49 protein-coding genes and 1 pseudogene (2 of these 50 cut by a window edge) are annotated in these 57,671 nt (G+C 46.7%); 22 read left to right on the top strand and 28 right to left on the bottom strand.

Annotated elements, in window-relative coordinates; translation table 11 throughout:
- The 3 genes from F0265_RS14700 to F0265_RS14690 all read right to left on the bottom strand — a co-directional run.
- On the bottom strand, nt 1-200 hold the 5' portion of the coding sequence (locus F0265_RS14700) for a TetR/AcrR family transcriptional regulator (protein WP_171749445.1). The gene continues 364 nt to the left of window position 1, outside the view; 200 of the gene's 564 nt are visible here — the first part of the coding sequence; its start codon is at nt 198-200; its stop codon lies off the left edge, out of view.
- A 236-nt stretch (nt 201-436) separates the two neighbouring features.
- Entirely contained in the window at nt 437-2,017 is a 1,581-nt protein-coding gene (locus F0265_RS14695; RefSeq protein WP_171749444.1) for an ATP-binding cassette domain-containing protein, read from the bottom strand.
- Between the two features lie 301 nt (nt 2,018-2,318).
- A complete protein-coding gene (locus F0265_RS14690) occupies nt 2,319-2,687 on the bottom strand; it encodes a response regulator (RefSeq protein WP_171749443.1) in 369 nt (122 codons plus the stop codon).
- Between the two features lie 484 nt (nt 2,688-3,171).
- On the opposite strand from F0265_RS14690, the gene F0265_RS14685 reads away from it, so the two are divergent.
- The 6 genes and pseudogenes from F0265_RS14685 to F0265_RS14660 form a co-directional block, all read left to right on the top strand.
- The gene (locus F0265_RS14685) at nt 3,172-4,269 is read left to right on the top strand and encodes an acetylneuraminate cytidylyltransferase (protein ID WP_171749442.1); all 1,098 of its coding nucleotides are present in this window, start codon (nt 3,172-3,174) and stop codon (nt 4,267-4,269) included.
- Entirely contained in the window at nt 4,266-5,525 is a 1,260-nt protein-coding gene (locus F0265_RS14680) for a DegT/DnrJ/EryC1/StrS family aminotransferase (protein WP_171749441.1), read from the top strand. The genes F0265_RS14685 and F0265_RS14680 overlap by 4 nt, the downstream gene beginning before the upstream one ends.
- The gene (locus F0265_RS14675; protein WP_171749440.1) at nt 5,515-6,402 is read left to right on the top strand and encodes a phytanoyl-CoA dioxygenase family protein; all 888 of its coding nucleotides are present in this window, start codon (nt 5,515-5,517) and stop codon (nt 6,400-6,402) included. Before F0265_RS14680 ends, F0265_RS14675 begins: the two co-directional genes overlap by 11 nt.
- On the top strand, nt 6,396-7,574 hold the full coding sequence (locus F0265_RS14670; RefSeq protein ID WP_171749439.1) for an MFS transporter: 1,179 nt from the start codon (nt 6,396-6,398) through the stop codon (nt 7,572-7,574). Before F0265_RS14675 ends, F0265_RS14670 begins: the two co-directional genes overlap by 7 nt.
- Before the next feature lie 9 nt (nt 7,575-7,583).
- Nucleotides 7,584-8,423: a glycosyltransferase gene (locus F0265_RS14665; RefSeq protein ID WP_171749438.1), complete on the top strand. Its 840-nt coding sequence runs from the start codon at nt 7,584-7,586 to the stop codon at nt 8,421-8,423.
- Nucleotides 8,424-8,659: 236 nt separating this feature from the next.
- A pseudogene (locus F0265_RS14660) lies at nt 8,660-9,784 on the top strand (nucleoside-diphosphate sugar epimerase/dehydratase); the annotation flags it as partial.
- A gap of 47 nt (nt 9,785-9,831) precedes the next feature.
- Here F0265_RS14660 and iolG read toward each other — a convergent pair.
- From iolG to iolE (F0265_RS14610), 10 genes are all read right to left on the bottom strand, one after another.
- Nucleotides 9,832-10,815 carry an inositol 2-dehydrogenase gene (iolG, locus tag F0265_RS14655; protein ID WP_171749436.1) on the bottom strand — a complete coding sequence of 328 codons (984 nt, stop codon included), beginning with the start codon at nt 10,813-10,815 and terminating at the stop codon, nt 9,832-9,834.
- A gap of 144 nt (nt 10,816-10,959) precedes the next feature.
- Nucleotides 10,960-11,790, bottom strand: a complete 831-nt coding sequence (gene iolB, locus F0265_RS14650; protein ID WP_171749435.1) for a 5-deoxy-glucuronate isomerase — start codon at nt 11,788-11,790, stop codon at nt 10,960-10,962.
- A gap of 145 nt (nt 11,791-11,935) precedes the next feature.
- Complete coding sequence (locus F0265_RS14645) at nt 11,936-12,769, bottom strand: sugar phosphate isomerase/epimerase family protein (RefSeq protein ID WP_171749434.1); 834 nt, start codon at nt 12,767-12,769, stop codon at nt 11,936-11,938.
- 72 nt (nt 12,770-12,841) lie between these two features.
- The gene (locus tag F0265_RS14640; protein WP_095664811.1) at nt 12,842-13,687 is read right to left on the bottom strand and encodes a MurR/RpiR family transcriptional regulator; all 846 of its coding nucleotides are present in this window, start codon (nt 13,685-13,687) and stop codon (nt 12,842-12,844) included.
- Between the two features lie 93 nt (nt 13,688-13,780).
- Nucleotides 13,781-14,608, bottom strand: coding sequence for a class II fructose-bisphosphate aldolase (locus F0265_RS14635; RefSeq protein WP_171348887.1), 828 nt, complete (start codon nt 14,606-14,608; stop codon nt 13,781-13,783).
- Nucleotides 14,609-14,617: 9 nt separating this feature from the next.
- Nucleotides 14,618-15,490, bottom strand: coding sequence for a 5-deoxy-glucuronate isomerase (locus F0265_RS14630; protein WP_171749433.1), 873 nt, complete (start codon nt 15,488-15,490; stop codon nt 14,618-14,620).
- Between the two features lie 119 nt (nt 15,491-15,609).
- Nucleotides 15,610-16,602, bottom strand: a complete 993-nt coding sequence (gene iolC, locus F0265_RS14625) for a 5-dehydro-2-deoxygluconokinase (RefSeq protein ID WP_171749432.1) — start codon at nt 16,600-16,602, stop codon at nt 15,610-15,612.
- A gap of 26 nt (nt 16,603-16,628) precedes the next feature.
- Complete coding sequence (locus F0265_RS14620) at nt 16,629-17,804, bottom strand: Gfo/Idh/MocA family oxidoreductase (protein ID WP_171749431.1); 1,176 nt, start codon at nt 17,802-17,804, stop codon at nt 16,629-16,631.
- Nucleotides 17,805-17,865: 61 nt separating this feature from the next.
- Nucleotides 17,866-19,737 carry a 3D-(3,5/4)-trihydroxycyclohexane-1,2-dione acylhydrolase (decyclizing) gene (gene iolD, locus F0265_RS14615; protein WP_171749430.1) on the bottom strand — a complete coding sequence of 624 codons (1,872 nt, stop codon included), beginning with the start codon at nt 19,735-19,737 and terminating at the stop codon, nt 17,866-17,868.
- A 147-nt stretch (nt 19,738-19,884) separates the two neighbouring features.
- The gene (gene iolE, locus F0265_RS14610) at nt 19,885-20,778 is read right to left on the bottom strand and encodes a myo-inosose-2 dehydratase (protein ID WP_171749429.1); all 894 of its coding nucleotides are present in this window, start codon (nt 20,776-20,778) and stop codon (nt 19,885-19,887) included.
- Nucleotides 20,779-21,354: 576 nt separating this feature from the next.
- Between iolE (F0265_RS14610) and F0265_RS14605 the strand changes: the two genes are divergently transcribed.
- The 3 genes from F0265_RS14605 to F0265_RS14595 all read left to right on the top strand — a co-directional run bounded on the left by F0265_RS14605 (nt 21,355) and on the right by F0265_RS14595 (nt 24,956).
- Nucleotides 21,355-22,803 (top strand): sugar porter family MFS transporter, encoded by a 1,449-nt coding sequence (locus F0265_RS14605; protein WP_171749428.1) that lies wholly within the window; start codon nt 21,355-21,357, stop codon nt 22,801-22,803.
- Nucleotides 22,804-22,860: 57 nt separating this feature from the next.
- Nucleotides 22,861-23,760, top strand: a complete 900-nt coding sequence (locus tag F0265_RS14600; protein ID WP_171749427.1) for a LysR family transcriptional regulator — start codon at nt 22,861-22,863, stop codon at nt 23,758-23,760.
- 110 nt (nt 23,761-23,870) lie between these two features.
- On the top strand, nt 23,871-24,956 hold the full coding sequence (locus F0265_RS14595) for an AarF/UbiB family protein (RefSeq protein ID WP_171749426.1): 1,086 nt from the start codon (nt 23,871-23,873) through the stop codon (nt 24,954-24,956).
- 44 nt (nt 24,957-25,000) lie between these two features.
- On the opposite strand, the gene F0265_RS14590 is transcribed toward F0265_RS14595, so the two are convergent.
- A complete protein-coding gene (locus F0265_RS14590) occupies nt 25,001-25,750 on the bottom strand; it encodes a sulfite exporter TauE/SafE family protein (RefSeq protein WP_171749425.1) in 750 nt (249 codons plus the stop codon).
- A 233-nt stretch (nt 25,751-25,983) separates the two neighbouring features.
- Here F0265_RS14590 and F0265_RS14585 point away from each other — a divergent pair, with 233 nt between their 5' ends.
- The 3 genes from F0265_RS14585 to F0265_RS14575 are packed head-to-tail and all read left to right on the top strand — an operon-like array spanning nt 25,984 to nt 28,521.
- Nucleotides 25,984-27,198 (top strand): acetyl-CoA C-acetyltransferase, encoded by a 1,215-nt coding sequence (locus F0265_RS14585; protein WP_171749424.1) that lies wholly within the window; start codon nt 25,984-25,986, stop codon nt 27,196-27,198.
- A 1-nt stretch (nt 27,199) separates the two neighbouring features.
- Entirely contained in the window at nt 27,200-27,853 is a 654-nt protein-coding gene (locus tag F0265_RS14580; RefSeq protein ID WP_171749423.1) for a CoA transferase subunit A, read from the top strand.
- Nucleotides 27,850-28,521, top strand: coding sequence for a 3-oxoacid CoA-transferase subunit B (locus F0265_RS14575; protein ID WP_095572619.1), 672 nt, complete (start codon nt 27,850-27,852; stop codon nt 28,519-28,521). The genes F0265_RS14580 and F0265_RS14575 overlap by 4 nt, the downstream gene beginning before the upstream one ends.
- A gap of 67 nt (nt 28,522-28,588) precedes the next feature.
- Here the strand turns inward: F0265_RS14575 and F0265_RS14570 are convergent, their stop codons facing one another.
- The 8 genes from F0265_RS14570 to F0265_RS14535 all read right to left on the bottom strand — a co-directional run bounded on the left by F0265_RS14570 (nt 28,589) and on the right by F0265_RS14535 (nt 38,776).
- Nucleotides 28,589-29,131, bottom strand: a complete 543-nt coding sequence (locus F0265_RS14570; protein ID WP_171749422.1) for an outer membrane beta-barrel protein — start codon at nt 29,129-29,131, stop codon at nt 28,589-28,591.
- Nucleotides 29,132-29,322: 191 nt separating this feature from the next.
- Nucleotides 29,323-29,880: an ABC-type transport auxiliary lipoprotein family protein gene (locus F0265_RS14565; RefSeq protein WP_038510810.1), complete on the bottom strand. Its 558-nt coding sequence runs from the start codon at nt 29,878-29,880 to the stop codon at nt 29,323-29,325.
- Nucleotides 29,880-31,526, bottom strand: coding sequence for an intermembrane transport protein PqiB (pqiB, locus tag F0265_RS14560; RefSeq protein WP_171749421.1), 1,647 nt, complete (start codon nt 31,524-31,526; stop codon nt 29,880-29,882). The genes F0265_RS14565 and pqiB overlap by 1 nt, the downstream gene beginning before the upstream one ends.
- A 1-nt stretch (nt 31,527) precedes the next feature.
- Nucleotides 31,528-32,778 carry a paraquat-inducible protein A gene (locus tag F0265_RS14555; protein WP_171749420.1) on the bottom strand — a complete coding sequence of 417 codons (1,251 nt, stop codon included), beginning with the start codon at nt 32,776-32,778 and terminating at the stop codon, nt 31,528-31,530.
- Between the two features lie 147 nt (nt 32,779-32,925).
- Nucleotides 32,926-36,027 (bottom strand): efflux RND transporter permease subunit, encoded by a 3,102-nt coding sequence (locus tag F0265_RS14550; RefSeq protein ID WP_171749419.1) that lies wholly within the window; start codon nt 36,025-36,027, stop codon nt 32,926-32,928.
- Complete coding sequence (locus F0265_RS14545; protein ID WP_301338232.1) at nt 36,024-37,121, bottom strand: efflux RND transporter periplasmic adaptor subunit; 1,098 nt, start codon at nt 37,119-37,121, stop codon at nt 36,024-36,026. The genes F0265_RS14550 and F0265_RS14545 overlap by 4 nt, the downstream gene beginning before the upstream one ends.
- The gene (locus F0265_RS14540; protein WP_345775871.1) at nt 37,118-38,149 is read right to left on the bottom strand and encodes an efflux RND transporter periplasmic adaptor subunit; all 1,032 of its coding nucleotides are present in this window, start codon (nt 38,147-38,149) and stop codon (nt 37,118-37,120) included. The genes F0265_RS14545 and F0265_RS14540 overlap by 4 nt, the downstream gene beginning before the upstream one ends.
- A gap of 87 nt (nt 38,150-38,236) precedes the next feature.
- Complete coding sequence (locus tag F0265_RS14535; protein ID WP_171749418.1) at nt 38,237-38,776, bottom strand: hypothetical protein; 540 nt, start codon at nt 38,774-38,776, stop codon at nt 38,237-38,239.
- Nucleotides 38,777-39,272: 496 nt separating this feature from the next.
- Here F0265_RS14535 and F0265_RS14530 point away from each other — a divergent pair, with 496 nt between their 5' ends.
- On the top strand, nt 39,273-39,884 hold the full coding sequence (locus F0265_RS14530) for a TetR/AcrR family transcriptional regulator (RefSeq protein WP_171749417.1): 612 nt from the start codon (nt 39,273-39,275) through the stop codon (nt 39,882-39,884).
- 545 nt (nt 39,885-40,429) lie between these two features.
- The gene (locus tag F0265_RS14525; RefSeq protein ID WP_171749416.1) at nt 40,430-41,167 is read left to right on the top strand and encodes a GGDEF domain-containing protein; all 738 of its coding nucleotides are present in this window, start codon (nt 40,430-40,432) and stop codon (nt 41,165-41,167) included.
- A 32-nt stretch (nt 41,168-41,199) separates the two neighbouring features.
- On the opposite strand, the gene F0265_RS14520 is transcribed toward F0265_RS14525, so the two are convergent.
- On the bottom strand, nt 41,200-42,747 hold the full coding sequence (locus F0265_RS14520; RefSeq protein ID WP_171749415.1) for a methyl-accepting chemotaxis protein: 1,548 nt from the start codon (nt 42,745-42,747) through the stop codon (nt 41,200-41,202).
- Between the two features lie 288 nt (nt 42,748-43,035).
- Between F0265_RS14520 and F0265_RS14515 the strand changes: the two genes are divergently transcribed.
- Nucleotides 43,036-43,422 (top strand): VOC family protein, encoded by a 387-nt coding sequence (locus tag F0265_RS14515; RefSeq protein ID WP_171749414.1) that lies wholly within the window; start codon nt 43,036-43,038, stop codon nt 43,420-43,422.
- Nucleotides 43,423-43,484: 62 nt separating this feature from the next.
- On the opposite strand, the gene F0265_RS14510 is transcribed toward F0265_RS14515, so the two are convergent.
- Nucleotides 43,485-44,009 carry a TetR/AcrR family transcriptional regulator gene (locus tag F0265_RS14510; protein WP_171749413.1) on the bottom strand — a complete coding sequence of 175 codons (525 nt, stop codon included), beginning with the start codon at nt 44,007-44,009 and terminating at the stop codon, nt 43,485-43,487.
- Between the two features lie 117 nt (nt 44,010-44,126).
- Between F0265_RS14510 and F0265_RS14505 the strand changes: the two genes are divergently transcribed.
- Both F0265_RS14505 and F0265_RS14500 read left to right on the top strand, forming a co-directional pair.
- Complete coding sequence (locus F0265_RS14505; protein ID WP_171749412.1) at nt 44,127-44,321, top strand: hypothetical protein; 195 nt, start codon at nt 44,127-44,129, stop codon at nt 44,319-44,321.
- Nucleotides 44,318-44,824 carry a DUF2867 domain-containing protein gene (locus F0265_RS14500; protein WP_253809462.1) on the top strand — a complete coding sequence of 169 codons (507 nt, stop codon included), beginning with the start codon at nt 44,318-44,320 and terminating at the stop codon, nt 44,822-44,824. The genes F0265_RS14505 and F0265_RS14500 overlap by 4 nt, the downstream gene beginning before the upstream one ends.
- Nucleotides 44,825-44,912: 88 nt before the next feature.
- Here the strand turns inward: F0265_RS14500 and F0265_RS14495 are convergent, their stop codons facing one another.
- Genes F0265_RS14495 through iolC (F0265_RS14480) form a run of 4 tightly spaced genes read right to left on the bottom strand, consistent with a single transcriptional unit; the run spans nt 44,913 to nt 51,120 of the window.
- The gene (locus tag F0265_RS14495) at nt 44,913-46,424 is read right to left on the bottom strand and encodes a CoA-acylating methylmalonate-semialdehyde dehydrogenase (protein WP_171749411.1); all 1,512 of its coding nucleotides are present in this window, start codon (nt 46,422-46,424) and stop codon (nt 44,913-44,915) included.
- Nucleotides 46,425-46,445: 21 nt separating this feature from the next.
- Nucleotides 46,446-47,342 (bottom strand): myo-inosose-2 dehydratase, encoded by an 897-nt coding sequence (gene iolE / locus F0265_RS14490; protein WP_171749410.1) that lies wholly within the window; start codon nt 47,340-47,342, stop codon nt 46,446-46,448.
- 10 nt (nt 47,343-47,352) lie between these two features.
- Nucleotides 47,353-49,200, bottom strand: coding sequence for a 3D-(3,5/4)-trihydroxycyclohexane-1,2-dione acylhydrolase (decyclizing) (gene iolD, locus F0265_RS14485; RefSeq protein ID WP_171749409.1), 1,848 nt, complete (start codon nt 49,198-49,200; stop codon nt 47,353-47,355).
- Nucleotides 49,201-49,203: 3 nt separating this feature from the next.
- The gene (iolC, locus tag F0265_RS14480) at nt 49,204-51,120 is read right to left on the bottom strand and encodes a 5-dehydro-2-deoxygluconokinase (RefSeq protein ID WP_171749408.1); all 1,917 of its coding nucleotides are present in this window, start codon (nt 51,118-51,120) and stop codon (nt 49,204-49,206) included.
- A gap of 618 nt (nt 51,121-51,738) precedes the next feature.
- On the opposite strand from iolC (F0265_RS14480), the gene F0265_RS14475 reads away from it, so the two are divergent.
- From F0265_RS14475 to dld, 5 genes are all read left to right on the top strand, one after another.
- Entirely contained in the window at nt 51,739-52,746 is a 1,008-nt protein-coding gene (locus F0265_RS14475; RefSeq protein ID WP_171749485.1) for a sugar ABC transporter substrate-binding protein, read from the top strand.
- A gap of 54 nt (nt 52,747-52,800) precedes the next feature.
- A complete protein-coding gene (locus F0265_RS14470; protein ID WP_171749407.1) occupies nt 52,801-54,294 on the top strand; it encodes a sugar ABC transporter ATP-binding protein in 1,494 nt (497 codons plus the stop codon).
- An 80-nt stretch (nt 54,295-54,374) separates the two neighbouring features.
- Nucleotides 54,375-55,394 (top strand): ABC transporter permease, encoded by a 1,020-nt coding sequence (locus F0265_RS14465; RefSeq protein WP_038163066.1) that lies wholly within the window; start codon nt 54,375-54,377, stop codon nt 55,392-55,394.
- Between the two features lie 267 nt (nt 55,395-55,661).
- Nucleotides 55,662-56,495 carry a MurR/RpiR family transcriptional regulator gene (locus F0265_RS14460; RefSeq protein ID WP_171749406.1) on the top strand — a complete coding sequence of 278 codons (834 nt, stop codon included), beginning with the start codon at nt 55,662-55,664 and terminating at the stop codon, nt 56,493-56,495.
- A 352-nt stretch (nt 56,496-56,847) separates the two neighbouring features.
- Nucleotides 56,848-57,671: the 5' portion of a D-lactate dehydrogenase gene (gene dld / locus F0265_RS14455; protein WP_171749405.1), read on the top strand. Its footprint extends 886 nt past the window's final position; 824 of the gene's 1,710 nt are visible here — the first part of the coding sequence; its start codon is at nt 56,848-56,850; its stop codon lies beyond the right edge, outside the window.

The raw sequence follows: 57,671 nt of genomic DNA, 5'->3' as shown, positions 1-57,671 counted from the left end.
ATTCTTTCTGTATTAGACAAACGCTGATTAATGACGGCTGCTAAAATATCATCCTTGCTTTTGAAATGATGGTAAAAATTACCTCTTGAAATACCTACTTCACTTGCGATATCGGCAAAAGAGGTGTGTTCATAACCTTGCTTATAAAAAAGCTGATCAGCAACATCAATAATATTTTCTTTAGTCGTTTTATTGGGCATAAACACTCCTAGGGCATTTGACCTAAACATTAGGTCAAATGTCCTACTAGATCAAGTATGGTCATAAATTATTCATAATTAGCGCCTGCTTTAGCTTCTTTCCTACGAATAAGAACAGCGAACTTGAAAGAGTGCTTTTTATTAATGGTGTCAGATGAGATTAAGGCTAGCATCGAAAATATCAGATTGGTTGTGGAGTTTTACAGGTTAGGGGCAACAGTGTGCCCTTACCTGCCTTACACTGCTTTTATTGCTAACGTTTTGTTGATTCCGGTGTCATCGACAAAATCTTGATCATGACTGACCAAAATAAAAGGGCCTGGGTACGTAGATAATGCTTTTGCCAACCGTTGCTTCGAGTCGATGTCGAGATGATTGTCTGGCTCGTCAAGCAGAAGTAACGGCGAACAAGATTGGTGGCTCACCATCAATACCGCTAACTTCATTTTCTCTCCACCACTCAGCATCGAGACCATCTTGTAGACACTGTCTCTGCGAAAACCTACCCCAGCTAACAAAGTTCGAGCGTCACTCTCCTCCAGCTTGGGACAGGAATTGCGTAACGTATCCAACATACTCATATTCGGGCAAAGCAAACTAAAATGTTGATCTAGATAGATGGTCTTTACATTACATTTAACCCCTTGCTCAAGGCTTCCCGATGGTGAATTCAGTGCTTTCAATAAAGTCGATTTACCACAACCATTGTTGCCAGATAGGTGTATTCGGTCTTTTGTTCCCACTCTTATGCTCACGGTTTGCCAACGACTTTTATCTACGCTGAAATCCGCAATGGAAGCCAGATTGTGTCTCTTGTCCCCTTGAGCATGGGCAAGATAAAAACTCTGCTCCTTCCCGCCTTCCTGCTGGCTTTTTAACGTCTCCAGCTTGTGTTGGTTCCGCTTCAACTGATTGTTTTGATTCGTGATAGCAGCAGAACGGGTGACTTGCGCACTGTCTTTCATCGCGTCCATAAGAATTTTTGGCTGACTGCCTGATCTTCTCTTGCGGTTGCCCATCGCCTCTCGCTGCTGAGCTTTTTCGGCATTGAGCTGGATCTGACGCTCAATCTTCTTCTTTTCTGATTTGAGGTGGTCGATCTTGCTGCTTAAAGCCTGTTTCTCTACGTCATATTGGCACTGGAATTCATCATAACCACCACGATAGCTTCTCAAACCTAATGATGAGAGATGACATATAACATCCGCACAACGTAGTAACGCTCTATCATGACTGACCAATAGGATCTTACCGGGGAATGCTTTGAGTTTATTCATCAACCACTGCTTTCCTTGGGTATCGAGATGATTGCTTGGCTCATCAAGCAACAAAATATCTGGGCTTTGTTCGAACAGATAATAGAGCTGAAGCTTGGCCAATTGCCCTCCACTTAGGTGGCAACAAACGTCGTCCAATGACAGCACAATGCTCAACTGAACCATAAGCTCTATTGCTCGTTGCTCTACCTCCCAGTCATCGCTAAGGCGGTCAAAGTCCTCCTGTCGCGTACTTCCTTGCTCTATCGCCCTCAGGGCCTGACGTTTGTCATCAATGCCAAGGTATTGGGCAATGGTCATATCGCTGACTAACAACTCTGAAGGTAGCTGTGAGTACGTAGCAATCTTCCCTTGGCGATCGACATTGCCAGTGTCAGGCGAGCGCTCCCCCATCAAGATGGAAAGCAACACCGACTTACCACTGCCATTTATTCCAGTTAGGCCAGTAATACCATGATTCAACGATAGATTGATCGAACGGAATAACCATTCACCCGTTTCGAGTTGATGCGAAATTTGAGATGCAATTAATGCAGGCATATCGCCTCCTTTTTAATTCAAAAAGGGGTCGCCATTGTGCGGTGATATGGCCGAGCGTATAAAATGCCGAGATGAGCCAGATAAACTGGCAAGAACCACCATTGGTGGATTTTAGAAATGTACTAAGATTGCGGCAACGCCCACTAACCCCGAGTGTCCAAAGTGTTGTTTATATTGGATGTCAGGAAGTTAGCTGTTCATTTAGGCATTGGCTCCTAGTAAAGTGATGCGCGGATTATAACCAGCTTCATTCAAACGTTTCAATATGGTAAAACGGATAGTGCCAATTAAAAGATAAGATCTAAAAGGTCGCGAACACCCTTTCTAGATCACTGCTGAGATTGTTTTTGTTTATAGACGTTACTGCCCCTAAAAACTTGGCAGCCTGCAGGCTGCTTTCCGCCGATGCATGTGTATAGCCACTCGACATCGCTATAACAGTGGTGTTCGGATGAAAATTCTTAAGATGCTGTATCACCTCGTAACCATCCATTTCGGGCATAAACACATCGGTCAAAACAACATCAAATTGATTTTCAGCCAAGAGCTGAGGGACCTCTGAACTATGTGTACAAATTTCTACTTCAAATTTGTCTGCAAAGCGTTGCTCCATGAAGCTGCCGATCAAAGCAGCGATCGTCGGCGAGTCATCGATAATCAGTAGTTTCATTTTCTTTCCTAGCCAAGCTAACTCTGGGTTATCAAATTTCTTTTATCTGTATGAGTTAAGACCTATTTCCCTCACTTATCAATACCTCTTACTTGTTGTTTTGAAAGACGTTGAACGGTAAAGCCTAACAACATAAAAATATTGGCATCAAACGCCTCATCAAACCCTAGTGATTCCATCCCATCATCATTCCATTTTTCAATCTCAACTTCTTAGCGAAATAAGAATCAAGATGCATAAACCCTCATTATTTCTCACCTCCAAATAACTTAACATTTCGTAATAACCATGAGTATAAGCTCTAGTTTTCCCCTTGAGAAAATCACCTAAATTGGACTTTTTTCGAATAAAAATCGTCCATTTGTGACTTTCTTTCCACAAATGTTAATTTCATGTTACCAAATAAATGCTAGTGTCTTGGTGTTATTTTTTGTCGCGAATTTAATCCACATCCATCTCCACGACTAAGAAATGGGACCAAATTATGGACAGCTACGTCACTGAAAACTTCAAAAAGCGCATTGATACTCGGCTACCGCGGCTAAACAAAGTGGTTTTTGTCATCAAAGGAGAAAAAGGAAAAGGTCTTGGGCACTGCTATAGAGCATGGACGATTGCGCAATCCTTACCCAGTTTCATTGAATCCACGTTCGTACTGACTCCAAATAGCTCCCTTGGTTTATCCTTTTGTGAGCAAAAGAACATCTTACAATACCAACTAGCGGCAAGCGACGACGACTTATTGGACATCATCGCGCAAGCAAAGCCTGATCTGATTATTAATGATGTCCTCAATACATCCGAAGCGTATGTGAGTGCGCTGAAAAAGATCAACACTCCCATCATCAATTTTGAAGATCTCGGCACTGGTGGAATACATGCAGACTGCGTCATTAATGCCGTCTACCCGAAAACCGGGCTGGGCCAAGAGCTGTCTGGCCATGATTATGTTGATATAAGAAAAGAGTTTTTTCTCCACCGAAAAAACAGCACCACCTTAAGCCCTTCAGTCCGTAGCATTCTGCTGACTTTTGGTGGCGAAGATCCAAGCAATCTAACCCAAAAAACCTTGGAAGTTATCGCCCGCAACGACTACCTCTGCCAATTGAACTATGTCATCGCTTTAGGCGGCTCTTATCAACAGCCAAAAGAAGTCATGCGGTTCATACAAGAAAAAGCACTTAATGCGGAAGTGTTTATCGGCCAGGACATCGCACCGCTGATGGCTCAGGTGGACATGGCGATTACTGCCAATTGCCGAACTGTCTTTGAAGCCGCTTTTATGCACTTACCTACCGTGGTGATCTCGGCTAATGCGAGAGAGTGCCTTCATACCTTCTATCGAGATGCTCTTTTTCCATACTGCGGAAATGGCCAGCTGGTGGATCATTCTGTTATTGAACGTCAGATCTTACGACTCGCCACCAACAATCAACTGAGGCGTGCTATCTCACACCGGCTCCAAACATTCGATTTGAGCAACGGCATGAACAGAATCATCAATCAAATTATCCAACTGCTCAATCGCAGTTCTTCTAATTGCAACACCGAATACCAACACATTACAGAGAAAGCATTATGAATGAGCAACACACAACAACATTCCCCAAGTGGCCTGCATTTCACCCCGACTCGCTTCAGGATGTTATCGAGCCACTCAAGTCTGGTGAAGTCAATTACTGGACCGGAAACAAAGGGCGGGAATTCGAAGACGCCTTTGCGAAGTGGTGCGGCTCTGAGTTTGCCATCAGTTGCTCGTCTGGTACTTCTGCTCTGCACACCATCATCAGTGCGATGGACATTGGCCCGGGCGATGAAATCATCGTGCCTTCTTACAGCTTTATCGCCTCTTCCTATGCGGTTTTACAGGCTGGCGCGATCCCGATTTTCTGTGATGTAAGCGCCGATCACACGATCAATCCGGACAAAATTGAAGCTTTGGTGACTAAGCGTACCCGCGCGATTATCGTCGTTCACTTGTATGGCGTGGTCTGCGATATGCAACCAATTATGGAAATCGCTGAACGCTATCAAATTAAGGTGATTGAAGATGCCGCGCAGTGCATTGGTGGCCAATATTACGGCCAGAAAGTCGGTACATTGGGGCATGCAGCGGCCTTTAGCTTTTGTCAAAGCAAACATTTCACCACTGGTGGTGAAGGTGGAATGATTACCACCAATGACGAGAGCCTAGCGTGGGAATGTCGCTCATTTAGAGACCATGGTTTCGACGTTAAACACAAGCTGGCGTTACTGGAGATGGAAGAGAAGGAAAAATACATCCATCACCGTGTTGGCTACAACTATCGAATGACCGAAATTCAGTCGATTATCGGCCTCAACGAGTTGAAGCGTTTTGACGATTGGAACCTACTCAACCGACGCAAAAATGCCTTCATTTATCGCGAATGCTTGTCTCAGTGCCAATACATTGAAAGCCTGCCGCTGGATACTCCAGACAGACAAAATGCTTACTGGCTATTCCCGATTGTTTTCGACCAGTCATTTGATGAGCAACGTACAGAGTCCGTCTACAAAAAGCTGGTCGAGAAAGGTATTCCGGTAACCAAAGTGCTGTGGCCTGAAGCATATCGTGAAAAAGCCTACACGGATTTGATTGGTTTCGGTAAAGCCAACTTCCCATTCCACTCAAGCGAATATACCGACCCTCAATCGGTTCAGTATGACAATCAGATATGCCCAATGGCGTACTCACTTTCTAAGCGCACACTCAACCTGCACCTCCACCCGATCTGGAATGCAGAGCACATTGAAAAATGCGCATCAACACTACTCGACGTATTGGCAGAAATTCACGGAGACAATCATGGAAAGTAAAAATGCCCGTTACTGGGATGAGAAGAGAGCGCAGCTTGCAGAACAAGGCTATACCGTGATCGAATCCGTTGTCCCGCAGGAGTTATGCCAGTCATCCATAGAAGCGATCTGCTCTTTTATGGAAGTTGATCTCAACAATAAAGACACCTGGTACAAACAGGATCCAATCAATGACACGGGTTCGGTCCCGATGCATCATCACCCAGCGTTTTGGCAAGTTCGTCAACATCCAGACGTTTATCAGGCCTTCGCTCAGCTTTTAAATGAAGAGCAATTGTGGGTCACCATGGATCGCGCTTCTTTTAAGCCGCCGTGCCGCTATGACCTACCGCAATATGGCAATGATTCGAATCGAATGCATTGGGATTACGATTTCCGCCAAATGGATACTCCTGTCTACCAGGGATTGATCTACCTGACTGATACAGAAAAAGAGCAAGGTGCCTTTGGTGGTCTCCCACAAGTGTATCGCCAGATTATCGACAACACGTTCCACGATCCAAGCTTGTTTGATCAGTTCACGATTAATGGATTGTATCTGGAGGATGTCTACCCTTTCACCGAGCAAGACATCACGAAGATAGATGCTCCTGCTGGCAGTTTGGTCATCTTTGACAGCCGTTTACCTCATGGCAACGTTTGTACTCATCACCTCAACCCTCGTCTTGTTCAGTTTATTGCTATGTACAAAGCCGACAGCCAAGAGCACGTGCCCCCAGTGCTGTACCAATCACGAGAAGAGCGCGTAAATTGCTACCAAAACGCTCGTCCACCAGCGTGGCTACGTGGCTGGCGCGGTCAGCTCGATCCTGAACCCTTTACACCACTTGAACTCTCGCCTCTTGGCAGAAAATTGGTAGGGCTAGAGTCATGGTAAAGCCAAGTCACTCACCAAAGCCGAGTTGGTTGGCAGTCACTATGCCCGCTCTGTGCCTGTTCTTTGCGTTAGGCTTGAACATTGGCAGTTGGGCATCGCGACTTGCGGACTTGAAAATCGCCATGAGCATTACCGACATGGAGCTCGGTTTTTTCCTTCTCGCGACAAGTCTTGGTGCAATCTCCGCTTTTCCGCTCACCATCTGGCTACTGCGCCATGTAGGTGCTCGAAAAATGGCACTGCTACTAGGAAGTATTGCCGCTTGTTTGCTCCCTTTAATCATGAACAACACTTCCTATCACTTAGGTATGGTTTTGATGTTTATTGAGGGCATATGCTGCGCAGGGCTTAACGCCGCGATTAACACTTACGGCAGTGACATCGAACGTAAACACGACATTAAATGCATGTCCCGCTTGCATGCCGTGTTCAGTTTGGGATTGGCGGCAGCGGCTTTGATTTCAATGGGTCTGATTCGCTTTGTTTCGTCCGAACTGATTGTTCATGGCGCCGTCATTTGTGTATCACTTCTGACGTTGTTTGCCGTTGCATATCGAACCTCAGAACAGTGCAGCACTTCCGATTCAGACGACAAACAGCCTGAACCAAAACTGATCAACAAAACAACCTTAGTGCTTGGCATCATCGTCCTGAGTGCAACCATCATCGAGGGCTCAATGAATGATTGGAGCGCGATTTATCTCAAAGATGTGATTGACGTTAGCCCGTCACTCGCCCCTTCGGGTGTGTTGGTGTTCTCCGCTGCGATGTTTATTGGCCGACTCTTTGCTGACAGCCTGCGATCGCAATACAACGACGCCATCCTGATTGCCTTTGCCGGACTTATCGTCAGCTTTTCACTTGCAACAGGCGTGTGGCTGTCTGGGCTTTACGCTTCATGGATATCATTCGCTATTGTCGGCTTAACCGTCTCTTTGGTTTCACCCATCATTTACGCTTCAGCGGCTGCCATTGGCCCCGGGTGTTTATCGCTGATTTCCACTTTTGGTTCCATTGGCGGTTTAGCGGGTCCACCGACTATCGGTTTCATCGCCACGCATTTTGGCCTGACCAGCGGCATGTATTTCGTCGCCGCCAGCGGCGTAGTCATTGGTATTGCGGCCTTAAAGCTTGCCAAGCATCAGCACACACCTCAATACGCATCACTTTAGGAAAACAGCATGTTAATCAGTATCATCATTCCGACTTACAACTGCGCGAACCTTCTAGAGAAGACGCTCGAATCACTTTGCCAACAGTCATTACAAACCGAGTGCTTCGAAGTCATCGTTGCTGATGATGGCTCGTCAGATAACACCGAACAGATGGTCAAAAGCTTTGCTTCTCGTCTGAACATCGGTTACTGCTTTCAGCCCGATTTAGGATTCAGAGCGGCGAGCGCACGTAATCTCGGCAGCCAACAAGCGGTTGGCGAATACCTATTTTATTTGGATAGCGGCGTAGTTCTTGAACAACACGCACTACAAATACACCTTGCCGAAATGGAAAGAAACCCAGATCACATCCAGATTGGATTCTGCCACGGTTTTGAAGAGCACTTCGTCGCTAACAATACTTTCTCTCAGTTACTCGATAGCAACGATTTCAACACGTTGTTTGACTCTTTGACGCAACAGGACTCGAACTTGGATTGCCGCCAGCAACTGCTCAATCAAATAGGGCATATGAGAGGCTTCGACACTCATCCGTGGCTGTTTTTCTGGGGCGGGCATCTATTTGCTAAAACCTCTGATTTTATTGAAGCCGGCGGTTTCGATGAGAACTTTACCCACTGGGGCGGCGAAGACGTCGAGCTGGGACTGAGGCTATTTAACGCTGGACATAAGTTTACGCTACTGTTGGATGCCAAGGCCTACCACATCCCACACCCCAAAGCAGACACTGCCGGGTCGGAAGCGACACATAACAACTGCCATTACATCCACGATAAGCACCAGTTACCGATTACAGAACGTATGTTGGCGGAGAGCTGGGAAGACATCGTCCGGAGCGTCAGTTAATCAGGGCAATCAACCCAATGAGCCGCCCAGAACCTTTTTAACATTATCGGGCATAAAACATTGCTATTGAGTGAAATCAGGAAGCGACCATGACAAGTGTATGTGATATTTCAAGCAGAGAGCCATTACAACCTGCGGCGATGTCTGCTGAAGGCGTTGCCAAACTAGACCTTAGAACCGGAGGGCAGCAAGAGCCTGTTATCGTAAAGCATTCACCTCCACTGAAGGATCCTAGCCTGAACATCGCCGCTTTACTCGGCCGTGAGGCGATCACGTCAAACCAGCAGCTACTGGCAAAAAATATTACCGGCAAGAATGTCATGGTGACAGGCGCTGGCGGCTCGATTGGCTCGGAGTTGTGCCGACAAGTGCTCAAGCAAAACCCCAAGAGCCTGATTCTTTTTGAGCTGAATGAATATAACCTCTATCAAATTGATCAAGAGTTAAGCGGCGGCGCGAAAAACAGCACAAGCACAGTAAAAATTATTCCAATACTGGGCTCAGTCCAAACCGAGCAACGCCTGATAACGCTCATGAAAAACCACAAAGTGGACACCATCTACCACACTGCCGCTTATAAGCATGTTCCGTTGGTCGAAGACAATATCATCGCGGGCATCCAGAACAATGTGTTTGGTACGTTATCATGTGCTCAAGCCGCGATTGAGGCCAAAGTAGAAAACTTTACCCTTATCTCTACGGATAAGGCGGTCAGACCGACCAATATCATGGGCGCCAGTAAACGACTGGCTGAGTTGGTTCTGCAAGCCTTAGCGGACAAGAAGACCGCGACTACCTTTACCATCGTCCGATTTGGCAATGTCCTTGGTTCATCGGGTTCGGTTGTTCCACTGTTCAAAAAGCAGATCGAAGCAGGCGGCCCAATCACTATTACCCATCCGGAAATCGTCCGCTATTTCATGCTCACTCAAGAAGCGGCGGAACTGGTCATTCAAGCCAGTGCTATGGGCCACAATGGACAGGTGTTTGTGCTGGATATGGGCGAGCCAGTCAAAATCATTGAGCTGGCACGTAAGATGATTCAATTATCGGGTAAGAAAGAAGGTTTACTGGGCAACACGCATCACGATGAAATTGCTATCCAGTTCATTGGTCTTCGTCCGGGCGAGAAACTGTATGAAGAGTTACTGATTGGCGGCAACGTAGAAGAAACCTGCCATCATAAAATAATGACGGCCATGGAAGAAAAGCTCAACTGGCAGGAGATGATGTTAGTTTTAAATGAGCTTGAACGTAACTGCAACGAACATGATGTGGTCGCCATCAAGCAGACGCTTCTGTCAGCGCCAACAGGCTACCAAACCGCTAACGTTCACAAAGAAACCAGCGACGTTTGCTAACGAGATAAAACGAGCCGGAAGCCCAAATGGGCTTCCGGTTTAATTTCTTATAGTGAAACGGTCTTTTTGCTACGCATTGATTCCAGCGCCGCATCGGCCAATCTGAGTGCATATTCGCCATCTTCACCTGAGCACTCTGGCTCAGCGCCATTGAGCACATCAACAAAGTGTTGCCATTCCGCGATGTAAGCGTCTTTGTATCGCTCTAGGAAGAAATGCATTGGCTTGGCTGATTGCCTGCCCTGGTCGCTAAGCTGGCTAACCAAGTTTTCATTTTGGTTCGCTGCCTGAAGCATGCCAAGCTCACCATGAAGCTCGATACGCTGATCATAACCATAGCCTGAACGGCGGCTGTTCTGGATCGTTGCCATTGCACCGGAAGGAAATTCCAACACCAAAACACCAGTGTCGATATCACCCGCAGCTCCGATTTCCGGGCTCACTTTACAGCTGCCATGCGCCGCAATGGAAACAGGATCTTCTCCAAGAATAAAACGCGCCATGTCTAAGTCGTGAATCGTCATGTCGCGGAACATGCCTCCAGACACCTTAACGTAATCAGCGCCCGGTGGTTCTGGATCGCGAGACGTGATAGTCAGCGTTGCCGGCTCACCAATTGCTCCCTGATTCAGCTTGTCTTTCAGCGCTCTGAATTGAGGATCGTAACGTCGGTTAAAACCGACTAGCATCGGAACTTGATGCTGGTTAACCACCGCTAAACAGTCTCTGACTCGGCTCAAGTCGAGATCGATCGGTTTCTCACAGAAGATGGCTTTCCCTGCTTTTGCCGCCAGTTCGATCAAATCTGCGTGGGTATCCGTTGCAGAACAAATACACACAGCATCAATCTCACTGTCTTGCATTGCTTCTTCGATACTCTGTCGCTTAGCGCCATGCTGCTGACACAGCAGATTGGCATTAACGTCATAAGGGTCGATGACAGAAAACAAACGGGTTTCTGGGTGATTGGCAATGTTAACAGCATGCACTTGTCCAATCCGCCCTGCTCCAAACAGTGCGATATTAAACATTCTGTACTCCTTACAGATTAGGTAGGAAAGAGGCCCACTGGCATATCTCAGTGGGCATAAACGTGCGTGATTGGGGGTGACGCACTTTTCAGGAGCGCTAATGTACGCTCAAACTTTAGCGATATAAGTTCTTACTCAGACTAATCACTCAGTATCGGAACCCTTGGCGTATTGCTCAGAATTGATCCAAGCGTGGTCTTTTTCCCATGTGAACAACCATTTTCGGGTTGGGCCAGCCATCACATTGAGGTAGTAGCTGTTATAGCCCGCCATTGTCGCTACTGGGTGGTAACCTTTTGGCACCATAACCACGTCTTTATTATAAACAGCCATGCACTCATCCAGCTCGCGATCATCGGTATACACGCGCTGCATACAGAACCCTTGCTCAGGATCGAGTCGGTGGTAGTAGGTTTCTTCGAGATAGGTTTCCGCAGGCTCTGCATCTTGATCGTGTTTATGACTCGGATACGAACTGGTGCAGCCTTCATCGGTGTACACCTCAACCACTAACAAGCTGTCTGCTTCTTTGTCGTCAGGAAGAATATTGTGCACATAGCGCTGATTCTGTCCCTGACCGCGGTGTTCCGCATCAATATCTTGCGGAGCGATCAAGCGAGTTGGAAAGTTTCCCTTCCCCGGCGCCTGACATACGGCCAGTTCAAGCTGAGTATTTGCCACAACCTGCACCGTTTCTTTTGGCGCCACATACACAGCGTAAGGCTTTGTTTTTTCAAACGGAGACATACGCTGACCGATGTTTTCAAAACTCTGGCTATCGGTAGAAATGGTCGCTTTACCAGCGACCAATACCAGACAAAGCTCATCCTCATTAGCATCCAGTTGTATCGAATCACCAACGTTCAACTCATAGACCTTAAAGCCAACGTATTGCCAACCAGCCGATTGCGGCGTAATAGACTGCACAAGCCCTTGTGCACCATCGGGCTGATATTTGGAAAGCAGATACGACATTGCGAGACACTCCATTCTTCACAATAAAACGAATTTTCCATTACACTATCAAATGAAATAATTATTTCACTAATATTTTAGTTTGAAATATTCATTTTGTGGACTGAGTAACAAATAGCCCAAGGTGGTTCAAATACTGAAACGACTAGCTAGTTAAAAGTAAGCCCTTCATACGCTCTAACATCGCGGATGCGACATCATGATGATCATGTTCCCACAGTTGATCATTTAGGAACTCGCCGGAATAAAATCCGCCGTAGCCAGTGGCACGAATAGCATCAAGATATTCTCTGAGCGGGATATCGCCATCACCCGGTAAATAGCCGCGCAGTGACCTTTCGTCAGGCCATTCTTGATTAGGTTCAGGACGTTTGCCATCAGAAATGTGGACGTTATAAATCAGGGATGAATCCAACGAGGCGAACTCTTCTGGTGATGCGCCGCGGCAGGCCCAGAAATGCCAGGTATCAAGCACAAAACCAAAATTGTCTCTAGCCACCGCATCATGCAATTTGAGGCAATCACTGAGTTTAGCGATGGGTGTCCATGCCGCACCTTCGTATTGAAAGCGGATGCCAAAGTCTCGGCCAATATCGGTAATGGAACGTATGTTTCGTGCCGTCAGTTGAATATTGTCTTCGACGCTAAGCCCGTTCAGCCCTTCAAAGGCGTTAAGCTGAATGGTTGGCGCACCAATATCGGCGGCAAACTGACACAAGGTTTCTGTCTCTTTCCACAATGTTTTCTGCTGGTTTTTATCGGTTGTTTCAACACCACCAATAATATCAATCGCACTGGGCGTGATACCAAACTGGTCAAGACGAGATTTAAACTGCTCAGCGGTAAATCCGGCATGAATATAACGCCAGAGTTTTTCGGTATGGATTTCTAATCCCTGATATCCGGTTTCTTTGGCAAGGCGAATATCGGACAGGATGTTACTGTGCAACGAGCACATGCCATGAAGTGCAAAACGCATAAGAGCTCCTTAATGGGAGTCTGAAAGATTTTGGGCCACACAGAGGATAGTGACCCTTCGATTAAGTGAGAATTAACCGATTTCCCGACACATCAGGCTGACTGCCAGAGTTTGTGCCAGATACATGGAGCTACTGAGCGAGCGGAAGCCCATGACTTCCCCTTCCTTCACTTCAAAACAAACATCGTACTTGCTGCCATTTTCCGTCATTTGGTTGTCGGTAATAGCAACGATAGGCACCTGCTTCTCATGCGCACTTTCCACCAATTCACTGGTTTCTGGTGCGTAAGGCGTGAAAGTCACACACAACAGGACATCTTTTTTGTTCATACGCTTTGTCAGAGGTTTCAGCATACCGCCATGATCATCGATTAAGACCACGTTATTGTCTGACTTCATCAGTGCGTACCAGAGATAGAATGCAACCGGATATGCGCGGCGCATGCCTTGAATGTAGATGGTTTCTGCTTCATCAAGCAGAGAAACCGCTTTTTCGAGTTTTTGTGGTGAAACGGCTATTTGTAACTGCTCAATAGCTTCAACATTGGCATGGCCGAAGTCTTGGAACACGGCCGCTGGCGAATCCGATGCCATATCATCGTGCTCACGAGCCTGTCGCACACGCTCTTTATAATCGCGCGGGCGATTCAGGTACTGCTCACGGAACAACGCCTGCATCTGGCTAAAGCCTGAGAAGCCCATAGTATTGGCAAAACGGCTCAGCGTAGAGAGCGGCACGTTCGCTTGCTCGGCAATGGTCGCCATGGTTTCGACAGCCACCAACATAGGCTGGGCCATCACAAAATCCGCTACCTGCTGTAAACGCTGGCTGAGCCTGTCGTAGCGCTTTACCACACGATCACGTAATGTATCTAAATCCGCAGGAACCAATTCCACCTGGCTGTTTTCCACTGTCATACCCTGCACTTCTCCTCGAAAAGCTTTTCTAATTCAAATAATAACTGATTGGTGCACAACTGAATACATCAAGCTATCTATTCTGGAAATTCTTTAAGCCAGAATTTCAAAGTTTCGGATTGCTTCCTGTCTTACCGCGGGTATGACTTTCTGCATAAAGTACAAACGATCGAACTTATCCGGCTCTTGATTGAGCAAATCGCGCAGTCCGTGACCGAATGCCTGTCTCAGACAGGTACCGATATTAAATTTGGCAACACGGCTCTGCTTAAGCTTGAGCATGTCCACTTCACGAATACCGCTGGTGCCGTGAATCACCAGAGGAATATCAACTTGCGCAGCAATTTGATCAAGCAAGCCAAAATCTATCTCGCAGACAGGCTGAGTAAGGCGGTGAATGTTGCCGACCGATATCGCGACACAATCAGCTTCACTTTCTTCAGCAAATCGCTGGGCATCTTGCGGGCTGGTGTATATCGACTTAATGTGATCACGACCTTCTTCATACGGCACTGAACCGATTTCACCTTCAACACTCGCTCCCAAGGCATGAGCAACGCGCGCGACATTACGCGTACGACTGATGTTCTCATCCAGTGTCAGTTGCGAGCCATCAAACATGACTGAGCTAAAGCCAGCTTTGAGTGCACGGAAAACAATCTCTTCCTCGTAAGTGTGGTCAAGGTGCAAACAAACCGGCGCACTGCTCTGCTTAGCAAGATTGAGAAACATGGATGCTGCAGTTTCAACACCATAAAAATCCACCACGTCTTTGTTGCACGCCAGAATGACCGAGCGATTGGTTTCCTCAGTCGCTTCAACAACGGCTTTGGCGTCTTCATAGCCAAAAACGTTAAAACAAGGAACAGCAAAATCCCCTGCCGCCGCTTCCGGCAGCAAATCCTTTAAATTAACCAGCATAAAAGCTCCCTATTTGAATTTGGCGATCATGTCCTTGATGCCCGGAATGGTTTCAACTTGATACTCATGATGCGGATCAAAGTGTTGAATCAGTGACTTAGATGTCTTACCCACGATGATCGTGAAGTAATACATTTCGTACCCAGGGGCAGCAACACTCGGGTGGTACCCTTTGTCTATCGCTATGACAGAGCCAGTACGCACGTGGTAAACCGGGCCAAAGTCGTCTTCATGTTCATACAGAAACTGAGCACCGAAGCCGAAGTCTGGGTTAAAGCGGAATTGATACACCTCTTCATAAAGGGTTTCTTTGCTGCCATCTTCTTTGACGCGGTCTTCATCGTGCTTATGTGGCGGGAAGCCCGACCAACCACCAGCGCCAACCGTAAACAACTCACTCACCAGTAGGCGACCACGCTTGTCCGCGTTGCTCTGCCCTAGTACGTGCTTGATCTTACGGTGTGTTTTTGTATCGTCGGATCCGTATTGAACGATGTCGACATCGTTTTGACGAACACAGAAAGGAGACAGTGCCTCTTCAAATCGACCACCTGCGATCATGATATCCGCATGGTCACTGACACACTCAAGCTTGGCTGTCATACCCACAGGAACGTAGACGGATTCAGGGTTTCCGTTCCAGACGGATTCACGCTGACCAATATTGTCGAAAGCATGTGTTTGCCCGCTTTGTTCAGTGACAGTTACACTACAAGTGCCTCCAGCCAGAACGACAACCGTCTCGTAGTCGTCTAACGTGTAATCGAACGTTTCACCCTGAGCAAGGCGAACGTGATTGAAATAACACAACGGCGTAGTGTCATCATTGACATCAATAATCGCTTCATTGTGGTTATCAAAAGGTGGAATATGCTTTCCCATTGTTCTTCCTTTAATACTGACTGACCAAAAGAAAGCCGGGCCACGATGGTAGGTAGTCGGTGATCATTATTGATCACACTGGCCCGGCAAGACCTAAGACGCTAGTGGCATTCCGACACTTAACGTTGTTCTCTGGTCTCAATAAAATTAAACAGCGCTTCTCTGGTTGGCATGGCTTCCGTACAGCTGGTGCCACTGACATTGATCGCTGCAGCCGCAGAACCATGTTTGACCGCTTGCTCCAGCTCACCGCCGTTGACCAGTGTCCAGATGACACCTCCAGCAAAGGAATCACCCGAACCAAATGGCTTGGTCACTTCGACTGGGAAAATCCCCTGCTCGAAGTAACTGCCATCGCGGCCATAGACTTTTGAGCCTAGTTCTCCGGCTTTGATGATGACGACCTGAGTTGAGCCCGTCAGGAACCGCTGCGCGGTTGCGTCATCATCTTTATTACCCGGTGCGACAACGGTTTCCATCATGTCGAACTCTTCACGGTTACCAATCACGATGTCTGACAGTTGAGATGCAATACCAAAATAGATAGAAGCGTCGACGTCTGTGCGCCATGAATATGGGCGGTAATCTACATCCAGTACCACCAAGGTGCCGCTGGATCTTGCATACTGCATCGCAAGCAACGTCGCCTCTCGGCTTGGGCTTTGTGCTAACGCCGTTCCCGTAACAATCAACACCTTAGAGCTGGCGATATAGTCAGCGTCAATTTGCTCCGGTTTGAGCGTCAGATCCGACGCGTTGTTACGATAAATCAGCACGTCGCAGTCGGAAGGTTTCATCTCGGTGAATGCAACTGAGGTCCGTGAGCCAGAATCATCCGTCATCATGCCGTTCAGATTGATCCCCAAACCACTCATATAGTGTTTGACGTAATCACCAAATGAATCTTTTGCCACACAGCCAATGAAACCGACTTTGCCTCCGAGCTTGTTTACCGCGACCGCAATGTTAGCGGCAGAGCCACCCACGAACTTGTTGAATCCGGAAATATCCTGAATATCAGTATTCAGTTCGCGCGCGTAGAGATCCACACCAGCTCGTCCCAGCACGATGGCATCGAGTTGACGATCGTGTTCGATAGTAATCTTGGTCATATCGTTCCCTCTCTGTGATCTCTGGACTATTTGTAGTCAACCCAAGTGGCGTTCTGGTCAGCGGATTCAACACACTTCTCACACAGACGCACGCCTTCGATACCCGCATCAATGCCCGGATACCATAGGTTTGCCAGAGTTTCTTGATCGTCGTTATTCGCCGCCTGAAACGCGAGAGCAAAACGGTGGTAAAGGTTCGCCCAAGACTCGAAGTAACCTTCCGCATGACCACCGCCAATGCGGTTCGAGGCCACGCCCTCGGCGTCATTATGCAGGTAACCCATACCACGGTCTAATAAACGTGGTGGCTCACCCTGAATTTCATACTTCAGTTGGTTTGGATGCTCATCCCACCACTCAATGGATGCTTTTTCACCAACGATGCGAATCTTCTGCTGATGCATAGCCCCCGAGTTAACCGCAGACGCCCACAATGTACCTACTGCACCGCCTTCAAATTCCATCATCACATGAGCGTTATCTTCCAGAGGAGCACGTGATTCAATGAAGCTTTGGCGCATACAAGCCAGACGTTTGACCTCCAACCCTGTGATCATTTCGCACAGGTAAAAAGCGTGGGTACCAATGTCACCGATCACATAAGTAGGGCCCGAGACTTCAGGACTCACACGCCACTTCAAACCAGGGTCATTCTTTTCATGCTCGATGTTGTGGAAACCATGCGCAAAGGTCATGTTTACGACACGTATCTCACCCAAATCACCACGTTGAACCATCTCACGCGCCTGCTGAACCATAGGGAAACCCGTATAGCCGTACATGACGCCAAGCACGCGGTTGTTCTGCGCTGCGATGGTTTTCAGTTCTTCGGCTTCAGCCACAGTAAAGGTGATCGGTTTTTCGCACACTACGTGCAGATTAGCTTCCAGCGCCGCTTTACAGATCTCGTAGTGAGTTGAGTTCGGCGTTGCGATTGACACTGCCTGAATACCGTCCTCTCTCTTCGCTTCGACGGCAAACATCTCTTTATAACTTGAGTAGCAACGATCGCTGTCCACACCTAAATTGGTGCCGAAATCACGACAACGCTCGGCATCCAAATCTAATGCACCCGCAACTAACTTAAATAAGCCATCGCGCTGCGCAGCGTTACGGTGAGAATAACCAATCTGGCTACCACGCCCGCCTCCGACCATCGCCCAGCGAATAGGTTGTTCAAATCGACGCTCTTCATTAAACATGTTTCAATTCCTTCTTACCGCCGCACTTTTCAGTGCGGCTTAACAATGTACTAATAAGTTTTTAGACGCCACGACGTTGATTGACTCGGCCTTCTTCCCACTCAGACACAATGCTGGCGGTCTCTTCGCTGCGAGTCACTTCTGGTAGCCCAACTTCCCACCAACAGTCGCATTTAGACCAAGTCGCAGGAGAGATAGGATCGATATCGACCACAATCACGTAGGTGCGATCCGCCTCTTTAGCGCGCTGGAACGCAGCATCAAACTCAGTAATGTCGGTCAGTTTCTCGCTGATCGCGCCTTGCGCTTCCGCATGCTTAGCGAAATCAACACGTGCCAGCTCACCGTCAGGGCGTCGACAGTCTTCCAGTAAGTTATTGAATGACTGGTTACCTGTGTTGGTTTGCAGTTTATTGATCACGGCGAATCCGCCGTTGTCACACACCACCACAATCATCTTGTGACCCGTCAGAACGGACGAGTAGATATCTGAGTTCTGGATTAGGTAGGAGCCATCACCGACAAGCACGACTACGTCGTTGTCTGGGTTTGCGACTTTCGCACCCCAGCCCCCTGCGATTTCGTATCCCATGCAAGAGAAACCAAATTCAATGTCAAACTTGCCAATCTGGTAGTTCTGCCAGTTCATAGCCAGCTCAGCAGGTAAACCTCCTGCCGCAGTGACAACGGTGTCACCTGGTTGCATGGATTTATTAAGCTTGCCAATCACTTCTGCATAAGAAGACATGCCTGGTAGCAAGTCGCCTTCTTGTGGATTAGTCCGGCGTTGAACGACCGCTTTCCACTCGTCGGCTTGCGCTTTAGCCGTCGACGCCCAGTCATCACTACTGCGCCAGTTTCCAAGCAGTTGTGACAACTGCGCCATGCCACGTTGTGCATCACATTTTACCGCCAGAGCTCGGTGCTTAATCGCATCAAAACGGGCAACATTCATCGCGATAAGCTTCATGTCTGGATTACGGAAAACGCTCCACGACCCGGTGGTAAAATCTTGAAGACGCGTACCGATTGCCAACACCACATCAGCATGTGCAGCCATGTAGTTGGCTGAATCCGAGCCAGTCACGCCGATTGGACCAGCGTTCAGTGGGTTATCCTGCAACATGGTGGCGCGGCCTGCGATCGTCTCAACAACCGGAATGTTATGCTTTTCAGCGAACGCTTTTAGCTCATCGGTTGCCAGTGAATAGTGAACGCCACCGCCAGAAATGATCAGCGGCTTCTCCGCCTTCATCAGCGCAGCTTTTGCGTCTTCTAAGTCTGCTAACTCAGGCTCAGGGCGGCGGATACGGTGGATTTTTTCTTCAAAGAACACTTCTGGGAAATCGTACGCTACTCCCTGAATATCTTGAGGTAAGCTCAGGAATGCTGGACCACACGTTTCCGGATCTAACATAGTGTCGATCGCTTGCGGCAGAGTATGAATCAACTGCGAAGGTGATACGATTCGATCCCAGTAACGCGTCAACGGTTTGAAAGCGTCATTACAGGTGATAGATGGGTCGTAAAAGTTTTCTGGCTGCTGTAAAACAGGGTCTGGCAGACGACTGACATACGCGTCTCCTGAGATAAGCAGCACTGGCAGGCGGTTAGTATGGGCTATCCCTGCTGCTGTCACCATATTGGTTGCGCCAGGGCCAATAGATGAAGTTGCAATACCGATGCGGCGGCGCTGATTAGCCTTGGCGTAGGCAATAGCCGCTGTCGCCATCGACTGCTCATTCTGACCACGCCAAGTAGGAATTTTGTCTTCAATATTCTTTAGCTGCTGACCAAAGCAAGTCACATTACCGTGGCCAAAAATGGCAAATGCACAGCCAAACAACTGCTCGACTTTACCGTCAACTTCAATTTTCTGTGCAGCCAGATATTGTGCCAGTGCTTCTGCTACCGTAAGACGTATGGTTTTCATTATTGTCTGTCCTTAGTTTTGTCCCTAAGCCTTGTTAAGCCACTCGTTTGAGGCCAGGGTCGACCTTTAATTCACATTGATATTTGATGCGCATTTAAGCAAAGCGTCCCTGCTTTATGCGTGCTTCCTGCATGACGTTGTTAGCCGTTATAAGCCGTATTTTTCTGCATAACCTGAGATATTTTCGTAAGCGGTTTTTGCAAAAGTGAGCGGATGTGCTTTGGCTGGATCTTGTTCCGCTTCCACCAGTAACCAACCTTCATAGTTACGCGCTTTCAAAGCTGCAAAGACATCGTCATAGTTAACATCTCCTGTGCCCGGAACGGTAAAGACACCATCAAGCACGGCATTGAGGAAAGATTTATCCGCGTCACGAGCCGTTTTCATCACATCAAGACGCAAATCTTTAAAGTGCATATGGCCGATGCGATGTCCCCAACGCTCAATCATAGTGACTGGATTACCACCGCCATAAGTCACATGTCCGGTGTCTAACGTTAGGAATACTTCTGGCCCCGTCAACTCCATCAGAAGGTTGATGTCATCTTCCGTTTCACAGATGGTGCCAACGTGATGGTGGAAGGACAGCTTGATATCGTGCTCTTCCAAAAGGTACTTTGCCACTTTGGTCAGCTTTTCACCGTACGTTTTCCATTCTTCCATACTGAGGATGACACGCTGTGAGAGCGGAGTATCGATATCGCCATGAACGCTGTTGCTCACTTCTCCATACACCATCGCTTTACAACCAGCGGCTTTTAGCAAGCGAATGTGCTGCTGCATAGCGTCGATTTCTTCATCCGCTGTAAGCGTCATCAGGTTACCGCTGTACCACCCTGATGCGAGAACCAAATCATGCTTTTCTAAAAGCGGGATAAGCACTTCTGGCTCTCGCGGGTACTTTGTACCCAGCTCAGTACCGGTAAAGCCCGCTTGCGCCATTTCACTCAAACATGTTTCCAATGGGATCTCCCCCCCCAACTCAGGCATATCATCGTTGGTCCAGGTCAGTGGGCTAATTCCGTATTGCACCTTGCTCATGTTTGTACTCCAAAGATTTAAGTTTTCGAAAAACGGATTGAATCAGAGCGCTAAAGCGGCGTTTTTTGAAAAATGCTTTTCATCTCTCGTTCAATCGCACCAATTCGTTGAGTTGCTGCTTACTATAAAACAATACTCATGATATGAAAAATATTTTTCAAACGATAAAAAACCTTCAAAAACTGCTGAAAAAACCTGCTAACAGTAATCACAATAAGGCCTCAAGCATAAAATTGACCTTGCTCACATTTAAAAATAAATACAATATAATTAGTCACTTAGTTCAAACACCTGCCATTGGAAAATATTTTCCACAATTTGATTTGCGTAACAGTTTTCCGGAAAACACGTTAACTGCACTTCCCGAACAAGTTTTGAACGACTAGGATAAAAAACCGAAACAATGAAAAATTCTTATCATTAACAAAGCCAACAGAGCTGCAACATTCCAATAAGTCGTCAAAGACACTCAGCAGCCAACTGGAATTGCCATTACGTGAACAAACATCCAAACCCTGCTCACACTGTTCGATGGTAGAGCGAGAGACGGGTTCTCATATAAAGGAGTAGAGAAACATGTCATCGAGTCATTCGACGGATAAGAGTCAACGAAACTTTGCCTACATTATTAAAATCTGTTGCGTCGCCGCGTTAGGTGGGATCCTTTTCGGTTACGACACTGCGGTCATATCTGGTGCCATTGGGCCCATTACAAATTACTTTGGCCTAACACCTGCGCAGACAGGCTGGGCGGTTTCTAGCGTGGTACTAGGCAGTATTGTTGGCGCGGTCAGTGCAGGCTGGTTCTCTCTCAAATATGGCCGTCGTAACACTTTATTCTTGGCCGCTATTTTGTTTGCTATATCGGCTGTTGGTTCCGCACTCGCCCCAACTTTCACTTTCTATACCTTGTTAAGAATTGTTGGCGGCGTCGCAGTTGGTTTGGCCGCCGTTGTCTCCCCCATGTACATGTCTGAAGTCGCACCCAAGGATTTTCGTGGCCGTGCAGTGAGTATGTTTCAACAATCCGTTGTTGTCGGCCAAACGGTGGTGTTCTACGTCAACTTTGTGATTGCTAAAGGCATGACAGAAATGTGGCTTCAGGATCTGGGTTGGCGTTGGATGCTGGGTTCAGAGATCATTCCCGCAATCATATTTGGCGCTCTACTTTTCACCATTCCAGAATCGCCACGCTGGTTAGTACTGAAAGGCCAGAAAGACAAAGCAAAACAGGTCCTTACCCGCATTTCTGATGCAGAACATGCGCAGCGCGTAATCAATGAAATTGAAGACTCTTTGATGGCGAGTCGTGTAGTGAAGAAAAGCCAGGTCAGCCTTAAGTCTCCTCTTATGCTGTCAATCGTCGCTGTGGGTACCTTTGTTGCCGCAGCGCAGCAATTCACTGGGATCAACGTCATCATGTACTACACGCCTGAGATCCTAAAACCCATTGTTGGCGGCACAGAAAACGCACTATTCCAAACCACCTTTATTGGCTTAGTGTTTATTCTCGGTAATGCGCTGGGTATGTACCTGATCGATAAAGTGGGAAGATTACCGTTAATGAAATGGGGTACGCTTGGCTGTGCACTCAGCATGACCTATGTCGGTTTCGTGGTTTACAACCAGTCTGAAGGTTACTCTGCCCTGTTTGCTCTTTGCTTGTACGTGGTTTCTTATGCGACCTCGTGGGGCTGTGCGTGCTGGACTATGATTTCAGAGATTTTCCCGAATAGTATCCGATCACGAGCAATGGCGATCGCCGTCGGTGCTCAGTGGTGTGCAGGCTTTGTCGTCACGCAATCATTCCCAATGCTCAATGAAAATGCCTTCCTCAAAGAGCAGTTTAATGGCGGGTTCAGTTTCTGGTTATTTGCTGCTCTCTCTATGATCTGCATGTATTTTGTGGTCAGATATGTACCAGAAACCAAAGGTGTTGCGCTGGAAAAAATGGAAGAAGTGATGGCTCAGAAGCTTGGCAAAGCCAAACCCTCCACCACTCAACAGGAAAGCGCACACGTATAAAAATAATGGAACTACCGCGAGCACTAAGGTGCTCGCTTTGGCGCATAAGGAAGTCGCATGCTGGATAAAATGGCCTTTTTTGTATACGTGATTCGAACCGGATCCATCTCCGCCGCATCGCGTCATTTTAATCTCAGTGTTTCCGCTGGCAGCCGTTGGTTGCAAGAGCTCGAAAATCATTTTGGCGTGCCACTTTGCCACCGCTCCAACCGACTTCTTACCGCAACACAGGCAGGCCAGACTCTATTCGATGAGTTTTCACCACTGGTCGATAACGCTGAGCGCATCAGCCGTAAGTTGGAAGACTTTCAGGCCAGCGACAAAGGCCATATCAATATCGCCGTTACACCCGTTTACGCCAATCATTTTCTGATCGATAAAATCGCCGATTACATGACTGAAAACCCAGACGTAACTTTCAACTTGAATGTCACGCCCTGGGCTTTAGATCATGCCAGTGAGTGTGATTTGATGATCAGCGCCAATGCCTCATTTCAGGGGTATCGCGAAAAAGACCTGCTACTTGTGAAGCGTGAAGTGATGCAGTGCCCGTTTATCGTTGTCGCTTCACCAGAATACCTACAGCGCCACGGTGAGCCTCTGCACCCCCAGGATCTCACTCAACATCATTGTTTATTCGCAAGAACATTAACCGGCAGTAACGATTGGATATTCCGACAAGACACAGAAACCTTGCAGATGAAGGTACCGAAAAGTGTCGAAGTCAACGACAGTGACCTTCTCCTGAAAGCGGCGCTCAAAAGTACCGGAATCGCCTATCTTCCCCAGTTTGTTGTCGAAGAAGCAATATCACACAAATCGTTAGTTCCTTTAATGGAAGATTACGAAACCAGTATCTGGAGCCTTAATCTTTATTATCATCCTCCCCAAAAAGCCTCACCACTCGTGACCCGCTTCAAAGATTTTCTGCTCGGGAGTACGGGCTCCTCCCTATAAGGCTTAAGTAAGCGTTATAGATCACCCTAAAAACATTCATGTCAGTAGGATGTTTATTGTACATCTTCGCGTTTTAATCCTTCTGATAACAAAAAAGAGAAGGAATAAACATGAACGCGAGACAAAAAGCTCAACAAGACTTCGACCTCAGTGGCGAGCCGCTTATCGTTGGCGACAAAAGCCGCTGCCCATTGCCACCGGAAGAGCTCATATCACTGACCGATGAGTCACCCTATGTGGTTAAGATTGTAGATTCTGGACTGACCGCTGAGATCTTCCATCTGCGTATCAACGGCCGAGACTACAATATGAAAAAGCGTCGCCCGACCGCCAAGGTGAAAAACTTAGATGGCCAGTATTCATTTTTGAATGAAGTCCAGCGCAGGCAGCGTTTCCAACAATTACGTGAAGACCCGACCACATCCGCTCTGTTTCAGAATATTGTGCCCACTTTGTACGCCGACTATCGCCTTGGGTTTATGATTTCACCTTGGATAGAAGGTGAACATGTGCAGACGCTCACTCCGTCGATCATCAAGCAATTGTTCAATACTCTGGAAGCGTGTGAGCAGCATGGTTTGATGGAATGGGACCTGTGCAGTGGCAACCTGCTAGTGGATAAAGTGGGCAAGCTGTGGCTATTTGATTTTGGCTATATGTACCCGTTTGATCCACTCTCTGAACTCAACAGCAATGGATTGAGCGACCCGCTTTTTCACTTTGTAGAACGCTTTGAAACGCGTTTTTTCTTTGGCTGGTTACTAGAGCAAAATCTTAGCTCGGCACACCAATTATCCCTTTATGAAAGCGTCAAGCAACTCGGGCTTGAAAGCTACCAGCGAAAGATTCAGTGGTTAACCTCACAGGCAGCTTTTCCCGAAGTTATTACTCACTTTCAATCCATTGCTCAGCGCTGGAAAGCAGCATTGGATAACGAACAAGCGCTTAGCCAACAGTTTAGGCTTGAAGCGTTTCGCTCTTACGTTTTGGACATTGAAGACGATTTGCACGGCCAATCTTGTACGCCAGCAACGCTGAAAAAAATCGATGTTGTGCAAAAAGAAGTCGAGCATGGTTATGAGTATCTGGCAGAGCATGGCGGCCTGTTTTATGGCAATGCCGATAAGAGCCAACCAGAGTTATTAGATGACTACGCGAAAAAGTACCAGCTCGCGCTTAACTACCAGATAAAATAATCGGTGAATACCTTGCCCCATCGAATTTATAGTGATGGGGCTGCTTATCCAAGGATTCCATCCCAACACAGTTTTACACCTGACAAAAACAAGAACAGATAGCACAGCTGATAAATGCTTTGCTGGCTGACTCTGTGGAGTAAGAACACCCCCAGCTTGACCCCGACTGGCGCCAGTGGAACCAGCACTAAGGCGGTCAGCAAATTCGTCTTATCAAACTCACCTAGTGCCGCGTAAGGGATCAACTTGAAAAGATTAATAATGGCAAAAAGCACAGCCATTGTTGCAATAAGGCGTACCTTTTCTAACTGTAAAGGCAGAAGATAAATACTTGCTGGCCCACCTCCGGCGTGAATCGCCGTGCTGGAGAAGCCACTCAATGAACTCCAGAACCAAGCACTGACTTTACCCGGTGTTCGAGTAGAAGAACGACCGCCCAACCAGTGTTGCAAACAAAAGCCAAGCGACAGTAACCCAATCGTCAGTTTCAACCCGGTTTCAGGCGTCACACTGAGAAATCCCCACGCCAAACCAACACCCAGAATAGCGCCGGGCAACATTGTCTTGAGTACGGCATAATCGGCATTTCGGTAGTGCTGTTTAACCGCAAACGCATCCATAACCACCAAAATAGGCAGCAATATTGCCGCCGCTTGGGTTGGTGAAATCACCAGGGCCATTAAGGGTACAGCGATGATACCTAAAGCGCCACCTAGCCCGCCCTTGCCAATCCCGTAAATCAATACTGCGGGAATCGCCGTGGCATAAAACCATGGGTCCGTCACTAGCGTCATTCCAATACTCCAGTGTCGATGGCGATACAGGTTTCAACAGCAGAAATAGACATAGAAATGCTCTTATCTCATTAATTTTCAATACATTAATGAGTAAGTCATCAATCAACAGTGAACTGATCCACATTGTTGTTTTGCATATTTGCAAAGTCGCTTTGAATTCCTGGGGATAACACCTTGGTGATGGCTTTCCATAGACTATACCCATCGAATTCAGGCAAAAGGATTGAGAAATGAAACGTGTCTTTATCGTCGCGGCTAAACGTACCCCGATTGGAAGCTTTAATGGTTCGCTAGCGCCACTGTCAGCGGTAGAGCTCGGCGCACATGCTATCCAAAGCGCCATTGCACAAGCTAATCTCTCCGCAGATTTAGTTGACGAAGTCATCATGGGCAATGTTCTGACCGCAGGAACAGGCATGGGACCGGGAAGACAAGCGGCCATCAAAGCGGGCATCCCAGAGTCAGTCCCTGCTTACACCATCAATATGATTTGCGGTAGCGGCCTGAAAGCGGTGATGGATGGTGCCAGCCATATTCGTGCTGGTGATGCAGAAGTGGTCATCGCAGGCGGTATGGAAAGCATGTCTAACGCCGCGTTTATTACTAGCGGGCAGATTCGTCGAGGCTACCGCATGGGCCACCAAAACCTCGAAGATTCAATCATCAAAGATGGCCTGACCGATGCGTTTCATCACTATCACATGGGTATTACAGCAGAAAACGTGGCCAAACACCTCGACATCAGTCGCGAAGCGCAGGATGAGTTTGCCCTGTCCAGCCAAAACAAAGCGGCGGCAGCGATTGAAAAAGGTCACTTTAAGGCCGAGATAGAACCCATCACTGTGACTCAACGCCGCGTGCAGACGGAAGTCTCTCAAGACGAATACCCGAAAGCCAATGCGACAATAGAAGGTCTAGCAAAACTAAGAGCCGCTTTCGATGCAGAAGGGACGGTGACTGCAGGCAACGCTTCAGGGATAAACGATGGTGCTTCAGCCATCATTCTTGTTAACCAAGAAGCACTAGAACGTTACAACCTCAAACCATTAGCTGAAATCGTCGAATATGGTCAGGGGGCGCTGAAACCCGAAGTCATGGGTCTTGGCCCAGTCACTGCAATCAATAATACCCTAGAAAAAGCGCAGCTTAGCCTGAGTGACATCAATGTATTCGAACTCAACGAAGCCTTCGCTGCTCAAGCTTTAGGAGTAATAAAAGAGCTTAGCCACCAGCACAACGTCGAGCCGCAATGGCTACTCGACAACAGCAACCTGAGTGGCGGTGCGATTGCCCTAGGTCACCCCATCGGAGCTTCTGGTAACCGAATTCTCACTACTCTTGTCTATCAACTAGAAAGAAACAACAAGCAAATGGGTTTGGCCTCACTGTGTATCGGCGGCGGTATGGGCGCGGCAGTGATCTTAAAACGTTGTGAGGAACAATAATATGAAGAAACGTATTTCATCCGATCAGATAGGCCAGCACTTGCGCGATGGCATGACGATTATGATCGGCGGCTTTATGGGCACAGGCGCGCCTGAAAAACTCATCGATCTACTGATTGAAAATGATGTCCGTGATATTACCTTGATCAGCACAGATACGGCCTTGCCGGGTATAGGCACCAGTCGCCTGATTGCCGAGCAGCGCGTCTCCAAACTGTACGCTTCACACATTGGACTCAACCCTGAATCTGGTCGGCAGATGAACGATGGCGTACTCGATGTAGAGTTGGTGCCCCAAGGCACACTAGCCGAAAGAATCCGTTGTGGCGGCGCTGGTCTGGGCGGCGTTTTGACGCCAACGGGGTTGGGAACTCTCGTTGCAGAAAGTAAGCAGCTTATTGAAGTGGATGGCCAGCAGTTCCTACTAGAGAAGCCCCTCAAAGCGGATCTTGCCCTGATTCGCGGCTCTAAAGTCGACCTCAGAGGCAATGTGTTCTACAGCAAAACGACCCAGAACTTTAACCCATTAATGGCAACTGCCGCTGAGTGCGTGATTGTCGAGGCTGAACAATTGGTCGAGATTGGGGACATTCAGCCAGAAGCCGTTCATACCCCGAGCTTGTATGTTGATCATATTTTTGTGGGAGAAGCCTGATGAGTCACAGCGAAAAACACCTTATCCGTAAACGTATTGCCTCCCGTGTTGCTCAAGAACTGAAAGACGGAGATATCGTTAACCTTGGTATAGGCTTACCGACTCTGGTTGCCAACGAAGTCGACAAAGACATCGAAATCTTGATGCAAGCAGAGAACGGTCTACTGGGCATTGATGAGCTGGCCGATGAAAGTAATCAAGATCCAGACTTAGTCAACGCCGGCGCACAGCCGATCACCGCAATCGAAGGCGCGTGTTATTTCAATAGTGCTGACTCCTTCGCCATTATCCGAGGCGGACACGTTGATGCGACAGTGCTTGGTGCACTGCAGGTAGACCAGCAAGGTAATCTGGCTAACTGGATTATTCCGGGAAAAATGGTTCCGGGAATGGGTGGCGCAATGGATTTGGTTGTCGGTGCGAAAAAGGTCATTGTGGCAATGGAACACACAGCAAAAGGCAAACCTAAGCTTTTGAAGCACTGCACCCTACCGCTCACTGCGATGAATCAGGTCAATTTGATTGTGACCGAGCTGGGTGTCTTTACCATCACACCACAAGGTATTGAAATCATTGAAATAGCTCCAGACACTGACTTGGATTATGTGCAGTCAGTAACAGCAGCCGAGCTAATCGTCTCCCCTAACCTCAAAGCCATGCCTTGCTAAACGATCAAAAACGGGAATAGCACTTCCATGCTACTCCCGTTCACTCTCTTTTGAATCTAGGGCTAGATCAGAACTTAATATTCATACCAGCAAAGACCACATCGGATTCAAAATCATCAGCCAAAACAAACTTTCGGTACTCTAGGTTCAGGCCAACAGTACTAAAAAAAATCAGTTCAGTACCCGCTCCATAGTATGGATGTAATCCGGTGTGAGAATCGGTTCGCTCCGTTCCACCTGAAGGCGTATACGTTTTCTCAACATCAGAATAGTTCGCGCCACCGACAACATAGAGATTGAGGAAAGAGACAGGCGACACGCCTGCTTTCAAGCCCGCAAAGCCAGTAGAGTATTTCACTTCTTGCTTGGTCGTCCCCAAAACGGTTGTGACGATGTTGCTTGTCATACCATCAACCGCGGCATATCCGATCTCCGCAGCGAAGTTGGGGTGGAATTGATACGCGTAATCAATTTTGCCCGCAAAACCCGAGTCACTCCAGCCATTAGGGCCATCCGTACTACCGCCCCCAATGCCAAAGCCGATTTGATGATTCCCCGCGAACGCCGTTGAAGACAGCAATAATGGCAAGAGTAAAAGCGCTTTTTTCATAGTTGAGTATTCACCATAGACACGAAACAGAGCTGGAAAATACGACAACCTTTCAATAAGTTGTATATCGTTTTTGTAAGGCTTTGTCAGAAGAGTGTATAACGGAAAGGATGTTAGTTAATGGCGGAAGAATACCGACAATTTCATCCAGTCTGGATGAAATTGTCGGTTGAAAAGAGGTTGGTTCAACTTTAAATAGACTCTTGTATTTCAGTCGAGAGTTGCTGAAGACCTTCAGTTAACGCTTCAACCAGCGCATCATAGCCATCCTCTTTTAACGGTATCTCGAAATAGAAACTTTCGTTGCGTTCCAAATTGCCATCGATGTCGGTAATCAACCATTCCCCTGAGACTTCGGCATTGCCTGAAAACGCTCCGTTGAATTGGTGAAAGCGGATCGTTAACTGTGGGCTCAGCTCCGGTTTAAGAAACGAACCCAATTCGACTGGCCAGTAAGGAATGTCTTTCATTCTGAGGTCACTAATCACCCAATAAGTCAGTTGTTGAGACAGGTCTTGTGCCCATTGATGGTTTTTCGCATAAACCACCTGAGTATCTGAAGTGCGATACACAATATGACGCTGATTTAGATAATCGGCCAATTCGGTTTTCACTAGCAATACCGGATAATGGCTTTGAACGATTTGAGACTTATTTTCGGCCAATAAAAGGTAACGCTCTTGGACAGCTCCCATCTCTGAACTGCACCCTGAAACAATCACCAGAAGTAGTAAAATCAATCGTTTCATTAGTTTTTCCCTTTCATTGGTTTAGGATCACTCACTGAGTCCTCTCCGAATACTAACGAGTTCGGTTTAACATTAATCTGTTGCAGAACGGGCTGAAGTTCTTTCATTGTGTTTTCCAGCTCAATTAGCGCCTTATCAAGATTCTGGTAAACCGTCGAATTTGCACTAAAACCGTCTAGCGTATTCTGTAACTTGTCGAGACTGTCTTTTAACTCCTCTGGTAACGCCTGCGCATCACGTTGAGCAACAATGGCTTCAACGGCATCCATTACCTTTTGAGCGGATGAAAGCGACGTTTCTAGCTGAGACAACGACCTATTTAAAGTCACCACTGTTTCATTCAGGGGTAGCTCATTCACTTTGTTCAGCATGGTCGCAATGCTTGCTTGTATCTCAGCGAGCTCACTCGGGCTATCAGGAAATACGGGATAGTGATCAAACATGGAAGGCTCGTATTCTATAGCTTGCTCGTCGTAGTCAACATCTATGAACAACGCGCCAGTGAGTAAACTTCCCGCACTTAATCTCGCACGTAACCCCTTTTGGAACTCCATCTGAATCTGCTGCATCAACTGTTCGTCGCTTAAGTTATCGCTATCTTCAAAAACGCGCTGCGGTTCAAGCTTAATCAACACAGGGATTTTAGGGATATCAAAGCCATCTTTGATGCTTACACCTCTTAGAGGTACTTTAGACACTGAGCCGATCTTCAACCCACGGAATTCTACCGAGGCGCCTTGGGTTAGCCCTCTCAAGGTTTCGTCAAACATCACAATAAACTCAATGCTTCTATCAAACTGATCTTCTTTCACTGATTGGAAATCTTCATACAAAGTGAATTCTTGATTTTGAGTCGTCACCGTTTGACTAGGTTTAGATCGGTCCAAAACATCGAAGCTCACCCCGCCTCCAATTAGGGCTTCAATAGAGTCAATACGTACATTAAACCCTTGGGCATCCAATCGCAGATCAACGCCGCTATTGAGCCAGAATCGACTGTCTGTTTTGACTAACTCATCAAAAGGCTCAAATATAAACAGCTGATATTTCGCACTTTTCTTTTCGATATCTACTTCAACTTTTTCCACTCTTCCAGCTGTGAATCCCTGATAGATGACAGGATCACCGATATCCAGCTTGCCTGCCAACGGATGGCTTAACACCACTCTAATCCCTTTAGCGTGAGGAGGGGCGACGGGCGGAGTGTCCAATACGACGAACTCATCCTGATCAATCTGTGACTCACCGGGTTGGATCTGAATGTATGAACCAGACAAAAGCGTCTCAAGGCCAGAGATCCCCTCTTTGCCGATTCTCGGTTCAACCACCCAGAACAAAGTGTCACTATGAAGCATCCGCTCTGCATCTTTCGTCATCTGAGCGGTCACCTCAATGTGATCATAACTTTCACCAAACTTCACCGATGTCACGACACCCACACTGACATTTAGAGACTTAATCTCTGTTTTTCCAACTTCAATGCCCGCCGCATCTGACATGATCAACTTTATCTCGGGGCCTTGGCTTTCTACGAATTGGTACAGCATCCATATTCCGATCGCCAGAGCAATCAAAGGGATCAACCAGATCGCAGAAACGTTGGACTCTCGTTCAACATCAGCCTGACTAGAGGCGTTTTCGTTCATTTTAAATCCTTGTTTTTGCAGGCCACAGCATTCTGGAATCAAAAGCCATCGCTGATAGCATGGTGAAAATCACAACAGCGGCAAACGAAACTGACGCTGGCCCAGGGTAAATCGCCATTAAGCTTTGGAGCTGAACTAGTGCAACCAAAATCGCGACAACAAAAATATCTATCATCGACCATCGACCGATAAACTCGGTCACACGATAAAGTTGCTGCTGTTTTAAGGCAGTATGTTCAGAGGAGGCATTTATTCGTTTAGCTATCACAAAAATCCACGCTAAAACGAGCATTTTCGCCAAAGGAATAAACACACTCGCGATAAATATAATGGCGGCTATCGGGTAGGAGCCAAGCTGCCAGAGTAATATGATGCCTCCCATTATTGTGGAGGGTGACTCATTGCCTAAACTCACCGTATACATGATGGGATACAAGTTTGCAGGAAAGTAAAAAACAGCCGACGTCAGCAATAATGCCCAAGCTTTTTGGAGGCTGGCCGCAGGGGCATAATGCACTATGCGAGCGTTACAACGGCAGCATCGAATCGCCGTCATGGCGTTAACTTGGTTACACACTCGGCAACTTGAGTGGTTGCGACTGTGATGGTCATCGCCACTGTCTACATTGTCTATGTGGCGTAGTGGAGACAGACTGTTCCACAGCCAAGACCTGTCGACCAACGATATGCATTTTACCACCAACGCCGTATAACCACAGAATGCCCAGAATGAGTACCCCATGGCGATATCTGCCAAAGCTGCAATTTTAATTAGACTAACAAGCACGCCAATCAGAAAGACGTCTGCCATCAGCCATGGCTCCGCCCAGAATACAATTCGCCCCAAGTATTTAATATGTTTTGGCAGTTCATTGGGCAACCCTTTGCCCTTAAGCGTATAGAGATACAACACCGACATGATGTATATAGCCGGCAATACAAATACAGTGAACAAAAGAATTAACGCGAGAAAACTGTGCTTAAACTTATCCAGCATGGTTACCGTCTGAAGCAGACTTATTTCCTGAGTCACTCCCTGAACACTAAACGACATAAAGGGAAATGAGATACTCAACACGAGCATCATCAAGCAAGCAACGGAATAGGCGGCCAACGTTTGTCTTGGGGATTGAATCGAAGTCGTTAATGTATGATGACAACGAGAGCATTTCGCTTTAAAGCCTTCCTGCATATGAGGAATACTTGATACCAAGCCACACTCTTCACAAGCGATCAAATCGTCTTCTTTCAATTCACACCTCGTATTGGTTCAGTGTCTTTCATCAGATTCTAGCTTGAATGAGAAACGTCATTCATCTAACAAGCTTAGAAACAAACTGTTCGTCACTCAAAAATGCGCACCACCTGTTTCTCAAAGTGGTACGCGATACGTTCAACTTTAGCTAGGTACCTTAACGTTATGGAATAGACGATGAAGAACAGGTACAACGATCAGTGTCAGTATCGTGGCAAACCCAAGTCCGAACATAATGGTCACTGCCATAGGCTTGAAGAAGATATCCGGAAGCAATGGGATCATCCCTAATATCGTCGTAATGGCTGCCATACAAACAGGTCGTACACGGCTTATCGCAGCATCCATGATGGCAGTATAAGGTTCTTTACCTGAGTTCATTTCTATCTCTATTTGATCGAGCAAGACGATGCCATTCTTTAGCAACATTCCGGATAAGCTCAGGAAGCCTAGTAGAGCCATAAAACCAAATGGAGTGTTCAAAACCAGTAACCCTGCCGTTACCCCTATTACAGCTAATGGAACAGTTAGCCAAACAATCAAAGGTTCTTTTACTGAATTAAACAGGAACACAGTGACACAGAACATAAACAGGTAGCCCAGTGGCATTGTGGTAAATAGCGACTCTTGAGCATCAGCAGAAGATTCATATTCACCTCCCCACTCTAGAGCGTAGCCAGGTGGAAGCTTTATCGCTTCAATCTCTGGCATCAGCCGAGCTTGTAACGTCGCGGCAGTTTCTTCACCCAATATGTCGGGATCGGCCATGACGGTTAGCATCCGCTTTCTGTTTTTTCGCATGATGATTGGGTCTTCCCAGACAATGTCATACCCTAAGGTAATCTGTTGTAGAGGGATGTACTCACTCTTTGCTGGGCTCCATATTTTCATCCCTTCGATGCTACGAATGTCCACGCGCTCCTCTTCAGGTAGTCGCGCGACAATTGGCATAAGCGTCGTTCCGTCTCGATAAACGCCCACCGCTTTCCCCGAGAATGACATAGCTAAGAAGTCATCTACATCAGCCTTGGTCACACCAAAACGGCGCGCCTGACCTTCATTAAACTGCGGTTCAATGACTTTGGTGCGCTCTCTCCAGTCATGCCGAATGTTTGTTGCCTCAGAGTCAGCGTGCATGACTGCCATCACCTGAGCAGCAATTGAGCGAAGTACGGTTGGATCTGAGCCTATGATTCGAGCTTCAATTTTCGCTCCACCACCAGGACCAAGCTCTATTTGTTTTAGCTTGTAGTTCACCTGCGGAAAGTGCGCCTCAATATGCGCGCGGAACTTAGCCATTAGACTATGTAACGCTTCATAGCTGGTCGTCCTAGTTGTAATTTCACCATAAGCGGTATAGCTTTTCTCAGGTGAATAGGTCAGCATGAAACGCTGTAACCCCATCCCTGTAGTCGATGTAATATGCTCTACACTTTGCTGTTCACTTAGCCAGTTTTCTAATGCTTTAATCGTTGCATTGGTTGCTCGAATATCGGTTCCTTCTGGCATCCATATGTCCGTTTGGAACATAGGAGTGGTAGAAGAAGGGAAGAAAGCCTGCTTCACTTGAGTAAAGCCATACAAACTCGCAACTAAACCAATAAGCAACACTGCGACCGTCGACCAAGCATGTTTCATTGTTAACGCGAGAAAGTTTTTGTATACAACGAAAATAATCCCGTTGTAAGGATCCTTACCGTCTCCCTCTTCTGAGGTATTTTTCTGTCCTTTAAAGAAAATGTCAGCAAAGAATGGGGTCAGTGAAATCGCCGTGAACCAACTCAGCATGAGTGAAATGAGCAACACCGCAAACAAAGTGCCACAGTATTCACCCGTTGCATCATCAGACAACCCGATAGGCGCAAATGCAGTCACGCCTATAACCGTTGCTCCAAGCAGCGGCCACTTTGTCTGTGTGACGATGTCTGTCGCTGCTTGTAGTCGAGTTCGGCCTTTTTGGGTGCCGATTAATATCCCTTCAACAACAACGATCGCATTGTCGACTAACATACCCAAAGCGATAACTAACGCACCTAACGAAATACGCTGCAGGTCAATCGCCAGATATTGCATAAAGATGAAAGTGCCCAACACCGTTAAAAGCAGAATCAACCCTATTAGTAAGCCAGATCGCAAGCCCATGAAAAACAGCAGTACAATTATTACGATTGCCACAGACTGACCAAGGCTGACTACAAATCCGCTGACTGATTTATCAACTTCTTTCGGCTGACTGTAGATCTCCGCTACCTTCATTCCAATAGGCTGATGAAACTGCAGTTCAGCCATGCGACGATCAAACGCTTCACCAACTTCAACAACATTAACGCCTTTGGCAAATGAAACGCCAACATTCAACGCTAGGTGGCCATTGAAATTGATGATGTTCTCAGGTACTTCAACGTAATCACGCTTGATTTCGGCGACATCACGCAAGTAAATCAAGCCTTGAGCACCGTTTTCTGTGATGATTAAGTTTCCGAGCTGATCCACATCCGAAAACTCACCTGTGGGATGAATTCGGATGTATTCGTTACCAATTCGTACCGCACCTGAATCAGAAACAACGTTTTGTGTCGATAGCAAATTAAAAACGGTATCAGGTGATAACCCAAGGCTACTTAAGCGTTTCATCGATATCTCGATGAATACTTGCTCTTGCTGCTGACCACTTACGGAAACTTTGCTGACACCGTTGACCAACTCAAGTTCACGGCGCAAGTAATCCACATAATCAAGTAACTCTCTGTACGAGTAACCATCCCCAGTAACCGCCAGCAAAATCCCATATACATCGCCAAAATCATCAAACACCTGTGGAGGATAGACTCCAGGTGGAAACTGATTATTTAAGTCGTTCACTTTTCGGCGCAATTCATCCCAGATTTGCGGAAGATCATCGGGTCCATAGTTGTTCTTCATTGTCACTGTGATTTGTGACAACCCACGACTCGACACAGAATTGATCTTGTCAACATAAGTTAATTGTTGAATGGCCTTTTCGAGAGGATACGTCACCTCTTCTTCAACTTGCTGCGGAGTCGCACCCGGGTATGCGGTGACAACCATTGCTTCTTTAATCGTAAATGCAGGGTCTTCTAAACGACCTAAACCGAAAAATGCCGATATTCCACCAATAAGGAAAATCAATGAAATCATCCAACTAATTACACGATTTCGGATGAAGTACGCTGCAATACCTCCAACCTCTTCATTGTTTTGGTTTAGTTTGATCTCCTGACTCATTGACCTGCCCCTCCGGAAATAATGTTCACATGAACTCCTTCAACTAATTTCCCTTTTCCTGCAACTACCACTTTTTCATCTACAGCCAGGCCTTCAAGCACTTGCACGCTATCCATGCCTATTTTCCCGACTACCACTCTTCTTTTGGTCGCTATCTGGGTTTCATCAACAACCCAGACAAATTTGTTTTCGCTTGTCAGCGCATCACCATCAGCGTTAAAGATGGCTTCGATAGGCACACTCACACCTGAGTCGAAATCCAAACCAACATCTGTTTCCTTAGAAGTCACTTCGACGGCCATGCCATCAAGAATGTATTCAGACGCGGGCATTGGCATAGTAAGGGTCACGTTAAACGTACCAGTCTTAGGATCAGGTTCAGTCGTAAACTCTTTTAAAGTAGCGTCGTATTGATTCCCACTTTGTACTCGAACGGTTGCGCTAATATTCTCTAGGCTCTCTCCCGTTGGCTGCTTAACATAAAGCATGTCTGGCAGTTGGATGACAATCTCGACACTTTTAGGACTATGGATATTGAAAACCTGTTGACCGACTTGAACACTCTCGTGTGTTTCGGCGTTAACACGGGAGATGACGCCATCAATAGGGGCAACGAGTTTGGTATAGGACAGATGTAATCTGGCGAGCTCAAGCTGTGCTAAGACAATCTCACGGTTGGCCGCAATTTCATCAAATTGAGATTTGGCAAGCATGCCTCTTTTAACCAAAGGCATAGAACGTTGATATTGGCTATTGAGTACCGAGTACTTTGCTTCAATATTGTCCACTTCTAGTTCGTAGTCAGTTGGATCTATTTCCGCAATGACATCACCCGCTTTGACCTGTTCGCCTTCTTGAACATTTATATGAATTATTTTTCCCGCCAGGCGAAAACTAAGCTTCGCATGCTCTGCTGCTTTGGCAACAGCTGGAAAATAAATACCGTCACTGACGGGCTCGGAGATAGGCAGCACTACCGAAACGTTTGGTCGGCTTTTCTCGAGTTCAATAACAGGTTCACTGCAACCACCAGTTATCAATATTGCACTCAGCGCCGCTGATAACTGGTGCATTTTCGCAATCACTTTAATCATAACCCTCGCTCCTTAACCCAAGGGCGAACTTTAGTTTCAGCGTTGATTTCCTTAACACCTGAGCTAACAATTTGGTCGCCATCTTCTAGTCCCGCGATGACCTTTCCTTCTGAGTTGAGAGTCACCAGTATTTTTTCAACGTCCCCCTGATGTTTCACACGCCACACATAAGTTTCGCCACCTTCTTCAAATAGGGCAGATTGAGGAATAAAGACGTCGGACATTCCGCCCGCCATGACATTAACCATGCCAGCCATCCCAGGAAGAACGCCTGAATCAGTGGGGTAATTCATACTCATCGTCACTTTGAAACTGCCAGTAGCAGGGTCGGCTTCAGTATCAACTTCTTGGAGGTCAAGACGGTACTGTTGATTTGGATATGCGTCGAACACCATGGATGCCGTCATATCAGTTTCGAAGACGAATCGATTAAAAAGATGGGCCGGAAGCTGGAACATCACTTTTAGCAGTCGATTGGATTGAATTCTCATCACAGTCTGGCTTTCAAGCACAAACTCATGTTCATCCGCTGAAATGAGAGAAATAGCACCATCAAATGGCGCTACGATAGAGGTGTATCTCACATTTTCTTTAGCGTGCTGAAGCTGGGCCTTCGCAGCCTTATACTGTGCCATCGCTTGGTCAAGATCTTGTTCGGACACCACTTGGTCTTTATACAATTTCTGACTTCGCTCTAAATGTACACGAGTCAGGTTAAATTCAGCGTTTGCTTGTTTAGCAAGTAACTTATATTCAGCCGAATCAAGCTCTGCAAGTACCTGACTTTGTCGAACAATCTGACCCTCCGCGACGTCAATCGAACGAATTTGCCCAGAAACACGAAAAGAAAGCTCCGCACTGTCGCCTGCTTCTGTAATTGCAGGAAAGCTTCGCTCAAATTGAGCGCCACCTAATGCAACCTTAAACATTTTTACCGGCCTAGATTCAACCGATATTTCCATAGGCTTATCCTGTCCGCAGCCGGACAGCCCCAGCAACAAGGCTAGGAAAGCAATTTTTTTAATCACATCAATATCCACTTATATTTTGAACGAGTATTGCGCAGGTAAAAGAATCATTTATGCACAAAAGTAGTTTGAAATAAGAAGTCAAAACTAATAATTCAAATCAACTCTCATAAATATTTGTTGGCCATAATGGCCATTATTTCTCAGGCCAGACCCGAAACTAAACAATGAATTAGAATGAACGCGAAATCCGAAGTTATATAGGCTATGACTATGGCTTCCGTCTGCTAATATCCCTATGTCTCCATAGGCTTCTACACCTCTAAAGACCCAGATTCGACTACCAACTGCAAATTCAGGAAGATACTTTTCTTTCAGATTGTCTTGTCCCTTCTCCTCAACATTGTGAAGAAATAATCGACCATAAACATCCGATAGCTGGTTGGCTGGCCCGTTGAAACCAATACCACCAGCCAGATCCCAATCACCATCGAACTTGCTTTCAACTAATCCTATGAAATGCATATTTTGTGTGTATTGAAAGGACGCTTCTAAACTTTGCGATGATGGGCTTGCAGATAACCTTAGTGCGGTATAATTGTAATTAAAATTAGAAGCCTGGGCTCCAGAGCTTAATATAGAAAATAATAAAAAAATTCGTACATTTTTCAATTTAAATAATTTCAATATAACCACCTCTATCTAATTAAGTAGAAAAATACGAACTCACTTTCTGCTGAAGTAAAAAGTCAGTTTCAATTACAAGCTCATCATTTCTTGGTAGCAGGCCTACCTTTCACTGTTAATCCAACACACTCCTTATAAAAGATCGCGATTGGTCCTAGATTTCAGGTTCAAACGAGAACACTTACTCAGCCAAACAAAAAGTGACCAACCAGTCACTTTTGTGAAACATAGCACAATAGTGACCACTCAGTCACTATTGTTTACAAATTTTATGCGTTCTTTCTTGCATAGAAGTGAGAAATACTGGCAACAAAGTTGATAAGAAAAGCAAATGGTGTAGTGCGCAGAAGCTTCAAAACCTGTGAGCAAAAGAGCATCAACGGTCGCCGCATTCAGGTTGTATCTCGGAAAGTCGATGTTTGATCCAAACTTCCACTTTTTCGGTTAGGTAACACAGAGTAAACTAGGCATTAATTATTTGGTTTATGAGCATAAAATGACAGCGAAGAGCAGACCTATTAAAGGAAGCAGCCATAAGTCTCCCTCAGTTAGAAAGAGAGAAATTACCGATGCAGCGGCTCTGTGTTTTGGGCATGCCGGCTATTACGCCACTTCTATTGATCAAGTCGCCAAAAAGGCAGGACTCTCCAAGGGAAGTGTCTATCGAGCGTTTGCCAGTAAAGAAGAGCTCCTATTGGCGATATTGGATCACTTTGAAGAAGACATAGACAAAATCATGCTGGAATCGGCTCAATTTGAACTTTCTCCGCTGTCAAAAATAAAGCTCACTATGGAAAAGATCGGCATTTACTTAAAAGACAATGAGCATCTGCTGAGGGTATGGAACGAATTCATGTACCTCGATTTTTCCAGAGGCCAATACGGGAAAATGATGGAAAAAAATCGAGCAATGGTAACGGGGCTTGTCGTCGAAGGAGTAAATGAAGGAGAAATTCGAGATCTTCCCGTTGATGCAGTGGTCGATATTTTGATGAGCTTTTTATTAGGCCTTTTTGAACTGTCAGTAACCTTTGACGATTTTGAGCTTAGTGAGAGGCTTGAAAAGTCTTGGGGAGCGCTGTCAATTATGCTCTTGAATGATCAATAGCTCAACAAGCATCAAATCGCCAGATTAATAAAGTTATCTTTGATAAACAATAACTTAATGTTCTATCTATCTGTAATGGTGACAATTAGATAATTTTATTTATTGAGCTATATTTAAGAATAGTTAATTACAAAGCTATTGCTCTTATGCTCGCACAAACTGCTTTATTATACACTTCAATTACTGTTACCACGTTTGCTTTTTGTGCCGCTTTATTTATCCAAGAACCTGTCGGAGAGCGAAAAGCTAAGCCATTCTACCTTTCTTTTTATCTAATGACGATTATTCTCCTATTCTGGGTTATACGGATACCAGAATTTCAATATATTTATGAATCGATACTTCTTGACATAATTTTTGGCCTTTATATCGTTTCTCTTAGTATAGGGATATCAATTCGATACAAAAGTAAGAATATAGAGAATTTGATATATCTATTATTATCAATGTATATATTATCGTCGGTCTTACTTCACATATGGATTGAAATAAACTATCCAATTAACTTCTTGCTCATGCTCACAGCATCTTGTCTAAACATTTATATGATTTACAACCGAAAGCCAAAACCCAACAAAGCGGATTTTGGCTTAATCATCACTATGTGTTTATGGTTCTTTATGTCAGCGATAGAACTACATCATGCAGACAATGTGAATCCACAAAGTTACTTTTCCAGTGATATGATCATTTTTCAGCTGATGTTTTTTCCAACCAGCATATTCGGTATTACTATTTTTCTTCTAGCCAGTTATTTAATGGACAATAATATCTTGCTAGAGAAGCTCGCAACAAAAGATGAGTTGACCGATATGTTGAATAGGCGAGCTTTATTTGACCAAATATCTTCACAAGTCAATTACTTAAAACGCAAACAATCCAAAGCCTGTGTAATTATTGCCGACATCGATCATTTTAAAAGAGTCAACGACACTTATGGACACGAAGCCGGTGATAAAGTCATCAAAAAATTTGCATCAATCATTAAATCCTCTACAAGAATTTACGATATCTCTTCAAGATACGGTGGAGAAGAGTTTCTTATCTTCTTACCAAACTCCAACCTTGATGTTGCCCAATCCGTCACAGAGCGGATCATAGATGAGACTCGAAACGCTGAAATAACCTATGAAGGCGATGTAATAACCTTTACTGCAAGCTTCGGTATCTGTGAGTATGACTTTGAGCAACTTTCAGATGTTTCTATAGCCAATGCGGATAAAGCGCTCTATCACGCCAAAAACAGCGGACGAAATCAAATGAAGACGTTTCCAATCTCATAATCTTTATCACGATTTGTTTTAGAGATTCTCATTCACGTCAATTTAAACTGTCTCACCAAGGTATTTAAATCGTTCACGATACTAGACAACATCTCACCGCTTTGCATGACGTGATCTGAAGCTGTTCTCACATAAGCAACATTGTCAGTGATGCCGAACAAGCTGGTGTTTATCTCCTCAGACACAGCACTCTCTTCCTGAGTCGAGTTTGCAATTACAATGTTCATGTCATTAATGTGGCCCGCAGATTCGGATATCACAGTTAATGCCGTGTGTATTCGAGCGACACTTTCAACACTACCTTCACTTTTTTCGAGGCTGGAATCTATCGCCACAACGGCTTGTTTGACGTCATGCTGTAGCGCATCAATCATCTTGTGCGTATCTTGCACTGAATTATGCGTTCTTTGGGCTAGGTTACGTACTTCATCCGCCACAACCGCAAAGCCTCTACCCGACTCACCTGCCCTCGCCGCTTCAATCGCTGCATTGAGCGCGAGTAGATTGGTTTGTTCAGCAATTTCTTCAATGACATGGAGTACTTCGCCAATACCATCACTTTTCTTGGCCAATTGACTGATCTTTGCGGAAGCCAGATTTATCTCACTCGCTAGTGATTCAATCGCATCTATCGCAGCTCCTACTGTATGAATACCTTCTTTGGCGCTTTGGTTAGTTTTATCCGCAACGAGCATGGCTTCATTTGTCGTTTGAGCCACTTCAGCGACAGAGCTAGTCATTTGGTTCATAGCCGCAGCAATACTGCCTAACTCAGAATCTACAGACATGACCGTGCTGTTTGTACTCTTGGCCGTAGAGAGACACTGAGAAGCAGCCGCAGATAGCTCAATCGAAGACTCACTGACTTTATTCATTGTGCATTGAATCTTACTAACAAAAACATTGAACGAGCGTGCTAATTGGCCCAACTCATCTTTACGCTGTTCATGAAGCCGAACCGTTAAGTCACCGTCACCCTGCGCAATGTTATCCATATGCTTCACTATCTGGTTTACGGGTGAAACTATCGCTTTAATTAGGCCAGCGATAAAGAGAATAAGTAGTATCACAATGGCTATAATTACGGCCATGGCGAAGTCTCGCTCAGCGTACATCTCGGCAACAATTTCACGCTCCAGCTCTGAAGAAAACTGATGAAGAAGATTTATTGAGACCTCGTATGGCTTTGTCGTAGTGGAAGATGCGGTTTTTGGATCGCTGTTCGCCACTCGATGTACAGCTTTAGCGTATTGATTTCTGTGCACATCAAATTCTTCTAGGGTTCCTTTAGATAGCCCAAACTCGTCAAGAACGTCTATCAAAACTAGGTAGTCTGTGTCGATTTGTTCATTCAATTGACCAAATTGACTCAAGTACTTCGGGTTTTCCGTCGTAAGGTAATCTTTCTCATGATGCCTCATCGTTAGAACCGCGATTTCTAGCTTATCGAGCAGGAGCTCTCCATTTTCCAGTTTGGCTAAATTCCATGTCAGTATGGCCCCAGTACTCGCCACCACTGCAATACTCACTAAGGTCGCTCCTGCTAAAAAATAGAGCTTGTTTTTAATTGAGTTCAACATATTTTCTCGCTCGTCAATGCTTATCAAATCAATAGTGACCACTCAGTCACTTTTATGGCTACTATGCCTATATAAGTTCATTGAGTAAATAGTTGAACGTTCTTTTAAGGGTCGACCTAATAATTGACGCACTTGCTCCGCTCGAATCGCAAATGTAAGCAGCTGGGTGTTTCGATAAGTTCGCACTCACAACCAAGGTTCAACACAAAGCATTTGTGAGATTCACTCAGTTTAAGGCATAGCTATTGTGCTAGCATTTTTTCAACGCAGACAAACAAGGAAGAAGTTATGCACCGCAGTCGGTTAGCAGCAATCGTTATAGATAATGAAGTGGACGACATAGAGCATGCGAATACATTTTGGGAGGGTGCTTTGGGGTTGAGTTGCAAACGCTCAGATGAGCAGTGGGCTGAACGATATTCAAGCCTAGATACCAAGCAAGGCCATCCTCATATCCTGATACAAAAAGTGGATCATCCGAGTCGGCTTCATTTTGATATAGAGACAGATAATATTGAAGCCGAAGTCATTCGCCTTAATGCCTTAGGAGCTACAGTTGTAAAGCGATTCCCACGATGGGTAGTGATGGAAGCACCAACTGGTCATAGGTTTTGTGTTGTGCACCCTCAACGCGAAGACTTTTCAACCGCACTTGATGTCAATCAGTGGGAATAACAAAAATACTATCAATAACCGTCAGATTTCATGCTCCTAGAGCGAAGCTGCTCTGACCTCAACTACCCGATATTCAATATAGTGCGGTATTTGCCTTCAAGTTCTTTCAGGGCAGCTTCTAAAGTGGGTTCTGGTTTGCTCAAGTGAGTAATCAGAGTCATAAAATAGCAGTCCATAATCAGCGGCATTTTCTCTGCCACGTTGGCCGGCAAATTCGAGTTTGCAAACACCGCATCATTATAAGACTGGTAGTAGTCCATATCCCAGACCACTTCTTTAAGCAGCGCTCGGCTCAGGTTCACATTGGAAAAATAGTAACCGTAATACGTTGTCGCAAACTGCATCCCCATTTCCATCGCATCGTTCACAGGGTTGGCCAAGCCTTGTTCAGCAAGCTGAGTTAGCTGGTTTAGCATGCCTTCACGCAATATCGCGAGCTTGTTTTCAAAGTGGCTAAAGACCGTGCCATCTGCCACTCCCGCTTGCCTTGCTATCTGACGCGTAGACGTTTCCTGATACCCCTGCGTTTCAAACAATTTCCATGCCGCGCTAAGAATCCGCTCTCTCGTTTGTTCTCTTTTTCCCATGCTCTTTTCACCCAAAATATTGCTGCCAGATCATACCTCTACCCAGACAAGTTGACAAATTGAGCGCGCTCATTTATTAATTGAGCACGCTCAATTTTGTAATTTGGAAAGACTGCAATGGAAGATAACCTCAAGAAAGTCGTGGCTCTATTAGGCCAGTGGTTGGTATTTATGCCGAGCTTGTTTTGTTTCTCCTACGTATTAAGGCCGATAATGATGGCGCTGTTGATCCCGGGAGGCCTTTTGTTTCTCGCTCTCATTGGAGGCTCGGAAGTAAGAGACGCGTTAAAACAGATGATGCAGGAGGGATGATGAAAACACTCGCAAGCAGTGAGCTCCCAGCACAAAGTGCACTGGTTGGGCGCTTAAAGAAACGGGGCTTTTGTGACGCATTGAGCTTTGAGATCCCAGACCAACAACGCTCCCCCAGTCAGGTTTACGTGGATGTATTTGGCCATCTTCCACACATCGTTGAAACACTGATGGCGCTGAGAAACCGTTTGGTCGCTCCGTTAGGCTTCGCTGCGTCAGCAGAAAGGATGACGTTACAGGTCGAAGATTTACGGCAGGGACAAGGCATCGGATTACATCAAGTCGAATTACTCTCAGAGACAGAGATCATTTGCACCAGTGAGGACAAACATATGCAGGTCTCCCTTTCAGTAGTCAAGCTCGCTCCGGGGCGGTTCACGCTCTCCACTTTAGTCAATACTCGGACATGGATTGGTTACGCGTACTTGTTGGCGATCATTCCTTTTCATAAGTTGATCGCCGCTGCTAGCATTCGCGCAATGCTTAAAAGGGTCAACACTTAGGGTCTGCTTACCCCACTCTCAGGCATTTGAACATAAAAAATCCCAGCGATTTATGCTGGGATTTTTGTAAGTGAGTCGGAGAAGTCACTTATTCCATGGTCGGCATAGTAAAGGCACTCGCATGTTGTTCGAGTCTCACGCCCGTAGGCCAACGGCTTGTTACCGTCTTCATTCGGGTGTAGAAACGAACACCATCATTGCCGTGGACATTGAGTGGGCCAAACACCGAACGCTTCCAGCCGCCGAAGCTGTGGAACGCCATAGGTACTGGAATAGGCACGTTCACTCCAACCATGCCAGCCAGCACGTCTTCACCAAACTGACGAGCCGTTTCACCATCACGGGTAAATATTGCGGTTCCATTGCCGTACTCGTGACGATTGATTAGGTCCAGCGCTGTCTCGTAGTCTTCAACGCGCACTACCGACAAAACGGGACCAAAGATTTCTTCTTTGTAGATCGTCATGTCTGGTGAAACATTGTCGATCAGCGTCGGGCCAACAAAGTAACCTGTTTCGTGTCCTTCCACCACAAAATCACGACCATCAACCACTAGCTTGGCGCCCTGTTGTTCACCTGATGTGATGTAGTCACAAATCTTCGCTTTGTGCGGAGCTGAGATCACAGGCCCCATGTCATTTTCTGGCCCGTCTACGATACCCGGCCCGACACGCATTTGCGCGATCTTCTCTTCGAGCTGAGCAATGAGCTTGTCACCGGTTTCATCGCCGACCACAACCGCCACTGACAACGCCATGCAACGTTCTCCTGCGGCACCAAAGGCCGCCCCCATGATAGCGTTAGCTGCCATATCAAGGTCTGCATCCGGCATTAGCACGCAATGGTTCTTGGCTCCCCCTAATGCCTGACAGCGCTTACCGTGTGCAGAAGCGGTGCTGTAGATATACTCGGCAATTGGCGTCGAACCAACAAAACTGACGGCTTGAACTCTAGGGTCTGTAAGCAGTACGTCCACCGCTTCTTTGTCGCCATTAACAACGTTGAACACCCCGTCAGGCAACCCTGCTTCTTTCAGTAGTTCAGCCATAATCAGGGCCATACTCGGGTCTTTTTCCGATGGCTTAAGGACAAAGGTGTTACCTGTCGCAAGGGCAACTGGGAACATCCACATTGGTACCATAGCTGGGAAATTAAACGGCGTGATACCCGCACACACACCCAGAGGTTGCATCAGTGAGTGGCTGTCGACACCCGTCCCCACGTTGGCTGAATGCTCCCCTTTTTGAAGATGTGGTATGCCACATGCGAACTCAACCACTTCCAGACCACGCGTCACCTCTCCAACAGCGTCTGAATAGACTTTACCGTGCTCGTTGGAGATCACTCGCGCCAAACGATCCATGTTTTGTTCAAGTAATGCTTTGAATTTGAACATCACACGGGCACGTTTGAGAGGCGGTGTCTTCGCCCATAGAGAGAAAGCCCTCTCAGCTACAGCAATCGCTTCTGCGGTTTCCGCAGCTGAACTTAACACGACCTGACGACTTTGTTCGCCCGTCGCGGGGTTAAATACTGGTGCGAAGCGACCAGTATGACTTTCGCTTAGCTGACCATTAATAAAATTCTGAACCGTTTCCATTTATCGAGCTCCTTCCCTGTTCTACTGATTAAACAAACCAGCATCAGAGGCAAATTGATGTAAATTTTTGAATCCTAATTTGGCGTAAGTCAGCGGATGTGCCACCGATGGATCTTGCTCCGCTTCCACCACTAGCCAGCCCTGATAACCGTTTTCTGCCAGCAGTTTCAATACGGGTGGGAAATCAATCCCACCATCACCGGGCACGGTAAATACGCCATCCAATACCGCATCAAGAAAGCTGGTCTTACGGTTCTTGACGTCTGCCAGAACATCGAGACGCACGTCCTTGGTGTGAACATGGTTGATACGATGAGCCCAGCGCTGAGCAACAGCAAGCGGATCCGCACCAGCAAAAGTGAGATGTCCGGTATCCAAAAGCAGCCCAACTTCCTTATCGGTGTGCATCATTAGATTGTCGATGTCTTGTGCCGACTCGATAACCGTTCCCATATGGTGGTGATAGGCAATTTGAACACCCTGACTTTGGGTGTATCTGGCAAACTCAGACAGTTTTTCGCCATACTCCTGCCATTTATCTTCTGGGAAATGAGGACGTAAATGCGCTGATGTTGTTTGATCACCATGAATGCAGCCTGTCACTTCGGCAAACACCATGACTTTTGCACCGAGTTCACGCAGTAACGTTAGATGAGGCTGTGCGGCTTCAATCTCTTCTTCAACACTACGAGTCAGCAACTCGCCAGAGTACCAGCCAGAGACTAATTGCAACTCGTGTCCGGCTAGGATTGGCCCTAACTGGCTAACTTCACGCGGGAATTTATTGCCTAGTTCAAATCCGGCAAAACCTGCCAGTTTTCCTTCCGACAAACACGTTTCAAGTGGTGTTTCAGCCCCAAGAGACGGCAAGTCATCGTTCGTCCACGTCAGTGGATTAATTCCTAGTTGTACTGTCATGATTGTTTCCTTAGATAACCTGATGTTTCTTGGCCGCTTCGTAGCGTTTACGCGCTTCTCTCACTGGCTCACGAACTGAGACTTCTGGCACAGCGACCTCCCACCATGAACCACCAGATTCAGTGGTACTGAGCGGATCGGTATCCAGCGTGATGACATACGTATTGTCTGTGGCCTTCGCGCGAATCAACGCCTGCTCCAGTTCAGCGACGTTGCCCACTTTTTCTGCGCTAGCGCCAAGTGAGCGAGCGTGTCCGGCGAAGTCGGTCTTCGGTGCCCCCGCCTCAACGGTATTACAATCCTGAAGCAGATTATTGAAACCCGCACCGCCACAAGCTTGCTGAAGGCGGTTTATACATCCATAACCGCGGTTATCTAACACCACCACAACCAGCTTCTGACCTAACATCACCGAGGTGGCGATTTCAGAGTTAAGCATCAGATATGAGCCATCACCCACCATGACGAAAACCTCTGAATCAGGCTTCGCCATTTTGACGCCAAGCCCCCCAGCGATTTCGTACCCCATGCACGAAAAACCATACTCAAGGTGGTAGCCCTTGTCGTAACGTGTCCGCCACAATTTATGCAACTCACCCGGAAGGCCGCCTGCCGCGCAGACAATAATGTCTTTCTCCTGCGCGGCACGGTTAACAGCGCCAATCACTTCCGCATCGGTGGGTAACTCGCTTTGGCGATCAGTCATCGCAATCTCGACGGTTTCATTCCATTTCAATCGCAGTGATTCCGCTTTGCTCTTCCAGTCAGGGCAAATGTTCCAGCCAATCAGACCACTACTGAGCTGTGGCAAGGTACGTTTGGCGTCAGCAACCAAAGGGGCACTGTAGTGCTTGGTCGCATCGAATCCATTGACGTTGAGTGACACAATTTTGGCATCAGAGCGGAATAACGCACGAGAGCTGGAAGTGAAGTCCTGCAAGCGAGTCCCGACAGCGATGACAACGTCTGCCTCACTGGCGAGTGTATTGACGGCTTCTGATCCCGTAACTCCAATCGACCCCAGATTACTCGGGTGATCCCAGGCCAATGCGCCTTTGCCTGCTTGTGTTTCACCGACGGGCAAACCAAAGGCTTCGACAAAGTCGCTGAACTCCTGGGTTGCTTCTGCGTAATGAATGCCTCCACCCGCGATCACCAGCGGCTGCTTAGCCTGCGCTATGGTCTCAATAGCAAGTTGGAGTTCATGCTCATCTGCTCCTGGTCGGCGTATCCGATGGACTTTTTCTGCAAAGAAATGTTCAGGGTAATCAAACGCCATGGTCTGCACATCCTGAGGAAGAGAAAGCGTCACAGGGCCACATTCAACCGGATCGGTCAGTACGCGTATTGCCTGAGGTAAGCTATTCAACAACTGCTCAGGGCGAGTAATGCGATCAAAAAAGCGGCTCACTGGCTTAAAGCAATCGTTCGGCGTGATGGTGGCGTCACTCCAGTCTTCGACTTGTTGAAGGACGGGATCCGGTTCGCGAGTCGCAAACGTATCACCCGGTAAAAGCAAGACGGGTAAACGGTTAACGTGTGCCAAAGCCGCAGCAGTTACCATGTTCAACGCGCCCGGACCAACTGATGTTGTTGCTGCCATCATGCGGCGGCGATTGTTGGCTTTTGCAAAGGCAATCGCACTGTGCGCCATTGCTTGTTCATTGTGCGCGCGATAGGTTGGCAGTTCATCATTCACGTGGAACAACGCCTCTCCTAAGCCTGCAACATTGCCATGGCCAAAGATGGCAAACACGCCTTCAAATATCGGTTTCAGTTGACCATCTACTTCCACTTTCTGCGCCTGCATAAACTTCACCAACGCTTGTGCCATGGTCAGTCGGATTGTATTCGCCATTCTTTAACCCTCCTGACCACGTTCACGCCACAGACTTATCAGATTGTGGTAATTACGTTTAATCTGGTCGATGAGTGTTTGATCATCAATCTCATTAGCTAACCAGGCTCGAGATGGCTGACCAAAGATGGTTCGCCCTACCGCAAAGCCTTTGACCACATTATTCTGCGCAGCTTGCTTAAAGCCTTCACGCAACACCTCTTCCGGTGCATCTAACCCGAGTAACACAACGCCTCGACAATGCGTATCGCGCTCGTTGATCAGTGCCTCAGCCGTTTGCCAGCTTTCTGTTTGCATCGGTGGAAGCTTCCACCAGTCAGGTTTCACACCTAGGTTATAGAAGCGCTGCATGGCGCGAAGGTAAAGGGCGTCATCGCGCTCCATGTCGGCGGGTAGAATAATTTCCAGTAGCATTTCATGGCCAGATTTGCAGCAGGCGGTGTAGACTTCCTGCACCTGTTTTTCCTGCTCCAAACGCAACGCATGATTGTCTTCAGGGTGGAAGAACACCAAACACTTAACGACATGCTCAAGTGGCCAGTCGATCAATTGTGAACCGATGTTACCGTGCTCGAGTTCTAGTGGGCGCGAACCCGGTAGCTCGACTGGACGCCCTATCCACCAACCGCTACCCGTAACCTGATTCAATACCGATTGACCGAAAGAGCCATCGCACAATAAACCAGCTTTACCTTGCAAGTCGGCCTCACACGCCACTTCCTGACTGGCTTTATATATCAACTCTTTAAGGGGAGAAATCCGACTAATATCAGCACCAACTGAACGCGCCATATCGACAAATTGAATACGGTGATCGAACGCCAGCACACACAGCTCATCCCACTCTTTATCTCGCGTTGTTACTCGATGAAGATGATTAAGGTGTGAGTCAAGATCCGGACGCGGTACCTCTTCTGCTCGCGCCAGATAATCGTCCAGTTCCTCTTTGCTTGGCATTGCCGGTGCACAGCCGTGCCTTGAAACCACCAGCGCACCACACGCATTTGCATACGCGCAAGACTGCTGCCAACTCTCACCATTGAGGTAGCCACGCAACAACCCAGACATAAATGCATCCCCAGCTCCGAGCACATTAAGTACTTCAACTCTTACGCCGCGAGCATTGATACCACCGTCGAGATCGTCTGGCAGTTCACCACTAAATACTGAACAGCCAAGTGGCCCTCGTTTGCAGACCAGTTCCGCATCCGATACTTCACGTACACTCTTCAACGCTTGCAGTGTATCTTCCGATCCCCCTGCGATATGGAATTCTTCTTCTGTACCGACAATAAGGTCAAATAATCCCAGCACCTCTTTAAGTGATGCTGTAACGTTTTCTGACTCAATATAACGTGTTTCACCATCACCAATGGAAGTCAGCCCCCACAATACTGGTCGGTAATCGATATCCAGTGCTGTTTTTACACCATGTTTTCGGGCATATTTCAGTGCGGTTAGCACTGCTTCTCTGGTCTGGGGATGAGACAAATGCGTGCCTGTGATCGCCAGACAACGGGCTGAAGCGATATATTCTTCGCTTACATCGTCAGACGTAATTGCCATGTCTGCGCAGTTATCACGATAAAAAATCAGTGGAAACGTGTCCTCATCTTTGATCCCTAAAATCACCAACGCGGTCAAGCGCTGCTGATCGGTGATCAAATGGCTGGTGTCTACGCCGAGCCGTTGCAGCTCTTCACGCACGAATCGGCCCATATGTTCATCACCAACACGCGCTAGCATAGATGACTTCAAGCCCTGACGCGCCGTACCGTAGGCAACATTGCCCGATGATCCACCGAGATATTTTGCGAACGATCCCATGTCTTCTAGACGGGCACCAATCTGTTGTCCATACAGGTCAACGGCCACGCGCCCCATACATATAAGATCGAGTTTCTTATCGATGGCCTTCATTTGGTTACTCCTTTAATACTTTGCTTGTTTAACCGGGGACACCAACCCAGTTTCCAACTATCGCCGAATAAGGTTATTTGTGTTTCACAACCTTTATACGAAACATTTATTTCATTTTCAATGAAAAATGAAACACAAAATCCAGACTGTGATCCATGGCCGTTTTTTACTCAAATCCATTCTTTTCATTTCTAACAAACACAAAAAATGAAAAATATTTATCAAAATGCCACTCAATATTTTCCGCTGAAACAAAAATTCCACAAATGAAAGACTCAATTAACACAAATATCAGAATCAGGTCACAAAAATCATTAAAAACTTAAATATCATATGTTTAATAAAGAACATCGTATTGAAATATAAGTTTCAGTGAGATCGCGATAACAGTTTTAACAATTGAGAAACAATTCGACTGGTCAGAATTCGAACATCAACATATAGTTTCTCACCGACACCGATAAAAAATATTTTTCAAACCCGCAAAACCTGTTTTGTAATTTTGAAAACATAACGATTGAAACAGCTGAATAGGACTCACAGCCGTATTCACGAAAAAATGAAATAAAAATTTCATTATGTGTGGAACGCGGTTGAACAAGAACGAAGGAGGCAATGATGCCATCATTACATCAAGGACTTACCATGCTGCTGACCAAGGTGAAACAACTCGCCACTACCTCTAAAACCCTACTTAAAGGCCTACTCGTGACTTCCGGATTACTTCTACTGACAGCTTGTGGTCAGGAAGAAGCCAAGTCGGACGTAACACGCGTCGGCGTTGCCATTCCCAACTTTGATGACACCTTCATGGTGTACATGAAAGATGCAATGGACAAATACGCGCAACAATTTGATGGCAAGGTTGAACTGACCTTTGTCGATGCAAAGGAAGACACAGCGAAACAGTTGGGTCAGGTGGAAAACTTTATCGTCCAACAAATGGACGCCATCATTCTCGTCCCTGTAAACACAGACGCAACTCAGCCAATGACCGACCGCATCCTTAATGCCGGTATTAAGCTGGTGTATCTCAACAGACGCCCTTCATACCTGCCGGAAAGCGTTTTCTACGTTGGCTCAGAAGAGCTGAAGTTCGGTGAAACACAGGCTGAATACGCCGCCAACATTAAAGACGGTGGCAACGTGGGTATCCTGATGGGGATGCTGACTCAGGAAGCCGCCATCATGCGCACTAAAGGTGTGGAAGACTTCTTCCAAGACAAGCCAAATTTCGATGTGGTTCGTAAGCAAACAGGTTTATGGCAGCGCGCTCAAGGAATGACCGTTATGGAAAACTGGCTCAACTCTGGCGATCAGTTAGACATTATCCTAGCTAACAACGATGACATGGCATTGGGCGCAATTCAGGCTCTGCGTGCGGCGGGTAAACTTGATGACACCTTAGTTGTTGGTGTTGACGCTACGCCAGATGGTCTGATAGCGGTTAAGAACGGTTCTCTGAATGCGACTGTATTCCAAGACGGTGGTGGTCAGGCTCGTGGCGCAATTGATGCCGCCGTTGATGCTGTTAAAGGTAAACAGCACGATCAAATCACTTGGATTCCAGCTGAGCTGGTCACACAGGACAACCTAGCCGCGTTCGAAGCGAAACAAAAAGGTTAATGGAATAACAGCGCTCTGCACCTTCAGTGCAGAGCACTTTTTGGAGTAGTAGTTATGAGTCAAGTTTTACTCGAAATGCGTGGTATCACCAAAACCTTCCCTGGTGTCAAAGCATTAGACAACGTTCAGCTTACCCTAAAACAAGGCCGCGTCATGGCATTGATGGGGGAAAATGGCGCTGGTAAATCAACCCTGATGAAGGTGATGTTTGGTATTTATCAGCGTGACAGTGGCACCATTCGCTACAAAGGTGAAGCCGTTGAATTCTCGGGTGCAAAAGAAGCGCTGGAATCAGGTATCTCTATGATCCATCAGGAGCTTTCTCCTATCTTACACCGCAGTATTGCAGAGAACATCTGGCTGGGACGCGAACCGCTTAAGGGGCCGTTAAAGCTGATTGACCACGATAAGATGTACCGTGATACCGAAGAACTGCTGAAAAAACTCGATCTGGATTTAGATCCACGAACCCCGATGACTGAACTGACGGTAGCAACGATGCAGATGGTTGAAATAGCTAAAGCCATCTCCTATCACTCAGAAATCATCATCATGGATGAGCCGACTTCCGCTCTAACCGACAAAGAAGTCGACCATCTGTTTGAAATCATTGAAATGTTGAAAAGTCGTGGCTGCGCTATCGTCTACATCAGCCACAAAATGGATGAGATTTTCCGCATCTGCGACGACATTACCGTCTTTCGCGATGGCTGCTTTATTGGTGAACGAGAAGCCAAAGAGACCAATAACGAAGAACTCGTGCAGATGATGGTGGGTCGAGATCTTGGTGACGTATTCCCACCTCCGACAGCCAAACCGGGCAAAACTCGCCTCGAAGTGCGAGATCTCTCCGTTGAAGGCGCCTTCAGCAACATTAACTTTGACCTTCACGAAGGCGAAATTCTTGGCATTGCCGGGCTGGTGGGTGCAGGTCGTACTGAACTGATTGAAACTCTGTTTGGTGTTCGCGAGAAAGACACCGGAGTGATTCGCATCAACGGCAATGAAGTGGAAATCAAAACCCCACAAGACGCAATCAGCCACAAGATGGCTTTCCTAACCGAAGATCGTCGCCATTCTGGCTTATATCTGATGCTCGATATCTTTGCGAATACATCCATTGCTCATCTCGATGCGTACCGCAACAAAGTGGTGAATGTGCTTGATGTCCGCAAGATGCGTTCAGACAGCGAAGACCACTGTAAAAAGCTCAGAGTTAAAACCCCCGGCATGTACGAAACCATCGACAACCTCAGTGGCGGTAACCAACAAAAAGTGCTGCTTGCCCGTTGGATGCTAACCAAGCCTGACATTTTGTTCCTTGATGAGCCTACACGCGGCATTGATGTTGGTGCTAAGTCTGAAATTTACAAACTTATGCGTCTGCTTACCGGCATGGGTAAGAGTTTGGTGATGATTTCTTCCGAACTGCCCGAAGTGATGGGGATGAGTGACCGCATTCTGGTCATGCATGAAGGTCAGTTAAAAGGTGCAATTGAAGGGCAAGAAGCAACGCAGCAGAAAATCATGTCTATGGCGCTCAATTAAGGTCTCAGATCGTCATTCGTTTATCAGGATTTGTTCACCTGCGTGACAGGTGATTAAGAAGTAATTCAAGGAATGCAGTTATGATTGCAAAACTGATTAAGGCTACCTCAACCGAAGGCGAGCCAAACAAAAATTTCAAACGTCTTGTCTCTAAGTACGCGATTTACATTGTCTTTGTTGCCATGTGTATCGTGATGACGATTTTGTCTCCGGTATTTTTGACCGTAGCGAACCTGCTCAATGTGGTCACTCAGATGGCCAGTATCGGTCTGCTAGCGTTGGGCGTGACCATCATCATTATCACTCGTGGTATCGACCTTTCATCTGGCTCAGTGCTGGCCGTCGCAGCGGTGGTATCGGCCAGTATGGCGCAAACACTCGACTGGAGCATGCGCATGTACCCGAACATGCCAGAGTTTCCAGTGATCGTGCCCATCATCGCAGCATTAGCGGTAGGTGCATTGTGTGGCTACATTAACGGTGCCTTGATCGCGTACACAGGTATTCCGCCATTCATTGCAACGCTAGGGATGATGATCGTCGCTCGTGGCGCGGCCCTGCTCTACTCTGACGGTCGCCCAGTTAGTAGCCTGATTGACTCCTATCAGTGGATTGGACAAGGCAACATTGCTGGGCTGCCCGTACCTGTGGTGATCTTCATCGTTATGGCTTTTGTCTCCTACATACTGCTCAACTACACCCGTTTCGGTAAGTACGCTTACGCGATTGGCGGCAACGAAACCGCCGCTTACGTCTCGGGTATCAACGTCAATAAATACAAAATTCTGGTTTACACCTACGCAGGCCTTCTGGCGGGTATCGCAGCCTTGATTCTGGCTGCACGCATTAACTCTGGTCAACCGGGTCTTGGGGTGATGTATGAGCTGGATGCGATTGCCGCTGCAACCGTTGGTGGTGTATCCCATGCAGGCGGCATCGGCACAATTCAGGGCACCATCATAGGCACTATGATCATGGGTGTGCTCCAGAACGGGCTCGATTTGCTCAATGTTTCTGCGTACTGGCAGCAAATTGTCAAAGGCTTAGTCATCATTTTTGCTGTGATGTTCGATATGAAACGTCACAAGAAAAGCAAATAACGTTTTGTAGGGCTGAAGCTATTGTCCTTTCACGAATATCTTGTCTGACGCTGCGCTCACAACGTCAGCCCTGATATGACAATAGCTTCTGGGGATTACCCTGTTTGCGCCGCTTTACGTTGCGGCGCTTTTTTCTTCTCACATCCAGCTTCTGACCATTTTTGGAAGCCATCACAAACCTCGTTCTGAAACAAATATTTCACGACTTTCGAATTTAAGGTATCTTTACGGAAGATTTATTTCAGATTCCGAACCTAGGAGAGTGACATGAAAGCGGCCAGTTCGCTCGGAGAGCTGCAGGATCAGATCCGCAATAATTACTCTGACCTGAGTAAGCGACTCCAGCAAGTAGCTAAGTATGTACTTGATAATTCTAACAGTGTTGCATTTGATACTGTTGCCGTAATTGCTCAGCAAGCCGAAGTACCTCCATCGACTCTAATTCGTTTTGCCAGTGCATTTGGCTTCAGCGGATTTAATGATATGAAACAATTGTTTCGTCGCAATCTGGTTGAGGAAACCACCAGCTATACCGATAGGGCCAGACTGTATAAACAGTTAGAGGGAGAGCCTCACCCACCAGAAACACCAAAAGACATTCTGGAGGAGTTTGCTCGCGCCAACTCTCAGGCAATGAATCACCTTGCCGCTCAAACCTCAGCTGAAAAATTGGAGCAGGCGGTTGATATCCTGCGTAATGCGGAGAATATTTATCTTATTGGGCTTAGACGTTCGTTTAGCGTCGCGTCATATCTGACTTACGCGCTGCGTCATCTGGATAAGCGCGCTTTCCTTATCGATGGCCTTGGCGGAATGTTCAAAGAACAACTGAGCATGATCGGCCCGAAAGATGCCATCGTGTCCATCAGTTTCAGCCCTTACGCGCAAGAAACTGTGATGCTAAGCGAAGTCGCCTCCAAAGCCGGTGCACATCAGATTGTGATTACCGATAGTCAGATCAGCCCGCTCGCAGCGTTCAGCGACGTGTGTTTTGTGGTTAAAGAAGCCAAAGTGGATGCATTTCGCTCTCAGTCAGCGTCTTTGTGCCTTGCGCAAACTCTCGCGGTGTCCATGGCATTCGATCAGGCTAAAAAACTCTAATCATGTCAGCGGCAGTGGTTGCTCACTGCCGTATATTTTTTCTTTATACCTGCCAACGTCAAATCATTGGGTTAAGTGAGGGTTTGATCACTTAATTTTTACAATTCCACGTTTAAGACCTCTTATTGATTATGTAACTTTTGGAAAAAGACAATAATACTTCTTCCAATAATAGAGAAATGACACTCACTTAAGTGATTGATATTTGGTGACTCTGCTTCCAAGGCGTGTTTTATTGACTGAAAAAACACACAAGTGTGAATTTCTGCTTCTGGTTCGAATTGAGTTTCGAATTTAAAATATGCAAAACCATAAAGTAACAAGCACGTCACACAGGAAGTAAAAGGACGCCATGAGTAATCAAGCGCTAATTCAGACATTCATCGACATTGTCGGCCAAGACCATGTATTAACTGATAACAAGAAAACCGAATATTACCGCTCAGGCTTCCGCTCGGGTAAAGGCAAAGCGCTGGCAGTTTTGTTTCCCGGTTCATTAGTTGAACAGTGGCGTCTACTTCAGGCTGCAGTAGAAGCCAACTGCATTGTAATCATGCAGGCCGCCAAAACCGGTCTGACCGAAGGCTCTGCACCAAGTGGTGACGATTACGACCGTGAAGTTGTGGTGATCAACATCATGCGTATCAACTCGCTGCACTTGATTGAAAACGGCAAACAGATCATCAGTCTGCCGGGCGTGAGCCTTCACCAGTTAGAGAAAAAGCTCAAGTCTGTCAACCGTGCGCCTCATTCCGTGATTGGTTCTTCTTCAATTGGTGCGACAGTTGTTGGTGGTATTGCCAATAACTCCGGTGGTGCCTTGGTCAAACGCGGCCCTGCGTATACGGAATTGGCGCTGTTTGGTCAGGTCACCAAAGAAGGCAAACTGGAGTTGGTGAACCATTTGGGCATCGAAGGCCTTGGGGACACGCCAGAAGAGATTCTGACCAATGTTGAACAAGGCAATTTTGACCCATCTAAAATTGTCCACAGTGATGCGATGGCATCAGACAAAGAGTACGAGGCTCGCGTTCGTGACGTCGATGCAGAAACCCCTTCCCGTTTTAATGCTGATTCCAGACGCCTGTTTGAAGCCAGTGGCTGTGCAGGTAAACTCGCAGTGTTTGCAGTCCGTGTCGATACCAACCCCGTCGCTGAAAAAGAGCAGCTTTTCTA

The organism is Vibrio sp. RE88 (genome assembly GCF_013113835.1).
Lineage (GTDB): Bacteria > Pseudomonadota > Gammaproteobacteria > Enterobacterales > Vibrionaceae > Vibrio.
The sequence above is the reverse complement of the archived record's forward strand: the minus strand, read 5'-3'. Positions and strand labels throughout refer to the sequence as shown.

Excerpts from the sequence above, each read along its gene's own strand:
- F0265_RS14685 (WP_171749442.1), top strand. The coding sequence starts at position 3,172 with ATGGACAGCTACGTCACTGAAAACTTCAAAAAGCGCATTGATACTCGG.
- F0265_RS14585 (WP_171749424.1), top strand. The coding sequence starts at position 25,984 with ATGAAACGTGTCTTTATCGTCGCGGCTAAACGTACCCCGATTGGAAGC.
- F0265_RS14500 (WP_253809462.1), top strand. The coding sequence starts at position 44,318 with ATGATGAAAACACTCGCAAGCAGTGAGCTCCCAGCACAAAGTGCACTG.
- F0265_RS14550 (WP_171749419.1), bottom strand. The coding sequence starts at position 36,027 with ATGAGTCAGGAGATCAAACTAAACCAAAACAATGAAGAGGTTGGAGGT.
- F0265_RS14570 (WP_171749422.1), bottom strand. The coding sequence starts at position 29,131 with ATGAAAAAAGCGCTTTTACTCTTGCCATTATTGCTGTCTTCAACGGCG.
- F0265_RS14670 (WP_171749439.1), top strand. The coding sequence starts at position 6,396 with ATGGTAAAGCCAAGTCACTCACCAAAGCCGAGTTGGTTGGCAGTCACT.
- iolC (WP_171749408.1), bottom strand. The coding sequence starts at position 51,120 with ATGAAGGCCATCGATAAGAAACTCGATCTTATATGTATGGGGCGCGTG.
- F0265_RS14635 (WP_171348887.1), bottom strand. The coding sequence starts at position 14,608 with ATGCTGGTTAATTTAAAGGATTTGCTGCCGGAAGCGGCGGCAGGGGAT.
- F0265_RS14470 (WP_171749407.1), top strand. The coding sequence starts at position 52,801 with ATGAGTCAAGTTTTACTCGAAATGCGTGGTATCACCAAAACCTTCCCT.
- iolE (WP_171749410.1), bottom strand. The coding sequence starts at position 47,342 with ATGACAGTACAACTAGGAATTAATCCACTGACGTGGACGAACGATGAC.
- iolG (WP_171749436.1), bottom strand. The coding sequence starts at position 10,815 with ATGTTTAATATCGCACTGTTTGGAGCAGGGCGGATTGGACAAGTGCAT.
- F0265_RS14690 (WP_171749443.1), bottom strand. The coding sequence starts at position 2,687 with ATGAAACTACTGATTATCGATGACTCGCCGACGATCGCTGCTTTGATC.
- F0265_RS14595 (WP_171749426.1), top strand. The coding sequence starts at position 23,871 with ATGAACGCGAGACAAAAAGCTCAACAAGACTTCGACCTCAGTGGCGAG.
- F0265_RS14600 (WP_171749427.1), top strand. The coding sequence starts at position 22,861 with ATGCTGGATAAAATGGCCTTTTTTGTATACGTGATTCGAACCGGATCC.
- F0265_RS14475 (WP_171749485.1), top strand. The coding sequence starts at position 51,739 with ATGCCATCATTACATCAAGGACTTACCATGCTGCTGACCAAGGTGAAA.
- F0265_RS14465 (WP_038163066.1), top strand. The coding sequence starts at position 54,375 with ATGATTGCAAAACTGATTAAGGCTACCTCAACCGAAGGCGAGCCAAAC.
- F0265_RS14605 (WP_171749428.1), top strand. The coding sequence starts at position 21,355 with ATGTCATCGAGTCATTCGACGGATAAGAGTCAACGAAACTTTGCCTAC.
- F0265_RS14510 (WP_171749413.1), bottom strand. The coding sequence starts at position 44,009 with ATGGGAAAAAGAGAACAAACGAGAGAGCGGATTCTTAGCGCGGCATGG.
- F0265_RS14630 (WP_171749433.1), bottom strand. The coding sequence starts at position 15,490 with ATGGGAAAGCATATTCCACCTTTTGATAACCACAATGAAGCGATTATT.
- F0265_RS14515 (WP_171749414.1), top strand. The coding sequence starts at position 43,036 with ATGCACCGCAGTCGGTTAGCAGCAATCGTTATAGATAATGAAGTGGAC.
- iolD (WP_171749430.1), bottom strand. The coding sequence starts at position 19,737 with ATGAAAACCATACGTCTTACGGTAGCAGAAGCACTGGCACAATATCTG.
- F0265_RS14530 (WP_171749417.1), top strand. The coding sequence starts at position 39,273 with ATGACAGCGAAGAGCAGACCTATTAAAGGAAGCAGCCATAAGTCTCCC.
- F0265_RS14675 (WP_171749440.1), top strand. The coding sequence starts at position 5,515 with ATGGAAAGTAAAAATGCCCGTTACTGGGATGAGAAGAGAGCGCAGCTT.
- F0265_RS14505 (WP_171749412.1), top strand. The coding sequence starts at position 44,127 with ATGGAAGATAACCTCAAGAAAGTCGTGGCTCTATTAGGCCAGTGGTTG.
- F0265_RS14495 (WP_171749411.1), bottom strand. The coding sequence starts at position 46,424 with ATGGAAACGGTTCAGAATTTTATTAATGGTCAGCTAAGCGAAAGTCAT.
- iolD (WP_171749409.1), bottom strand. The coding sequence starts at position 49,200 with ATGGCGAATACAATCCGACTGACCATGGCACAAGCGTTGGTGAAGTTT.
- F0265_RS14620 (WP_171749431.1), bottom strand. The coding sequence starts at position 17,804 with ATGTTTAATGAAGAGCGTCGATTTGAACAACCTATTCGCTGGGCGATG.
- F0265_RS14520 (WP_171749415.1), bottom strand. The coding sequence starts at position 42,747 with ATGTTGAACTCAATTAAAAACAAGCTCTATTTTTTAGCAGGAGCGACC.
- F0265_RS14640 (WP_095664811.1), bottom strand. The coding sequence starts at position 13,687 with ATGACAGTGGAAAACAGCCAGGTGGAATTGGTTCCTGCGGATTTAGAT.
- F0265_RS14680 (WP_171749441.1), top strand. The coding sequence starts at position 4,266 with ATGAATGAGCAACACACAACAACATTCCCCAAGTGGCCTGCATTTCAC.
- pqiB (WP_171749421.1), bottom strand. The coding sequence starts at position 31,526 with ATGAACGAAAACGCCTCTAGTCAGGCTGATGTTGAACGAGAGTCCAAC.
- F0265_RS14695 (WP_171749444.1), bottom strand. The coding sequence starts at position 2,017 with ATGCCTGCATTAATTGCATCTCAAATTTCGCATCAACTCGAAACGGGT.
- F0265_RS14525 (WP_171749416.1), top strand. The coding sequence starts at position 40,430 with ATGATTTACAACCGAAAGCCAAAACCCAACAAAGCGGATTTTGGCTTA.
- F0265_RS14645 (WP_171749434.1), bottom strand. The coding sequence starts at position 12,769 with ATGCGTTTTGCACTTCATGGCATGTGCTCGTTGCACAGTAACATCCTG.
- F0265_RS14580 (WP_171749423.1), top strand. The coding sequence starts at position 27,200 with ATGAAGAAACGTATTTCATCCGATCAGATAGGCCAGCACTTGCGCGAT.
- iolC (WP_171749432.1), bottom strand. The coding sequence starts at position 16,602 with ATGACCAAGATTACTATCGAACACGATCGTCAACTCGATGCCATCGTG.
- F0265_RS14545 (WP_301338232.1), bottom strand. The coding sequence starts at position 37,121 with ATGATTAAAGTGATTGCGAAAATGCACCAGTTATCAGCGGCGCTGAGT.
- iolB (WP_171749435.1), bottom strand. The coding sequence starts at position 11,790 with ATGTCGTATCTGCTTTCCAAATATCAGCCCGATGGTGCACAAGGGCTT.
- F0265_RS14460 (WP_171749406.1), top strand. The coding sequence starts at position 55,662 with ATGAAAGCGGCCAGTTCGCTCGGAGAGCTGCAGGATCAGATCCGCAAT.
- iolE (WP_171749429.1), bottom strand. The coding sequence starts at position 20,778 with ATGAGCAAGGTGCAATACGGAATTAGCCCACTGACCTGGACCAACGAT.
- F0265_RS14665 (WP_171749438.1), top strand. The coding sequence starts at position 7,584 with ATGTTAATCAGTATCATCATTCCGACTTACAACTGCGCGAACCTTCTA.
- F0265_RS14590 (WP_171749425.1), bottom strand. The coding sequence starts at position 25,750 with ATGACGCTAGTGACGGACCCATGGTTTTATGCCACGGCGATTCCCGCA.
- F0265_RS14565 (WP_038510810.1), bottom strand. The coding sequence starts at position 29,880 with ATGAAACGATTGATTTTACTACTTCTGGTGATTGTTTCAGGGTGCAGT.